The following is a 57671-nucleotide window of genomic DNA, read 5'->3' on the forward strand; positions in this document are numbered from 1 at the left end:
GGCCCGCGCTGGGCCAGTGTCGCCTCCGTGCGCATCACCGATATGAACCCCGGCAGCCTGCGGCACCGCGCGTTCATCATGGGCAACTGACGCTTCGCGATCCCGGGCATTGCGCGACCCCGGGGCGATCGTGGAGCGCACCCCGGGGTCGCGCGGTGTAGGTGCGGACGGCCGAGCCCACCGCCCGGAAGATCAGCAATCGCGCGCGGTTGAAGCACGGTTGACGTCAGTAGCGGATGGCGTCGATCGGCTTGATCCGCACCGCCACCAGAGCCGGGATGATGCCGGACAACGCGCCCACTACCGTCGCGGCGATAAGACCGATCAAGGCGGCCGACATCGGGAACGGCGGCCTTGTTTCCACCGCTACTCCCAGCAGCGCATCCAATGGCGCTACACGCATGCCTACAATCGCGATGCCGATCCCGATTACACCGGCCACCACGGTTGCCACCACCGACTCCAGCATGATGGAGAAGAAGATCCGGCGGCTAGTGGCGCCGAAGGAGCGGCGCACACCGATCTCGTGGATGCGCTGCTTGACGGTCACCATGGAGATATTGATCAGGCTGAGCGCTCCCAGGATCATGACGAACACGCCCGCGATGGTCACCGTGGTTGTGAAGCCGCTGGTGTCCAGGCCCTGCATTTCCGCGGTGTTTGACCAGGCACTGGTGGAGCCGGCACCGAACTGTGCATCGAGATCCTTGGTTGCCAGGCTGATCAGTTCCTGCTCCTGCTCCTGCCCGGCCCAGATCTCCAAGATTGGGGCCGGCAGCTCGGCACGTGTCTCCTGACTCAGCCACCGCTCGTACGGCGCGGCCAGTGCATAGGCGGTGATCGACTGGGTGCAGTAGTCACTGGCGTCAACGTCGCCTGCGCACCAGGTCAGGTCGTCCGGCTTGAGCACGCCGACGATCGTGTAAGTCGTCCGCGCCGGTGAGTGGGCCCGCACGGTGAGCGGACCATCCAGGGTCGTGTACCCCAGCTGCTCGAGGAAGCCCTGGGAGACGACCAGCGCGGGGGAGAGGTCGTCCTCGTCGGCGGCGGAGAACCAGCGGCCCTGCGCCACGGCGGTGTGGTGAAGCGTGCCGTATCCGAGGCTGACAACATTGGTCTCCACGGAGCGGGAGCCGCCGGGGAAGGCCAGCCGCAGCTGCTGCGGGTAATTGGTGGCCCAGCTGCTCGCACTGTAACGCTCCACCAGCCTCATCTGCGCCTCGGTGATGCGGGCGGTGGTGTCGGTGCCGGACTCGGTTCCGGCGGTCTCCATGGCCTCGGCAACACCGGGGTCGTCTGAACCGGTGGTGAAGTCACCACTGACTCCGCGCCCGGTCGGCGCGACATCGATCCGCACTGTTCCGGGACGGCCGGCGTAGCTGGCGATCTCCTGGTCGATGATCGCGCTGGTCACCTGGCCCAGGGCAATCACGAAGGTCATGGCGGCCACCGCCGCCCCCACCCCGACCAGGGACAGCATGACTCGCAGCTTGCCAATGCGCAGCTGCGCCCAGGCCTCCACCAGGGCGCCGAAGAAACCGGTGAATACGCCAGTCATGATGCCGCCTCCTCGGGAACTGCGTTGATCTCCTCAGTGAACTCGTCCAGTCCGCCGGTGCGCTCGTGGTGCACGGTGATCGGGGTGAGTACGCCGTGGTCGAGCCGGTACTGGGTGTGGGCGCGGCCGGCCACCGCCAGGTCGTGGGTGATGACGATGAGCGCCGCACCGGTCTCGTGGCACTGGCGCTCGAGCAGCTCCATGACCAGCGCGCCGGTGTCGACGTCGAGCGCCCCGGTGGGCTCATCAGCCAGAATCACCCGCGGGCGGCGGGCCAGGGCACGCGCGATGGCGACCCGCTGCTGCTCGCCCCCGGACAAATTGCCGATGGGGGCGCCGATCTTCTCCTCCAGACCAACCGCGGCCAGTAGCTCCTCAGCTCGCCTCGTGCGGGTCCAGAAGGCGGAGCCCGTGTCATACAGGAGCGGCGCCGCCACATTCTCCGTGGTGGACAGCCCGGCGATGAGGTTGAAGGACTGGAAGACGAAGCTGAAGGTCCGCCCGCGCAACCGGGCCCGGCGGGCTTCGCCCAGGCGGCGCGTATCCTGCCGATCCACGGTGTAGGTGCCGGAGGTGGGCTGGTCGATCAGACCGATCAGGTTAAGCAGCGTGGACTTGCCGGTGCCCGAGCGGCCCACGACGGCTACGTGCTCGCCTGCTGCAACATCTAGGTTCACGTCGGTGAGGATCTGCAGGGGAGGGGCGCCGGGCACCTCGAAGGTGCGGGCGATACCCCGCATGCTCAATAACGGGTTCACAGGAGCTCCTCGCCGTTCTCGTCGTAGCAGGCGGAGCCGTCCGGCTCGCAGGTGTTCGGCTCGCCGGTGCGCGCGATGTCCTTGTTGGGCACGAACAGCAGGATTTCGTCCCCCTCGGCCAGGCCGTCGGTCACCTGGACGCTCTCACCGTTGGTGATACCCAGGGTCACTTCCCGCTTCTCGGCGGCGTCTGGGGCGGCGGGGTCGGTGACCACCCACACGTTCCCCTTGGTGACGCTGCCCTCCACGGCAGTAACCGGCACGATCAGCGTGTCCGTGGCCGAGCCGGCGTCCACGCCGATCGTCACCGAGAGACCCGGGAAGACCTGCTGCTGGGCGGGTACCGCGCAGCGTACTTCAACGGTGGTGCCATCGCCGGTGGTAGTCGTTACCTCGCCGGTCTCGGAAGTGGTGGTCGAGGTGGTCTCCCGAGTGCCAATCTTCAGGCCCGTGCACTCAAACGGAGCCGGCCCGCCGTCGACGGTGAGGGTGGCCGAGGAGGGGGCGTTGGTGAGCCGGTACTGCTGGTCGGCGGTGATCGTCCCCTTGGCGGAGAACGTGCCGGGGGAGACGGTAGCCACCACCATGCCCACGCTGGTCTCCTGGTCCTGGATGACGTTGAAGGAGACTACGCCGCTGGCAGGGGCATAGACGGTGGACCAGGTGACCTTGTCCTCCACTGGCGTCTGCACGGGATTGCCCTCATCATCGACGCTTACGGTCGGCTCCTGGGGCTGAACCTGCTTGAGGTAGATCAGTGGCTCCCCCTGAGTGACAGTCGCTCCCTTGCTGACTGCGAAGGAGTCGACGACGCCGTTTAGGTTCGCCTGTGCCTCCACCGCGGCGTCCTCCACGATCTGTCCCTTGACGTCAACCGTGTTTGCGATATCGCCGGTGGTCACCACGGTGGTCTGCGTGGTGGCGTCGATGCCGGGGGTGATGTCCACGGTTGTGCCGGCCTTGGAATCGGGGAAGAAGGCGATCTTCACCAACGCGAGCGCGATCACAAGGGCAATCAGGGTCTTTAAGGTGGGCAGGACATAGCGCTTCACGGCGAACCTCCGGTCGGCCGTCATGGCCGAGTGGGCGTAGGGGCGGGTGTGCGGCCAAGCCCAGGCAAAATGCCGGGCCAGGCGAGACACCACGAGGCTATGCCGAGTTGTGTCCCGACACACTCATCCGCAGGTAGGAGAACACCCTGATTCCCCCCGGGTGCGGGGGTGGGGAGTCTCCTCCGCCAGGATGAGGCGGCGCCGCGCTTGCCGCGTACACGGCCCAGCGCCCACCCTGATCGGGCCCTGAACTGCACTGCCCGCGGCTCTTTCAGGAGGCAGCGTCCTGCGAACCGCCCTGCGACCCGCCCCGCGAAGACGGCACGCGGTGGCACTTACGATCGGAGCGTCCGCGTTCGTCCCCGGGCCGTGCGGGGCGCGCTGCCGGTGCCTGCCGCGGCCGCCGGCTCAGGCCAGGCGACCGGCCGGCGCGGAGGGCACTGCGTTCAGGAACGCGGGAGCAGCGAACCCGTGCTGCGCGTAGGCGTCTACTACGGCACGGGCAACCGCGTCCACGGCGGGGGTGTCCACCAGTGCGATGGCGCTGCCGCCGAAGCCGCCCCCGGTCATGCGCGCGCCGTGGGCGCCGGCCGCCCGGGCTGCTTCCACAGCCACGTCAAGCTCGGGGCAGGTGACCTCGTAGTCCACCCGCAGCGACTCGTGGCTGGCGTCCATGAGCTCACCCGCGCGAGCCAGCTTCCCCCCGGCCAGCGGCGCTCCGTCCTGTAGCAGCTCCACCAGGCGGCGGGTACGGTCGATCTCGGTGACTACGTGGCGAGTGCGCGCCACCAGCACGTCGGCGTCCTGCGCCCCGGAGCTCTCCAGCCGCTTCAGGGCGGCCGCGAGCGAGTCAGCCTGGATATCGGCCAGTAGCTCGACGCCGAGGAGCTCGGCTGCGCGCTCACACGCCGAGCGGCGGGCCCCGTACTGGCCGTCCACCAGGGAGTGCTTGGCCTTGGTGTCGATCACCAGCAGGGTGAGGCCCGCAGCCGCAAGGTCGAAGGGCACGTGCGCCACCGAGCCGTCCCGGCAGTCCAGCTCCAGGGCGTGTCCGGCGCGGCAGCGCATGGAGGCGGACTGGTCCATGCCACCAGTGGGGGCACCCGCCATCTCGTTCTCGGCGCGGATGCACGCCTCTACCAGGCGGGCGCGGCCGGCGTCGTCGGGCTGTTCCGCCGTCCCGGCCAGGCCGAGGGCGTTGACGTCATCCAGGGCTACGGCGGTGGCGCACTCCAGGGCGGCCGAGGAGGACAGCCCCCTCCCAGCGGCACGCAGGAGTAAAGGGCGGCGTCAAAGCCGTGCAGGGGCCCGAACCCGTCGCGCTCAAGCGCCCAGGCGACCCCGGCCACATAGGCGTTCCAATGCCGGACCTCCCCAGGGGAGCCCTTCGGGCCGATGGCGTCCAGGTCTAGCACGTCGATGGTCTCGCGAGTCTGCGGGGACACCAGCCGGATGGTGCGGTCCTCACGACTACGCAGCGCCAAGTGGGCCCGATGCGGCAGCGCGATCGGCAGCGCCAGGCCGCCGTTGTAGTCGGTGTGCTCCCCGATGACGTTCACGCGTCCGGGGGCGTACCACACGCCGTCGGGTTCGGTGCCGAATGCGTCCCGGAACAGGGCGGTGGCGGCACCAGCACCCTCCTGTGGGGTGAGCGCGGGGGAGAAGACGGGCTCGGATCCGACGACGGCGGCGGTTTGAGACTCGGTGCTCGACATGAGGTCATTCTGCCAGACGAAGCGGTCGTCCCGGTATGCCCGCTCGGGGACTGCCCGGGGGTGAACCCGGGAGGTGGTCGGGGATGTCCCTGAGGCTGTTAATGGGGGTAGGGTGCAGCTGACATTGGTCGTGCTCGAGAACAGAACCGGAGGAACGCGCGCTTCATGGACGTTCCCGTGCCCGCACCCAGCCAATGCGTCCTCGGTGTGACCATCGTGCTGCCGGAGCCCTGGGCGACCCGTGTGCGCAGCGTGCGCACGGCCGTGGGAGACCCCCACGGCAATGCGATACCGCCCCACATCACCCTGCTGCCACCCACCGCGGTGGACAAGGACGACTTGGCGGCTGTGACGGCCCATGTGAGCCGGGTGGCCGCCCGGACTGCGCCCTTCAACCTGCGCGCCGCCGGCGTCGGCACCTTCCGGCCGGTCAGCCCGGTGGTCTTCCTCGGCGTCGCCGAGGGGGCAGGCGCTATCGATGCGCTCCAGCAGGCGTTGCGCGCCGACGACGGGCCGCTCAGACGCACCCTGCGTTTCCCCTTCCACCCGCACGTAACTCTCGCGCACGAGGTTGACGACGACGCGCTTGACCGCGCCGCGCGCTCGGGCAGCGACATCGCGGCGGCCTTCGTGGTCGACCGGATCCACCTTCAGCGCCTGGCGTCGGACGGCAGCTGGGTCTCGTTGGCGACCCCCGCCCTGGGAGTCACGGAGACCCTCCTTCGCGAGCCGCACCCGCTAGCCTGACGCGGTGAACGCTGCGCTTGATCCCGAACGGCACGCCAGTACGGCGGCCCTGCCCGTCATGGGTGAACCCGATGCCCCCGTCCTCCACGCGATCATTCCCGCCGGCGGCGCCGGCACCAGGCTGTGGCCGCTCAGCCGCCGCCGACGCCCCAAGTTCCTGCTGGACCTGACCGGCTCCGGGCAAAGCCTGCTGCAGGGCACCGTGACCCGCCTGGCCCCCCTGGCGGCGACGACGACGGTGGTCACCGGCGCCGCCCACGTGGCCGCCGTCGCCCGGCAGCTCCCGGACCTGCCCGAGGCGAACCTGCTGGCCGAGCCTGCCCCGCGCGACTCCATGGCCGCCATCGGCCTGGCCGCCGCCGTGATCGCCCGCCGCCACGGGCGCGAGGCGATTGTCGGCTCCTTCGCCGCGGATCACCTGGTGGCCGATGCCGCCGCCTTCCGCAGCGCGGTCCGCCAGGCGGCTGTACTGGCGGCGGCGGGCTGGTTGGTCACCATCGGTATCGAGGCCACCGGACCGTCCACGGCCTTCGGCTACATCCACGCCGGTGACGCCCTGGACGTGCCCGGGGCGCCGGACGGACGCCGAGTCCTCGGCTTCACCGAGAAACCGGACGCCGCTACCGCCGCCCGCTACCTGGCTACCGGCGACTACCGGTGGAACGCCGGCATGTTCGTGGTGCGCGCCGGCGTCCTCCTGGACCACCTGGCGGAGCACCGGCCCGCGCTGGCAGCCGGCATAGACGAGATCGCCGCTGCCTGGGACACCCCCGAGCAGGACGCCGTCATGGCGCGGGTATGGACTTCCCTGGAGGCTATCGCCATCGACCATGCCATCGCCGAGCCCGTGGCCGCCGCCGGCGGCGTGGCGACGGTCCCCGGAGACATGGGCTGGGACGACGTCGGCGGCTTCGACACCCTCTCCGGGCTCGTCTCCCCGCGCGCGGCGGGACCGGCGGCCGGGGCGGCGGTCCTGGGCGAGGCCGACGTCGAGGCGGTCGACGCCGCCGGGGCACTGGTCGCCTCTACTTCCGGCCGCAAGGTGGTGCTGCTGGGAACCCCCGGCATCGTTGTGGTGGATACTCCCGACGCGCTGCTGGTGACCACCCCGGAGCGCGCCCAGGACGTCAAGGGCGTCGTCGATCGGCTCAAGGCGGAAGATCGGGACGCACTGCTGTGACTCCCCGGGATGCGTCCGTGGCCGCCGATGCCGGTCCTCACGTCGGCCGATCGTGACCGAGCGCTTACCGGGTGCCCGCTCGTCCCGCACCTGCAAGTTGTGCAAGGAGTTGCAAGACGTCGGCTGGGATGCGGCTGCGCCCGGCACTGGCCGGGGCTGGAGCGGAGCTGCGGCGCGGGTCACGTCATGGTCGCAATGCGGCGATATCGTGCCGTTTGTGTGGCAGGTCTCAGGGGAGTGCCTATGCTGGTTGCCTGAGCCGGTGCCGCCCCGGCCGGCTCCTTGCAAGGGCGCAAGCCCGTACCCCATATGGAGACACGACCGTGAAGAAGAAGTATCCCGCCATTACGCTCGGCCTGGTCGCAGCGCTGTCGCTTGCCGCCTGCGGCTCGGCCCCGGACTCCTCCGGCGGAGACACCGGCGATTTCCTCGCCTGCATGGTGTCCGACGAGGGCGGGTTCGACGACCAGTCCTTCAACCAGTCCGGCAAGGAGGGCCTGGACCGCGCTGCCGCCGACCTCGGCGTGCAGACCAAGCTCGTCGAGTCCCAGTCCATATCCGACTACCCCACCAACGTCGACTCCCTGGTACAGCAGAACTGCGACCTGATCATCGGCGTCGGCTTCAACCTCGCCGCCGACCTTGCCGCGGCCGCCCAGGAGAACCCGGATATCAACTTCGCGCTCATCGACGCTCCCTTCACCGATGCCGAGGGAAACTTGGTTGAGCTGGACAACGCCAAGCCGCTGACCTTCAACACTGCCGAGGCCGCCTACCTCGCCGGCTACGCCGCTGCCGGCACCACCGAGAGCGGCAAGGTCGCCACTTACGGGGGTGGAGTCCTTCCTACCGTGCAGATCTTCATGGAGGGCTTCGCCAAGGGCGTGGAGAAGTACAACGAGGACAACGACGCCAACGTCGAGGTCCTCGGCTGGGACCCTGACAACCCGGGCTCCGGCTCCTTCGTGGGCAACTTCACCGACACTCCTATGGGCCAGCAGCTGACCGAGCTGTTCCTCTCCCAGGGTGCCGACATTGTGATGCCCGTGGCCGGCCCGGTCGGCTCCGGCACGATCGCGGCGGTCAAGGCGGCCGGTGACGACAACAACGCGATCGTCTGGGTGGACGCCGACGGCTATCTCAGCACCGAGTCCCTCGGCGGCAGCAAGTACATGCTGACCTCTGTGGTCAAGGGCATCGGTACCGCCGTGTACGACACCGTCCAGGAGGCCACCTCGGGCAACTTCACCTCTGAGCCCTTCATCGGCACCCTCGCCAATGACGGTGTGTCCATCGCCGACTACCACGACTGGTCCGACCGGGTCCCTGACGAGGTCAAGGAGCAGGTCGAGGTACTCAAGCAGCAGATCATCGACGGCACCCTCGACGTGTCCACGCCCTACGACCCGTCCTGATCGGGGCTGCGCCAATTCAACCCGGTGACGCCGTCGTCCTTGACGGGGCGGCGGCGTCACTGGCGCCCGGCCCGGTAGTCTTTCCCTGCTCGACGCCCACTCCACCGTTAACCATCGCCTGAACCCCACAGGAAGCGAGCCCCCAGTGCTGCTCGAACTCCGCGGAATCACCAAGGTCTTCGGATCCCTTGTGGCCAACGACCACATCGACGTCAAAGTCGAACCCGGCCAGATCCACGCCCTCCTGGGCGAGAACGGCGCCGGCAAGTCGACGCTCATGAACGTCCTGTACGGCCTGTACGACCCCGACGACGGCGAGATCCTTATCGACGGCCGTCCGGTCACCTTCAAGGGCCCCGGCGACGCCGTCGCGGCCGGCATCGGCATGGTCCACCAGCACTTCATGCTGGTACCCGTGTTCACCGTGGCCGAATCCGTGGCCCTGGGCTACGAGCCGGTGGGCAAGGCCGGCGTCATCGACGCCAAGGCCGCCGCTGCGAAGGTGCGGGAGATCTCCGAGCGCTTCGGCTTCGACGTAGACCCGGACGCCTACATCGAAGACCTGCCCGTGGGCGTACAACAGCGAGTCGAGATCATCAAGGCCCTCTCCCGCGACGCCAAGGTCCTCATCCTCGATGAGCCCACCGCCGTGCTCACCCCGCAAGAGACCGACGAGCTGATCGCCATCATGCGCGACCTCAAGGCCGCCGGCACCTCCATCGTGTTCATCACCCACAAGCTCCGCGAGGTGCGCGAGGTGGCGGACACGATCACCGTCATCCGCCGCGGCAAGGTCGTCGGCAGCGCCGAGCCGACCGCCTCCCAGGCCGAGCTCGCCGGGCTCATGGTCGGCCACTCCGTCTCCCTCACGGTGGACAAGGACGCGCCCACGCTGGGCGGCGTCGGCCTGGAGCTGAAGGATGTCAGCCTGGTTGATGAGGGCAGCACTCTGCTCGACGACGTCAGCCTGCAGGTGCGCTCCGGCGAGATCGTCGGCGTGGCCGGGGTGCAGGGCAATGGCCAGACCGAGCTTGCCGACGTGCTGCTGGGATTGCGTGCACCCACCGTCGGCTCAGTGCACTTCGGCGGCCAGGACGTCACCCCCCTGGGCGTCCACCAGCGCATCGGCGCCGGCCTCGGCTTCGTCCCCGAGGACCGCTCCACCGACGGCATGGTTGCCGCATTCTCCGTGGCCGAGAACATGATCCTGGACCGCTTCGACGACCCCGCTTTCGGTTCCGGGCCGTCCATCAATCCCACCAAGGTCCGCAACCACGCTGAGCAGCTGCGCGACGAGTTCGACGTACGCGTCACCGACGTCGCCGATCCCATCTCCACTTTGTCCGGCGGCAACCAGCAGAAGGCGATCCTTGCCCGGGAGCTGTCCCGCCAGCTCAAGGTTCTGGTGGCCTCACAGCCCACCCGGGGGCTCGACGTCGGCTCCATCGAATTCGTCCACAAGCGCATCGTGCAGGAGCGTGACAACAACACCGCCGTGTTGATCATCTCCTCCGAGCTGGATGAGATCTACTCCCTGTCAGACCGCATAGCCGTCATGTACCGCGGCCGGATCGTCGGCGTCGTGCCGCCGGATACACCCCGCGACGTGTTGGGCCTCATGATGGCAGGCGTCCCCCTCGACCAGGCCCGCGCCCAGGAGGAGAACCGATGAGCGAAGCTATCCCAAACGGCGCCGCGCAGGCGGAATCACGGACGGGTCGGCCGTCCGTCGTCCCACCCGCCCAGCACACGGACAATCAGCCGGAGCAGCCGGGTGTACTGCGGCAGATCGCCGAGTCCAACATCCTTATGGGCGTGCTTGCGGTTTTCTCCGCCATGATTGTCGGCTCGCTGTTGATCCTGCTCGCCGACGACAACGTGCGCACCACCGCCGGTTACCTGTTCGCACGCCCCAGCGACTTCTTCGGTGCGGTCGGCTCGTGCCTGGTGGACGCCTACGCGGCCATGGTCCGCGGCGGCATCTTCGACTGGCAAGCATCCTCGGTCGCGCGCATGTGGCGCCCCATCACCGAAACCCTCACCGTGGCCACGCCGCTGATCCTGGCGGGCCTGGGCATGGCGGTGGCCTTCCGCGCCGGCCTGTTCAACGTCGGTGGGCAGGGGCAGATCATCCTCGGCGCCATCGTCGGCGGTTACGTCGGCTTCGCCTGGAACCTGCCCAGCGGGCTGCACATGCTGGTGGCGGTGCTCGGCGCCATCCTCGGCGGCGCCCTGTGGGGAGCCATCCCCGGCGTGCTACGCGCCACCACCGGTGCCAGCGAGGTCATCACCACCATCATGCTCAACTCCGTTGCCGCCTACCTGATAGCGCATCTGCTCACCACGGCCACCTTCATCGGTGCGGGCAACGCCAACCCCAAGTCACTGCCGGTGGCGGCTAGCGCCCAGTACCCCAAACTGATCGGCGGTCCCTTCCGGCTACACCTGGGCTTCATCGTGGCCCTGCTGGCCGCCTTGTTCGTGTGGTGGCTGCTGGAGCGCAGCGAGATCGGTTTCCAGTTCCGCGCCACCGGCCTGAACCCGCAGGCGGCGCTGACCGCAGGCATCAACGTGCCCCGGATCACCGCCCTGGTCATGATCGTCTCCGGTGCCCTGTGCGGGCTGGCGGCAACCGCCCCGGTGCTCGGCACCCAGCACTACCTGACCGGCTCGGTGGCGGGCAGCATCGGCTTCGATGCCATGACCGTGGCCCTGCTGGGCCGCTCCACCCCGCAGGGCACCGTGCTGGCCGGGCTGCTGTTCGGTGCCCTGACCGCGGGCGGAACCACCATGCAGGCCGCCACCGGTACCCCGATCGACATCGTGCTGGTGCTGCAGTCCATGATCGTGCTGTTCATCGCGGCCCCGCCGCTGGTGCGCGCCATCTACCACCTGCCCGCACCCGGCTCCTGGCGGCGGAGCCGCCGCGAGGTCGTCGACGCTGCCGCCGTCGCCGGCCCGGCCGTTGAGAAGAAGGAGGCCTGAGCCATGACTGCCTCACCCACCGCCGCTCCGACCCGCGACGCCAGCCCGAGAACGGAGCCGACCGTCGTCGTCGAGCCGATCGCCTACAAGCTGCCGATCACCGGCACCGTCGTAGTCGTTCTGGAACTGCTGATGGGCCTGCTAAGCCACGGCGACACTCGCTTCCAGCTGGCCACCAAGGCCGACTTCTTGAAGATTCCCGTGCTCACCCTCGGCTCCCGCCCCGTGATCGTGGTGATGGTGCTGCTGGCTGCGGCGATCACCGCCTACATGTGGATGCGTGCCGTGGGCCGTGCACCGATCCCCAACTGGGCGGGGCTGGTGCTGGGAGCCAGTTTCATCATCGCCTTCCTCACCTGGGCCGGCGCCGGACGCCCCACCGTCATCCCGCTGGTGACAATCCTGTCCTCCACCCTCGCACTGTCCGTGCCGCTGGTGTTCGGCGGGCTCGCCGGCGTGGTGGGGGAGCGCTCGGGCACCATCAACATCGCCATCGAGGGCCAGCTGCTGGGCGGCGCCTTCCTGGGCGCGGTGGTCGCATCGATCACCGGCTCCGCCTGGGCCGGCATGATCGCCGCCCCCTTCGCCGGTATCCTGGTAGCCCTGCTGCTTGCCCTGTTCGGACTGAAGTACCGGGTCAACCAGATCGTGGTCGGCGTGGTCCTCAACGTGTTCGTGTCCGGCCTGACTAGCTTCCTGTTCTCCACGGTGCTGACCGACAACCCGGCGCGGCTGAACGCCTCCATGCGCCTGCCCACCCTGCCGATCCCGGTGCTCTCCCAGATCCCGATCATCGGCCCGGTGCTGTTCCGGCAGACGATTCTGGTGTACTTGATGTACGCGGCCGTCGCGGTGCTGTCCTTCATGCTGTTCCGCTCCCGCTGGGGCCTGCGCATGCGTGCCTGCGGCGAGCACCCGCGGGCCGCGGACACCGTGGGCATCAACGTCATGCGCACCCGCGTGAACAACCTGATGCTGGGCGGCGCGCTGGCGGGCCTGGGCGGCGCCTTCTTCACCGTTGGCTCCGGCCTGGCCTTCACCAAGGACATGTCATCCGGCAACGGCTACATCGCCCTGGCCGCCATGATCCTGGGCGCCTGGAACCCGGTGGGCACCCTGTACGCCGCGCTCCTATTCGGCTTCGCCACTGCGGTGGGGCAGACGCTGTCCGTCATCGGCTCCCCGATCCCGGCGAACATCATCCTTATGATCCCCTACATCGTGACGGTCTTCGCCGTCGCCGGCTTCGTGGGGCGCGTGCGCGCCCCTGCCGCCGAGGGGGTCCCGTACCCGTGATCGGCGCCGACAACCACCCGGCCGGGCCGGCCCGGGCCGTCTCCGACTCCGTGCCCGCCGTCGACGCGGACATGTGGGCGCGGCTGCGGGCACTGGCCACAGAGGCCATGCGGTGCGCCTACGCGCCCTACTCCCACTTCCGGGTGGGGGCCGCCGCCCTGGTCGACGACGGCCGTCTGGTATCCGGCTGCAACGTGGAGAACGCCGGCTACGGGGTAACCCTGTGCGCGGAGTGCGGGCTGGTCTCCGAGCTCGTACGCACCGGCGGAGGCCGCCTGATCGCCTTCGTGTGCGTCGACGGCGACGCGCGGCCCTGTTCCCCGTGCGGCCGCTGCCGCCAAGTGCTGTCCGAGCACGCCCACCCGGACATGCTGCTGGACCTGCCGTCGGGCGTCATGAGCATTGACCAGGTGCTCCCCGACCGCTTCACCAGCGCCGACATCGAGCGGGTCACCGGCACAGCCGCACCCCTACCTGAAGGAGACCGGCCGTGACCGCATCCGTCAAACCGTCTTCCGCCCCCGCCGCCCCAACGTCCCCCGCGGTGGAGCCCTTCGACGCCGTTGACGTGATCGCTGCCAAGCGCGACCGCCAGCGGCTCACAGACGCCCAGATCGACTGGGTGGTCGACGCCTACACCCGCGGCGTGGTCGCCGACGAGCAGATGAGCGCCCTGGCCATGGCGATCTACCTCAACGGCATGGACCGGGGCGAGATCGCCCGCTGGACCGACGCCATGATCCGCTCCGGGGAGCGCATGGACTTTTCCGCCCTGGGACGCCCTACAGCGGACAAGCACTCCACGGGCGGAGTGGGTGACAAGATCACCTTGTCGCTGGCGCCGCTGGTGGCTGTCTTCGGCGTCAGTGTTCCGCAGCTGTCCGGCCGCGGCCTGGGCCACACCGGCGGCACCCTGGACAAGCTCGAGTCCATTCCCGGCTGGCGGGCGGCGCTGAGCAACGACGAGATCCTGGACATGCTGTCCGCCGACGGTCCCGGCGCCGTTATTTGCGCCGCCGGCAGCGGGCTGGCCCCTGCCGACAAGAAGCTGTACGCGCTGCGGGACACCACCGCTACTGTCTCCTGTGTGCCGCTGATCGCCTCCTCCATCATGAGCAAGAAGATCGCCGAGGGCACCGGCGCGCTGGTCCTGGACGTCAAGGTCGGCTCCGGCGCCTTCATGAAGGAGATCGACCAGGCGCGCGAACTCGCGCAGACCATGGTGGCGCTCGGCACGGACGCCGGCGTGACCACCCGCGCCCTGCTCACCGACATGTCCACGCCGCTGGGATTGACCGCCGGAAACGCCCTGGAGGTGCGCGAGGCCGTCGAGGTGCTTTCCGGTGGGGGACCGGCCGACGTCGTCGACCTGACCGTGGCGCTAGCGGGCGAGATGCTCTCCGCGGCCGGGCACACCGTGGACGCGGACGAGCTGCGCGCCGCCCTGGGCGACGGGCGCGCCATGGACGTGTGGCGGGAGATGATCCGCCGCCAGGACGGCGACCCCGACGCCCCCCTGCCCGTGGCTCCCGAGACCGAGACCGTCACTGCCGCCGTGGACGGCGTGCTCACCCGCCTGGACGCCCTGGGCGTGGGGGTGGCCGCCTGGCGCCTGGGGGCCGGCCGAGCCCGCAAGGAGGACCCGGTGCAGGCAGTCGCCGGCGTCGAAATGCACGCCAAGCCGGGTGACACCGTGCGCGCCGGCCAGCCGCTGCTCACCCTGCACACCGCTACCCCGGAGCGCTTCGAGCGCGCCCGCGCCGCGCTCGAGGACGCGATCGCCGTGCGCCCCGCCGACTCTCCGGAGGCCCGGGAGGCCGTGGCCCGCCGCCGCGTCGGCGTGGTGCTGGACCGGATTGTCTGAAGAGGCCGTGGTGGACTCCCGCACGTCGGCCGCCGAGCTGCCCGGGGCGCGTGTGGTGAACGCCCGTCTGCGCGTGGGTGGCTTCACCACCGCCGGTGGCGCCGTCACTCTTGCCCAGTGCGACGGCACCACCTGTGGAGCAACTGCGGTTCTGGCGGCCCGCCTCCTGCTCGGCGGTCCCAGCGCCGGTGTGCAGACTCCCGTCCCCGGCACCGCCCGCCCGGGCCGAGTCCTGCAGGAGACTCTGGCCGCCTCCCAGCGGAGCCTGCAGCGTGCCATGAACCGGCATGCGGGAGGGCCACTGGGCCCCCTGCCCTGGACTAGTAGGCTGGGCTCGACCCCGTGGGCCGTCGCCGCCGAGCTGACGCGCGTACTGCGGCGGGTGCGACCCGACATCGAAGCCTGCACCGTGACCTGGGTGGACGACCGGGGCGCCGGCTGGGGCGCCGTCGTGGCGGGCACGCGAGAGCTGCTTGCCGTCGGCGTCCCCGTAATTCTGCTTACGGGAGGACCGCCGGTACGCCATGCCGATGGTGCCGGAGGGGCCCGGCGCCTATTGAATCTGAACCGAATCATCAACGCGATCCCCGCAGTCCCGCGGCACTACGTGCTGGCGCTGCCCTGGAAAGCCATCGGGCGGCAGGACCCCGGCCCCGGCCACGCCCACCTCTACGACCCCTCCAGCGGCGTCGTGCGCGCCCTGGACCTGCTGGCCCCACGCGCGCAGCGCGGGCCCGGTCCCCGCGAGCTGGGCTACTGGCCGCGTGTGCTCGCCGTGATCGCCCCACCGCCGCCCCGTGCCCTACAACCGGCCTGAAACCGGCCTGCAGCAGACCCAGAACAATCCAGAGAAAGGAACGCCATGACCACCCGTGCTGAAGTCGCCGCCATCATCGACCACACCCTGCTCAAGCCCGAGGCCACTGGCGCGCAGGTCGCCGAGCTGATCGCCCAGGGCGCCGAACTGGGCACCTACTCGGTGTGCGTGTCCCCCAGCCAGCTGCCCGTGCAGGCCCCCAAGGGCCTGCACGTGGCCACCGTCTGCGGGTTCCCCTCCGGCGCTCATGCCACCGCCGTCAAGGCGGCCGAGGCCGCCGACTCCGTCGCGAAGGGCGCGGACGAGGTTGACATGGTCGTCAACCTGAAGCTGGTCAAGGAGCACGACTACGCGGGCGTCGAGGCGGACATCCGCGCGGTCAAGGAGGCCGTGGGGGACAAGCTGCTGAAGGTGATCATCGAGTCCGCGGCACTGACCGACGATGAGATCATTGCCGTGTGCCGGGCCGCCGAGGGTGCGGGTGCCGACTACGTCAAGACCTCCACCGGCTTTCACCCGGCGGGCGGCGCCTCGGTGCACGCCGTGGAGCTAATGCGCGCCACGGTGGGGGACCGGCTGGGCGTCAAGGCCTCCGGGGGTATCCGCACCGCTGAGGACGCGCTGGCCATGATCGCGGCCGGCGCCTCCCGGCTAGGCGTGTCCGCCACCGTCGCCATCCTGGAGGGCCTGCCCGCCTAATCGCACCGAGACCGGCACTTGTTACGTGCCGAGACCGGCACTAATGACGTGCCGAGACCGGCACTAGAACCGACTCCGCCGCATAGTTGCGCCGCGTCGCCCACACTGTGTGGGCGACGCGGCGCGTCATATCAACCGGTTTCAGTGTGTAACTTGTGCCGGTTTCGGTGGTTGCGTGCTGCGGGCGTGAGGCTCAGACGACTGTCAGATGCCCAGGACGCCGCGCAAGTCGGCCTTTATGGCGTCTAGGCGCTTGGCGGCGGCGCGGCGGGCCACCTCCACCGGTTCGTCGACGGCCACGGGCATGACCACTTCGCAGTAGCACTTGAGCTTCGGCTCGGTGCCCGATGGGCGTACCACCACCCGGTCGTTTGCCGCGGTCTTGAAGATGAGGCCGTCAGTCGCGGGTAGGCGCTCCCCGTTGCCGTTGTTCGCGCCGTCCATCAGGTCGAAGACGTCCACCACCGGGGATCCGGCCAGCGTGGCTGGTGCTCCCCCGGACCGCAGCCGCTCCATGGCGTTGGTGATGAAGCTCTTGTCCTCTACCCGCACGCTGAGCGGGCTGGTCGCATACAGGCCGTGTTCTCGCGCCAGGCGGTCCAGCAGGTCATCCAGCGTACGTCCCTGCTGCTTGAGCGTGGAGGCCAGCACCGCCAGGCGCACCGAGGCGGAGATACCGTCCTTGTCTCGCACCGCCGCCGGATCCACACAGTATCCCAGCGCCTCCTCATAGCCGAATACCAGGTTCGGCTCGCGGCTGATCCACTTGAAGCCGGTGAGTGTGTTGCGGTGCGCAAGCCCGTGCGCCTGCGCGATCTTGCGCAGCAGGCGAGAGGAGACGATCGAGTTGGCCAGCACCCCGGTGCCGGTGAAGGCGGCCAGCTCGGCAGCCTGCTCTCCCAAGAGGGAGCCGACCTCATCGCCGGTCAGCTGCCGCCAACCGCCGCGGGCGTGCTCATCCGGCACTGCGGCTGAGCAGCGGTCGGCATCCGGGTCGTTGGCGATGATCAAGTCCGCGCCTACCTCACGGGCCCGCGCAAAGGCCAGGTCCAGGGCCCCGGGTTCCTCCGGGTTGGGGAAGGCCACTGTAGGGAACTCCGGGTCCGGGGCGAACTGCTCGGGCACCACGACGACGTCGTCGAAGCCGGTCCGGGCCAGCACCTCCCGGCAGATCTCCCCGCCGACCCCGTGCATGGCGGTCAACACGATCTTAAGTGGTGCCACGGCCCGCGTGCGGGCGGCCTTGACCGCGCGCTGCACGTACTCCTCAACCATGTCCGCCCCGATTGTCTCCCAGCCGTCCTCGGGCATGGGCACGGAGGCAAGCGGGCCGACGGCGGCGATCTTTGCGGCGATGGCCGAGTCATGTGGCGGGACGATCTGCGCGCCCTGCCCGGAGCCGGTTACGGCGCGGCCGCCCAGGTAGACCTTGTAGCCGTTGTCCTGGGGCGGGTTGTGCGAGGCCGTCACCATGACGCCGGCGTCGGCGCCCAGCCTTCGCAGGGCGAAGGCGAGCACGGGCGTGGGGCAGTGAGTGTCGAACAGGATGGCGCGCCCGCCGGCGCCGGTGACGACGGCGGCGGTGTCACGCGCGAAGCGCGCTGAGCCGTGGCGGGCGTCGTAGCCGATGACCACGCGGAACCCGTCCCCCAGCATCTCGTGCAGGTAGGCGGATAACCCGGCGGCGGCACGGATCACTACCACCCGGTTCATGCGGTTGGGACCCCCGCCCAGGCGCCCGCGCAACCCGGCGGTACCGAACTGGAGCGTGCCGGAGAAGGCATCAGTGAGCGCGGCTGCTGCGGCGGCGTCACCGGCACGGTACGCGGTGAGCAGATCGGTCAGTTCCCGGCGGGTGTCGGGGTCTGGATCCTCGGTGATCCAGGCGGTAGCGGCGGCGTCCAGATCGACGGCGGCCGCATCCTGGGGCGGATATGTCATGGGGCGACCGTACCGTGCGCAGGCACGCTGACGGAGCGGCCGTGACAGCCGTCATGGGTGGTAGTGAGCACATCCGGCTCACAGGATTCCGGTCGCACCGGGTGTCTCCAGGCCGTGCGATGGACGTTGGGGGATCATGCGCTTCATGACCAAGGACCTCAGCCGCGGCGGCAAGCCGCGCGTAAAAAACGGCTCGCGCGAGACCTACCGCAAGGGGCCGGTGATGCTCCGCGGTGCTCAGATCCCCACTCGTACTACGGACGCCCGCCTGCTGGACCGACGCGGCGACGCCGACTGGCTGCACGCCGATCCCTGGCGTGTGCTGCGCATACAGTCCGAGTTCGTTGAGGGATTCGGGGCGCTGGCAGAAGTGGGCCCCGCGATCAGCCTATTCGGCTCGGCTCGCACGCCGGCCGATCACCCGAATTACGTCCTGGCCGAGCAGATCGGGGCGGGGCTCGCCGATGCCGGCTACGCCGTCATCACCGGTGGGGGCCCCGGCATCATGGAGGCGGCGAACAAGGGAGCTCGGGAGGCCGGCGGTATCTCGGTGGGGCTCGGTATCGAACTGCCGCATGAGCAGGGCATGAACGACTATGTGGACCTGGGGGTCAACTTCCGGTACTTCTTCGCCCGCAAGACCATGTTCCTGAAGTACTCCGACGGATTCGTGATCATGCCGGGCGGCATGGGCACGCTGGACGAGCTGTTTGAGGCGGTCACCCTGGTGCAGACCCAGAAGGTGCCGTCTTTCCCGATCGCCCTCGTGGGGTCCGAGTTCTGGGGTGGCCTGGTCGACTGGCTGCGCGCGACGCTGGTGGAGGCTGCGACGATCGATGCCGATGACCTCAGCCTGATGCGGGTAGTGGATACGGCCTCCGAGGCGGTGGACTTTGTGGTCGATGCCGCGCGCACCATGCGGGCCAATGGGCTCACCCGTACCCCGGACAGGGCGGAATAGGCCGCGCAGCACGGGGCCGGATCGGCCCGCTCGCGGCGGGGCCGCGGCGTGGAGTCAGCCACGTTTCAACCCGAAGTGGCGTCATTATGCCGTAGACTCAACCTGGGAGAAGCGGTAATAGTCCGCTAGCCATCACTGAAAGGGGAGCACATGGCTGCCATGAAGCCCAGGACCGGCGACGGGCCGCTCGAGGTCGTCAAGGAGGGCCGCTCCATCATCATGCGGATGCCGCTGGAGGGCGGCGGCCGGCTGGTCGTTGAGATCACGCCCGATGAGATCAAGGAGCTGCAGGAGGCACTGGCCTCCGTGAAGTACTGATCGCTGAAGTACGCAACAGTACTTAGCAGCTACCGGGAGTACCGCAGCGCGTCCTGGTGCTGTTGCCGCGCTGGCAACGGCGCGCGAACATGAAGTAGAAGACTGGCAGGTCCGTCCGCCGGGCCGCTTAGGCCCGGCGGACGGCGACTAGTAGGCCGTCGTCAACCGGCAGCAGCGAGGTGAGCAGATTCGCCTCGTCCCGCAGGGACTTGCCCAGTTCACGCGCCGCAACCGTGGTGGCGTCCCGGCGCGCCGGGTCTGCAACGTGGTCATTCCACAGGGCGTGTGTCACTACCAGGACGCCTCCCGGCCGCAGCATGCGGATTGCCTGCGGCGTGAGTTGAGCCGCCTCCTCAGGGTCGACGTCGAGCACCACCATGTCGTAGGAGTGAGCAGCCATACGCGGCATGACGTCCGAGGCGCGCCCCTGAATGACACGGGTGCGGGCACTGGGGTATCCGGCGTCGTCAAAGGCCCGGCGGGCCTCACGCTGGAACTCGGGCTCGACGTCGATGGTGGTCAGCACGCCGTCGGCGCCCATGCCTGCCAGCAGCCACAGGCCGGAGACGCCCGTGCCCGTGCCCACCTCGGCGACGGACTTGGCGCCGCTGACAGCGGCCAGCATGCGCAGGGCGGCGCCCGTGGCCGCAGAGACCGGGTCGGTTCCCAGCTCGATGCCGCGCAGGCGGGCCTGAGCGGCCGGTTCCCCTCTAGCGGGAACTCTTCCGTGTAGGACCAGCTCAGCGTCTTGTCAGCAGCCACCGTATGCTCCTCCTGCGGCACCGGGCCGCCTATCCGTCACTTGAACTCCGATGATGCCGGATCGCCGGTACGGAGTCAGGCCCATTCTTTCAGGTCCAGCTCGGTTTTCGTGTCCACCCGCCCGCATAGTTGCCCATACCGCTCCTTATGCTGGTCCTTATACTGGCGTCATGTTTCCGGGCATCTCGGGTGCGGAGTTCTTCGTCCTCCTGCTGGTACTAGTCATTGTGGTGGGTCCGCAGCGCCTGCCCGAATACACCCGCAAGCTGACGCAGGGCGTGCGGCGGCTGCGTGTGTTCCTCGACAACGCCAAGACCCAGATCGCCGAGGAGGTCGGCCCCGAGCTGAGCGAGCTGGACCTGTCCGACCTGGACCCGCGCAACTACGACCCCCGCAAGATCGTGCGCGACGCGCTGGGGGAGGACCTCGAGGCCATTCGCCGGGACCTGACCAACCCCTTCCAGTCGGTGATGGAAACCGCCAAGGAGGCCAGTGACGAGGCCGCGGCAGCGGTCAGTGGCAAGGGCCAGAAGAGCTCCAAGTCGTTGTCGCGGATGATTGAGGACAAGGCCGACGAGACGCGCGCCGCTCGGGCTGCGGCGAAGCCCACCGCGGCGGGCCCCTCAGTGGAGCCTGGGCCGGCGCCGAGCCAGGCACGGGACGGGGCTGGCGCGGATGCGTCCGAGAACGGCGTCAAGGACCCGCAGCAGGCAGCTGCCGAGGCGGCAGCGGTGACAGCCGAGCTGCCTCAGGTCGACTCGGTTGCTGCCGCAGGTGCGGAGTCCGACGCCAGCGGGGATGCAACCACGGAGCGCGCCGCGGATACAGGCGAGTCCACCTGCGGGGATGCCGTGAGCGGGGAGGATGCCGCTGCCGCACGTGCTGCGGCTCAGCCCGCCGTGGATGCCGGTGACACGGTCACGGCCGAGATCCCCGAGGTGCAGCCACCCGCCGCCGACGAGCCGGCTGCGGATCAGGACGCGGCTGCAGAACCGCAAGTGGCTGCGGATGCGGTCGCGGCCAGTGTCCCCTCCAGTCTGGAGGCGGAAGCGGCACGGCACGGGGACGCGCAGACTCTGCGCCCGGTCTCGCCGCGCGACATTGTGCGCGCCGCAAACGAAGCGGCCCGTACTCGCGCCGAGGCCGCCGCGGCCCTCATCTGACCCCGTCCGCCTCCCCGCTCACCCTGCCGACGGTCCTCCATCGCCGAGTTCGGTAGGCGTTACGTGCCGAGTTCGGTCGATACGGTAATCGACACGGGTCCGGAGTGGACCTGCGCGCTATCCGCGGTTGCCCGCGCCGAAGGGGCACACGGGCAACCGCGCGCCTGGGTCAGCGCGCGGTGACCGGGCTGATTCCGAGCGACATCCCGGACAGCCCACGCGCACGATGCCCGAGCTTCCGGGCGACTGCCGCCAGCTTCACGGCAGCGGGGGAGTCCGCGGCGGGTGCGCCGCCGCGGGCGATGGCCGCCGGCACGCCGACGTCGGAGCCCTCGCGCAGGCGGATGTCCAGCGGTAGCTGCGCCAGCAGCGGCACGTCGTAGCCGAGTGTGGATGTCAGCGACTGTGAGACGGCCTGGCCTCCGCCGGAGCCGAAGATCTCCAGGTGAGAGCCGTCTGGCTGCGGCAGATAGGACATGTTCTCGATGACGCCGACGACCTTCTGGTGAGTCTGGGACGCAATCAGGCCGGTGCGTTCGGCCACCTCGGCCGCGGCGGTTTGCGGCGTGGTGACCACCAGGATCTCGGCCTCCGGTAGCAGCTGCGCCACGGAGATGGTCACGTCGCCGGTCCCCGGCGGCAGGTCTAGCAGCAGCACGTCCAGGTCGCCCCAGAACACGTCGGAGAGGAACTGCTGCACTGCGCGGTGCAGCATGGGCCCGCGCCAGACGACCGGCTGCTTGTCCTCCACGAACATGCCGATGGAAATGACCTTCACCTCGTGCGCCAGAGGCGGCACGATCATGCCATCCAACTGGGTGGGCACTTGATTCACCCCCAGCATGCGGGGGATGGAGAAGCCGTAGATATCGGCGTCGACGACCCCGACGCTCAAGCCCTGGGCCGCCATAGCCGCGGCCAGGTTCGCGGTTACGGAGGACTTACCCACCCCGCCCTTGCCGGAGGTGACCGCGTAGACACGGGTGAGGTTGCCGGGCTGGGTGAAAGGAATGACCGGTTCGGCGGCCCCACCGCGCAGGCGAGTGCGCAGCTCGGCGCGCTGCTCGTCGGTCATGACCCCCAGGTTGACGCGTACATCGGTGACACCCTCCAGGGCGCCGACCTCCTTGCTGGTGTCAGCGGTGATGGTGTCGCGTAGCGGGCAGCCGGCCACCGTCAGCAGTACGCCTACGGTAACCACGCCGTCGGCAGAGATCTCAACGGAATCGACCATGCCCAGGTCGGTGATCGGGCGGCGCAGCTCGGGGTCGATCACCCGCGCGAGCGCCTCGCGGACTGCGTCTTCGGTGAGGAGGCTCATGCCACAATCCTATGGCCCGTTGGGAGGTACGCCGTAGGCCGTTATCGTGGTGAGGAGCACGTCGACGGCGGGAATGTAGCCGGCGTGAATGCGAGCCGCCCCACTGGCCGACGGCGAAGGCGGCGGATGAGGAGCGTGAGGCCGCGGGCCGGCCGGTCAGCTCCCCGCAGCGTCCGTGCCGCTCCGGGGACCTACGCCGCCGTCGTCAACCAGGTCCTCGTGGAGCTCCTCGCGCGTCCGGCGCTCCTCCTGCAGCAGCTCCTCCAATACGCTGCGCAGCTCGGAGCGCACGAAGTCGCGGGTGGCGACGTCGTTCATCGCCAGGCGCAGGGAGGCGATCTCACGCGTGAGGTACTCGGTGTCCTCAAGGTTGCGCTCGGCACGCTGCCGATCCTGCTCGGCGATAACGCGGTCGCGGTCGTCCTGCCGGTTCTGCGCCAGCAGAATCAGCGGTGCGGAGTAGGAGGCCTGGGTGGAGAACGCCAGGTTGAGCAGGATGAAGGGGTAGGGGTCCCAGGGAGCGTCCTCGCTGATCTTCGCGAGCAAGACATTCGCCGCGATCCAGGCGACCACGAAGATCGTCATATACGCCACGAACTTGGGCGAGCCCATGAAGCGGGCGGTGGCCTCGGCGAAGCGGCCGAACCCATCTGAGCGTGCCGGACGTCGGGGGCCGAGCCACCGCAGCAGTCGTGAACGGCGGCGGGTGATCGGCTGGTCGAGCTGGTCAGCCATTGGCACTCCTCTCAATCATCTCGTCGGTGACGGCGTCGTCCGCCTCACGCCAGTCATCGGGCATCAGGTGGTCCAGGACGTCGTCGACGGATACGGCGCCGAGCAGGCGCCCGGCGTCGTCGAGCACGGGCACGGCCGTGAGATTGTATGTGGCCAGCAGGCGGGTGACGGTTCCGATCGAGTCTGTGGCGTGAACGTCATCAAGGTCCCTGTCCAGGATGGATCCCAGCAGCTGCTGGGGACGCTCCCGCAGGGCGCGCTGCAGGTGCACCATGCCCAGGAAACGACCGGTGGGAGACTCCAGCGGAGGGCGGCACACGAAGGCGATGGCGGCCAGCGCCGGAGGCACCTCCGCCTTACGCGCCTGCGCCAGGAAGGTGGCGACGGTGGCCTCAGGCGGCAGGATGATCGGCTCGGTGGTCATCAGGCCGCCGGCCGTGTACTCGTCGTAGGTCATCAGGCGGCGCACATCCTCGGCCTCCTCCGGCTCCATCAGGTCTAGCAGCTGGTTGGCCATGGGGGCGGGTAGGGCCGAGACCAGGTCGGCAGCGTCGTCGGGCTGCATCGCGTCCAGGACGTCGGCGGCGCGGGAGGCGTCGAGCCCGGAGAGGAGGGCGACGGCCTCGTCATCGGACAACTCCTCGGTGGCGTCCGCCAGGCGTTCGTCGGACAGCTCAGCGGCGACCTCCAGCTGCCGGGTCAACGGTAAGTCGGACAGCACGTCGGCCAGGTCCGCGGGCTTGAGCCCCTCCATGGTGGCCAGTAGCGCGGTCGCCCCCTGCTGATCGGCGGAGCCGGCCAGGCCGGTGACCTCGTCGGGGCGCACGGTGAAGGTCTCGCCCCGCCGCAGCCCCAGCGGGCCGGAGGAGCCGCGCTGCACGAATAGGCGAGTCACCTTCCAGTCCATGCCCCGGTCCCGCTCGATGGCGACGTCACGGATGGTGACCTGGCCCGAGCCGTCCCGCATCGTGACGACCCGGTCCAGCAGCTCGCCGACGACGAGGGTCTCCACCCGCCGCTGCTCGAAGCGGCGGATATTCACCAGGCCGGTGGTGATCACGGCGCCAGGCTCAATCGCGGTCACCCGTGACAGTGGCAGGAATACGCGGCGCCGCCCCGCCACCTCGATCACTAGGCCGACGGCGCGCGGCTGCCCGCGCAGCCGGATGAGCACTACTACGTCGTGGACCTTGCCGACGGCGTCGCCGATGGGATCAAAGACGGTTGTGCCCACGAGCCGGGCGACGAAGACTCTGAGGGTGGTGCGCGTCTTGTTGTTCTCCACGGCAGCCAGCCTATCGGCGCGGCGCGGGCAGCGCCGTCGCATGGTTTCGCCTGACGATGAAGTCGCCCGTGAAGCAGACGGGCGTGGGACGATGAGCCCATGAGCCAGACTGAGTTCCCCACGCAGGCCGCATCCTTCGGCATGGCGCGGGGAAGTATCCCGCGCGGCGACGAGGTCGCCTCCTTCGCGACCTACGCGGAGGCACAGCATGCGGTCGACTCACTGTCCGACGCCGGCTTCCCGGTGCAGCACTTGGCGATCATCGGCACGGACCTGCGTCAGGTTGAACGCATCACGGGGCGCATGAGCTGGGGGCGCGCGGTGGCCAACGGTGCGATGTCGGGGCTGTGGATCGGTATGTTCTTCGGCGCCATGATGCTGCTGCTCGGCCCCAGCGAGGGCACTGGCACGGTGCTGATCGCGGCGGTCATCATGGGCGTGATCTGGGGGATGATCTTCCAGGTCGTCTCCTACGCGGTGACCCGCGGTAAGCGAGACTTCACCTCCATCAGCCAGGTGGTGGCCTCCCGCTACTCGATCATTGCCTCGCAGCTGGCGGCAGAGGCCGCTAGGGCTCTGGCGGATATCCCCGGCAACCTCACCCGTGGCGGTGAGGCGGCCCGGCGGGCCGAGGAGCGGCGCGCCGCCCGGCAGCAGGCCCGCGGCCAGGGGCCGACTACCTTCGGCTCCCGCCCAGATGAGCAGCCCCGCTTCGGTGTACGCCTGCCCGAGGGCGCGGATCCGCAGGCATACTCGCAGGATCAGTCGCGCCCCGCCGCGCCCCCGGAGTCGAGTCCGGAGTCGAGTCCCGCGTCCCACGGGCCTGATGCGCGCCGGACGCCGACGACGGCTCAGGGACCCGAATCGCAGACAGGCGGTCCCGCCACGCGTCACAATGAAGACGATGATGACCCCTATCGCCGTCTGCCCGGGAACCGATAGCGCATCCGCCGCCTTGGGACCGAGTGCGCGCCCGCAGCCTCCGATTCGGGTGGGCCTGTCCACATCCTCGGTCTACCCGGGCGACGTGCGGGACACCTTTGCCCTGGCGGCGCAGCTGGGTTACGACGGCGTCGAGGTGATGGTCTGGGGCGAGAAGGCGACCCAGGACGCGAATGCACTGACGGCCCTTGCCGAACAGTACGCTGTGCCGGTGCTGGCGGTGCACGCGCCCACGCTGCTACTGACTCGGGCGGTGTTCGGCGCCGACCCCTGGGGGAAGATCGACCGCTCGATCGAATTGGCTGAGTCGCTCGGCGCCCCCACGGTGGTCCTGCACCCGCCGTTCTTCTGGCAGACCCGCTACGCCCGCACCTTCGTAGCCGGCGTGGCGGAGCGTGAGGCGGCGGGCGGCGTACACCTGTGCGTGGAGAACATGTTCACCTGGAGGCCACGCGATGCCCACTCGACCCGAGACTTCCAGGCCTACTTCCCGACTTGGGATCCGGTCGGCCAGGGCTACCGCTCGGTGACGCTGGACATCTCCCATGCGGCGACCTCCGGCTCAGACGCCCTGGCCATGGCCCGCGCGCTGGGGCCGACGCTGCGGCACGTGCACCTGACCGATGGCGTGCCCGGATTCCGGGACGATCACCTCCTGCCGGGGCAGGGCGACCAGGACTGCGCGGGGGTTCTGCGCCACCTGGTTGACACCGGTTTCGGCTCCGCCGGCGGGCAGGTGGTGGTAGAGGTCAACACCCGTACCATGAGTGCCGCGCAGCGCCGCGAGGGGCTGGCCAGCGCACTCGCCTTCGCCCGCGAGCACCTGGATGGGGAAGGCGACACCACCGCAGTGCACGTGCCCGCTCCCACGCGGCGCCGCTACCGTGACAACCGTGCCTGAGCGCTGCGCGTGGACGCCCAGGGCGGGCAGTACCGGGCGGCGCTAGGGCTGAAGGAGGTCAGGCAGTCAGCCCGCGGACCCAGGCCTCCACCTCATCGATGGTACGGGGAATCGCCTGGGTCAGGCGCCTCACGCCCCCGTCGGGGTCGACGACGACGTCATCCTCGATGCGCACGCCGATGCCGCGCAGCTCCTCCGGAACCAGCAGGTCGTCGGCACGGAAGTACAGGCCCGGCTCAATAGTGAAGACCATGCCCGGGCGCAGCACCGCGTCCATGCTCATCTCCCGGCGCGCCTGGGCACAGTCGTGCACGTCCAGCCCCAGGTGGTGGCTGGTGCCGTGCACCATCCAGCGGCGGTGGAACTGTCCGTCCGGCCCCAGGGAGTCGGCGGCGGTGACGCCGTCGGGCAGCATGCCCCACTCCTCCAGGCGGGCGGCGATCACCTCCATGGCAGCGGCGTGCACGTCCCGGAAGCGGCAGCCGGGGGTGCCCGCGCGGGCGAAGGCGGCGTCGGCGGCGTCCAGGACCGCCTGGTAGACGCGGCGCTGCGGTTCTGTGAAGCGGCCGTCCACCGGGATGGTGCGGGTGACGTCGGCGGTGTAGAGGGAGTCGACCTCCACGCCGGCGTCCACCAGCACCAGTTCGCCGGGGCGCACGGCGCCGTCGTTGTTGATCCAGTGCAGCGTGTTGGCGTGGTTGCCGGCGGCGGCGATGGTCTCGTAGCCGAGCCCGTTGCCCTCCTCGCGGGCCTTGGCGCCGAAGGCCCCCTCCAGGACGCGCTCGCCGCGCCAGTGCCCGGTGGCACGCGGAATGGAGCGGATCAGGTCGTCGAAGCCGGCGCGAGTGGCGTCCACGGCCCGCTGCAGCTGCTCGACCTCCCACGGATCCTTGGTCAGGCGCAGCTCGCTGGTGGCCTCCGCGAGGGCGTCGTCGACCTGCTGTGCCCGCTGGCCGGCGGCGAGCCCGGCCGCGGTGCGCACCTGGTCCACCAGTGCGGTGACCGCCTGGTCGGCCTGCGCCACCACGCGCAGCTGCACGCCGTCGGGGCCGGCGTCCTTGGCGAGCGCGTCGGGCAGGGAGTCTAGGTGGGCGCAGCGGATCCCGGTGGCTGCCTCGACCTCCTCAAGGGAGGGACGCTGACCCACCCACAGCTCCCCGTAGCGGGGGTCGGCGTAGAACTCCTCGGAGGAGCGGGAGGCGCGGGGCGGAAGTACAGCACCGCCTCGTGGGTGGGGGCGCCCCCGCAACCGGGTGCCAGCGGCTCCAGGACGAGCACGGCGTCGGGCTCGAAGTCGGTGCCGGTGCCGGCCAGGTGGGCGAAGGCCGAGTGCGGGCGGAAGCGGTAGTCGCAGTCGTTGTTGCGGGTAACCAGCGCGCCTGCGGGGAGGACCAGCCGGTCGCCGGGGAACTGCGCGCCCAGGGCCTCCCGGCGGGCGGCGGCCCAGGGGGCGGCGTCGGAGCGAGCAGGTAGCGCCTCGGGCCGCGGCGCCCAGCCGGAGCCGATGAAGTCACGGAAGGCCTGGTTGGTGGGCCGGTGGGAGCGGTTGTTGCCGCGCTCCGCGAGCGTCTGGGGTGCCTCGGCGTCCGCTGCGGAAGCGGCGGGGGAGTCGGATGCGGAATCGGTCATGGGCCCATAGTGGCACGCGCGGTGCCGCTGGGGCGCACCCGTCGGCACCGCGTCCGCTTGGCCGCGCGGGGCAGTAACGGGGAGGCTGTTACCGCCGGGCGGCGTCAGTCGGGGTCGCCCGGGAAACGCACCCCCACCTGCCGGCGGGCCTCGTAGAGCACCTCGACGGCGGCAACAGAGTTGGCCAGTGGGTGCAGTTCCGATTCTCGCGCCCCGGAGCGCACCAGGCGGCAGAAGGCCTCCAGCTCGTAGGCGAGAACCGGCCCGCTGCGTCGAACCGACAGGTCCTGGGCGGCGTCGGCATTCGCCTTGAGCCGGTCTGCGCCGGCCGTGCTGCCGATTCCGGCTGCGAGTCCGCGGAGGCTGATTTGCTGCGGCCATTGGCAGTCATCCAGGGCCAGTACCGCGTGGTCACCGGAGATCGCGGATCCGGTGCCCGCCGGGGAGGTCTTGGAGTGCAGGCACACCACCTCAAAGTCGCGGGGCTGATCTTGGCGGGGAGTATCGGCAGCGGACTCGGCTCCGGAGTAGCTGAGCACAACCGTGCCCAGAGCATCCGCACCCGAGTCCAGCAGCACCCCGGTAGCAGTCACCCGCGTGGGCGCCCCAAACAGGTGGATCGCCAAGCTGATCGGGTAGACGCCCAGGTCCATGAGCGAGCCGCCGGCCATAGCCGGGTCGAAGGCAGGCGGCAGGGAGCCGGAACGGTAGGCGTCCATGCGGGAGGAGTACTGCTCCTTGACCAGTAGGGCCCGCCTTACCGGGCCCAGCCGGGGCAGTGCCTCCCGCACTGTTGCCATGCCGGGTTCGAAGGCGGGCAGCCACCCCTCCATGAGTAGCCGATCGGCCTGGCGAGCGGCCTGCACCATTGCCTGCGCCTGCTGGGGCGTGGGCGCAAAGGGTTTCTCCACCAGCACGTGCCGGCCGGACTGGAGGGCCGCGAGCGTGTGCTCGGGATGCAGGAGGTTGGGCGAGCCGACGTAGACGACGTCGACCAGCGGTCCGCCGTCGGCGTCCGTAGCGGCGAGCATGTCCTCCAGGGACCTGAAGGCATGGGGAATGCCGTGCTCGGCGGCGAAGGCTGCCGCCCGCTCCGGGTGCGCTGAGGTCACAGCGATCGCTTGGGCATCGGGCACGGCACTGACGGCCTCCATGAACCAGCGGGCGATGAAGCCGGCGCCGATGATGCCGAAGCGGATCGGCGTGGGTGGCGGAGACGATGTGCGGGCGGTCATGCGGTCAGGCTAGCAAGTAACTGGGGTCACAGTGCGGGTCTTGGGTGCGTGCTTGGCGGGCCCGGCGCGGGACTGTGAAAGGGCGCGGGCGGGGGCTGGCTGGTCGGCTGGGACGGCCCCGGGGCATCGGGTGACGGCGCGGAGGGGGCGAGCAGGTCTCCGTACACTTGGCTGGTGCGTATTGACCCCCATACTCATTCCGCCTACTCCGACGGCACGGAGTCTCCCGCCGCACTCATGGCGCAAGCCGCCCGCGCCGGGCTGGACGTCGTCGGCCTGACAGACCATGACACGACCGCCGGCTGGGAGGAGGCGGCCGCCGCGGTGCCGGAGACGGGGGTGACGCTGTTGCGTGGTGCCGAGATCTCCTGCTCGGCCAACGGCATCGCGCTGCACCTGCTGGCCTACTTGTTCGACCCGGACTACGCACCGCTTGCCGACGCGCTGGCTCACGCGCGCCACTCGCGTTCTAACCGCACGCGCCTCATGGTCCAGCGCCTGGCGGCCGACTACCCCATCACCTGGGAGGGCGTGCTCGCCCAGGCAGCCGACGCCACTACCATTGGCCGTCCGCATATCGCCGACGCGCTCGTGGCCGCTGGGGCATTCCCCGACCGTGCGGCAGCCTTTGCCGGACCGCTGGCCACGTCCAGCCCCTACTACGTCCCCTACTGGGGCCTGGACCCGGTTGATGCCTGCCGACTGGTACGTGCCGCCGGGGGAGTACCGGTGGCCGCCCATCCGCGGGCCGCTAACCGGCAGCGGGGTCTGGTGCCGGACGAGACTTTCGCGCGCATGGCTCAGGCCGGCCTGGCTGCCATCGAGGTGGATCACCGCGATCACGGCCCGGCCCAGCGCGACCAGGCCCGCGCACTGGCACAGGCACTTGGGCTGGGAATGTCAGGCGCCTCGGACTATCACGGTGCCGGCAAGCCGAACCGGCTGGGGGAGAACCTCATGTCTCCGGCGCTGCTGGAGCAGATTGTCAGCGAGGGCGCGCTTGCGCTGATCGCGCCCTGAGCGCGGGCCAGCCCCCTGCACCCAGCCAACTAATCGCACCGCCCCGGCCGCTTCGATCGTTATCCGCCCAGCCCGCTCCGCCCATGCTCGCCAACGTCTTCGACCTCACGCTCTTCGCCACTGCCTTCACCACGATCCTGGTGATCCAGGACCCGCTCGGCGCCATCCCCATCTTCCTGTCGCTGACCAGTCGGCAGACCGACGCCGAGCGCACTCGTTCGGCCCGCCAGGCCACCCTGGTGTCCTTCGCGGTCATCCTCGCCTTCGCGATATTCGGCCGTTATATTCTGCGTTTCCTAGGTATCACTGTGCCCGCGTTGCAGATTTCCGGGGGCCTGCTGCTGCTACTGGTGGCGCTCGAGTTGCTTACTGACAAGGCTGATGAGCACCCCGACCCGGATTCGGTGGCCACCAACGCCGCCCTCGTGCCCCTGGGTACGCCTCTGCTGGCTGGGCCGGGTGCGATCGTCGCCACGATGGTGTCGGTGGAGTCGGCGTCCGGACCAGTGCTCGGCTGGGTGAGTGTGACTGCAGCGATCGTGGTGACGCACCTGGTCATCTGGGCGGCGCTGCGGTTCTCCGTGGTTCTGCACCGGCTGCTGGGAGAGTCGGCGATTCAGGTGCTCACCCGCATTTTCGGGTTGCTGCTGGCTGCCATTGCGGTGCAGATGATGGCGGACGGCGTTATCGCCTATATCGGTGCGGTTACCGGCGCCTGAGTGCGTCCGGCGCCGGTAACCGCGTGTCCGCGCGGGAGCGCAGGGAGCGACGGGTCCGCGCAAGCAGCGTCACAGTTACCGGACCCGGTGCGTCATTTGTGCCGGTCCCCCGAGGGGGAGATGCTCAGGAGTCGGCTCGACCGCCATGGGTGCGCCGACGATTGCGCTTGCGGCGCGGCTTGTCTGCCTTGGTGTCTGCGGATCTCCCCGAGCCGCCTGCCCGGGCGCCGGATGCCCGTCCCGAGCCGGTGCGGCGGCCTCGCGCCCGGCCCCGGCCCGTGTTGCGCTCGCCGCGGGAACGGCCACGCCGGCCGGTCTCGCCGAGGTCCTCAATCTGCTCGGCCTCCAGCCCCTCCAGTACCCGCTTGCTGCGGGGGAGCTTGCCGGTGACGTCGCGGGGGATGTTCAGGTCCGTATAAAGATGGTCGGAGGTGTGGTACGTCTCCACCGGCTCGTCGATCGGCAGGCCCAGGGCACTGGAGATCATCCGCCAGCGGGAGACGTCGTCCCAGTCCACGAAGGTGATCGCGGTGCCGGAGCCGCCGGCCCGGCCGGTGCGGCCGATCCGGTGGACGTAGATCTTCTCGTCTTCCGGGCACTGGTAGTTGATGACGTGGGTGACGTCGTCGACGTCGATGCCGCGGGCGGCCACGTCGGTGGCCACCAGCACGTCCACCTTCCCCTTGCGGAAGGCACGCAGGGCCTGCTCGCGGGCGCCCTGGCCCAGGTCGCCGTGCAGGGCGGCGGTGGCGAAGCCGCGTGCCGCCAGGTCCTCGGCCACCCGTGCGGCCGTGCGCTTGGTCCGGGCGAAGATGATGGTGCGGCCGCGGCCGGTGGCCTGGAGGATGCGGGAGAGCACCTCGACCTTGTTCAGTGCATGGGTGCGGTAGACGACCTGCTGGACGGTCTTGACCGTCATGGAGTCGTCGCCCGGGTCCTGGGCGCGAATGTGAGTCGGCTTGGTCATGTAGCGGCGGGCCAGGGCCACCACGGCGCCCGGCATAGTGGCGCTGAAAAGCATGGTGTGGCGGTCCGAGCGGGTGCGGGACAGGATCTTCTCCACGTCCGGGAGGAAGCCCAGGTCCAGCATCTCGTCCGCCTCATCCAGCACCACGGTGGTCACGTGGGTCAGGTCCAGGACCCGACGATCCATCAGGTCGATGATGCGGCCGGGCGTGCCGACGACGATCTCTGCGCCGCGCTCGATCGCCTCGATCTGCGGCTCGTATGCGCGCCCGCCGTACACCTGGACGATACGAACGGTGCGCTTGGCGGCGGCGCCGGCCAGCTCCTCGGCGACCTGCTTGGCGAGCTCGCGTGTGGGCAGGACCACCAGCGCCTGCGGGGAGCCGGAGGCGGGATCCTCATCCCAGCCCTCCTCGCCGGGCCCAAGGGTGTCCATGAGCAGGGGGATGCCGAATCCCAGGGTCTTGCCGGTGCCGGTCTTGGCCTGACCGATGATGTCCTGGCTGCGCAGCGCAATCGGCAGAGTCAGCGCCTGAATTGGGAAGGGGTGTGTGATTCCCCTGTCAGCCAGCGCCTGGCAGATCTCCTCCTCGACGCCGAAGTCGGCAAAAGTGCGGGCGGTCAGGTCAGCCTCGGCGGTGGCGTCGGTGATGTCCGGCTTGGCGTCATCCAGGACCGGGGCGTGGGCCTGCGCGGTGGAGATGATCCCGGAGGCGGGTTCGGCAGTCGTGGCGGTCCGGGACTCGGGTGCGGAGGGCTGTGCGGCGGGAACGGACGTAGATTCAGGCGTAGATTCAGTTGTCTCGGTGTGCTCGGTCACGGTGTGCTTTGTGCTTTCGATGTATCAGGGCGCGGTGCCCCGGCTCAGGCGGCGCGGGCGGCATGCCCGTTTAAGGCGAACTCGCGCCTACGGTCATATGTGGTAGCCGATCGCGAATGAGGCCCTGCACGTTGCCGTCAAGGGCAGGCGGGGCTGGGAGGCATGACTACACGCATGGCGACCGGGCAACCTGCCCCAAGCGTAGATGATTGGCCCAGGTTGCGTGGGCGGTGACGCTGTCTTCCGGCTCACCCAGGAGCATTGCCCGGGTATCGCATCCGCGAGTACGAAGTCTCGCGAAACGGCCGGGCGGTGCAGCACCAGGGCCTACCCTGGCACTATGAGCTCAGCTGCCCCCGCCGGCCTGGACGAGGCCGCATCGCCAGCAAGGCACACTCGGGCCGTGGTAGGCCTGGCCGCCTTCACACGGACGATCGCCTGCACCCGCTACGCCAAAGATGCTGACAAGGCTCCTGACATGGCCTCGCGCGTTGAATTGCTGCGCATGAGTGCGGAGGCAGTAGCTTCCTTCGATCGCATGTGGGAGGCGGTGTCCGGCGCGGGCATTGATCTGCTGGCGGCGGCGGCGCCCTTCACCGGCGTGCTGGGAGACTTTGACGAACGCCTGCGCCCCTTGGACTGGTACGAGCGACTGACCAAGACCTACCTGACCTTTGGCCTGATGCGGGACTTCGTGGTTGCGCTCGTGCGGACGCTGGATGCGCCGTTGCGCGATGTGCTGATGGAAGAGATCGGCGCCGACCGGCTTGCCGACTTCGCCCCTGCTCAACTGGTGCCGGTGATCGGCGCGGACACCCAGTTGGCGGCTCGTCTGGGATTGTGGGGAAGGCGCGTGGTCGGGGAAGAGATTGGCACCATGAAACGACTGCTGGCCTCAGCTCCGGACCTGGCGGTGTCTGGGGCTGATGCGGAGGTGCTGCATGAGGCCCTCTCCCAGGGTGCGACCAGCCGCATGCGTGGACTGGGACTGCGGGTATAGGGGCTCTTCGTGTCTGTGGGTGTGGGGGTTTGAGCTGGGGCTGTTGGTGTTGGTTGTGCTCGGGGCCCTGTTTGACGAGAACCGGCCCATCAGGCGGTTGTGTTCGGGTGTAGGAGGTCGTCCGCGCCAGACCGAGAACGACCTCCGCGCGGCGAAAACGACCTCACACGCCCGAGAACGTCCCCAGTGCGGCGAATACGTCCTCGTGGGCCCGAAACCCTCCACGATGTGGAGGGTGTGGGGCGAATGAGGTCGTATTCGGTCGGCGGCGGGTGGTCGACTACGACCTCACACGCCCGAAAACGACCTCATCTGCCCGAGAACGGCCCTCGAGCGCGATCGCCACACCAAACCCCCAAACGCGAAGCGCCAGTACAGGCGAGCGGCGACGTCGGGATCCGGCGTGGACGCCGGGGTGCGGCGCCGTCGGGCTGGGGTCAGAACCCGAGCAGCAGCCAGACGGTCAGCACCAGCCCGCCCACCACGACGGCGGCGTGAATCACCCGCTCTGGAATGAGACGCTGAATCAGGGGCGCCGCGTAGCCTCCGGCGAAGGAGCCGGCGCCGACGGCGAGTGCCGCGCCCCAGTTGACTTCGCCGTGCACGATGAACAGCACCGCCGCCGAGAAGTTCGACAGCGTCAGCATGGGGGTCTTCATGACGACGGCGGCGTGTGTGTTCATGGGCGTGCCCAGGGTGCACAAGGCGAAGAACAGAACCCCCGCACCGGCGCCGAAGTAGCCACTGTACACAGTGATTGCCGCCAGTAGGGCGAGGAAGGCGGGCGCCGGCAGACGATATTCGGTTGCGCCCTGCCGCAGTCGGGGGCTGAGGGCTACCAAGGCGGTGGCGAGCAGCACCAGCCAGGGCACGACGGCCTCGAATACGCCAGGCGGGGCCACGAGCAGCAGCGCCCCGCCCGCGAGACCGCCGACGACGGCGATGAGCGCCTGCGGGAGCAGCGGGTAGTAGCGGATCTGTCTCAGCCGATCCCAGGAAGTGATGAGCGAACCGATCCCTGCGGGGATGAGACTGACCGTATTGGAGGCGTTGGCCACCACCGGCGGCACCCCCAGAGCCAGCATCGCCGGGTAGGACACGAGCGAGGCCATCCCCACCAAGTAGCCGACGATGCCGGCGGCCACGCCGGCGAGGAATAGTAGGGCGTAGGCGATCACGGGCGACATCGCGGTAAATGGTAGCTGTAACGTGCAGGGGTGCCGCGGGCAGGGCGCGGTGCGTGTGCGTGTGTGGGACCCGCAGGGCGCAGAAGTGTGAGGCATGATACGTGCGGGGCTCATGCCGGGGGCGCCAATGCTCCGCGGGGAGCCCGCTGGCGAAGCGGATTCGCGCAGCTCAGACAGATTCAACAATCAGCAGTCCTGATGCTGAAAGGGGACCATATGTTCGTTCGTCGTGAGGCAATTGCCGTCCGCTGTGACCATGAGGGGTGCGACCGCATGGTTGCGCACCGGGTGGTCGACACCGTACACGACCCGGATGGCACGGCAATTGAGCGCGTGCTCGCGTTGAGCTACACCGAGCAGGACGCATTGCGTGCGGCCGAACGCGACGGCTTCAAGATTATGGGGGACCACGTCTTCTGCGAGAAGCACGACCGGTTGTAAGCGGAACGCCGGCGCCAAGTGGTGCTGCTTTTAGTGTCCTTGGGTGGTTTCGGCTTGGTCGGTGAGGTAGGTGATGGTGCGGACGATGTTGTATGGGGTGGTGGTGTTGGTGGTGGTGATGGTTCCGGTGATGGGGGTGGTGGTGCCGCCTGCGGGGGTGTAGGTGGCTTTCCAGGTGGTGGTGAGGGTGGTGGTTACGTCTTGGGCGGTGTGGGTGTAGCGGTGGGTGTTGGTCTGGCCCGGCCAGGGGGCTCCGGGGTCGGTGGTTGTGGTGGTGGTGCCGTCGCCCCAGTTCCAGGTGTAGGTGGTGGGGGTGGCGTGGATGGTGACGGGGGTGCCGGCGATGGTGGTGGTTAGTACCTGGGTGTCGGGGCTGGTGTAGGTGATGAAGTCCTTGGTTAGTAGTACTTCTGGGCCTGGGGGCTGGCGGGTGATGCCGGAGCCGTCGGCTAGGAGGGTGGCTGCGTCGGTGGCGGTGACGGTGGTGACCGTGGTGGTGCCCTGGGCGGGTGCTGCCTGGGGGGCGTCTAGGCACTTGAACATGAAGGGGCGTACGCCGGCGGGGGAGGACATGGTGCCGTAGGGGCACTGGTGGGTGGGTGGCCCGTACTCGTAGGTTCTGCCGTTGTCCTGCGCGGGGGCGGGGTTGGCGTAGTAGCCCCCGCCGACCGGCGCGCCCGGGGTGGAGTAGACCACCTCGTAGGACGTCCTACCCGTAACAGTCACAGAATTACCGTGTGATTCGGTATGGTAATCTGTCGAAGGCGGAGAGGCGGCGGCGGTTGAACTTACGAATGCCATCAAATAAAATGTCGCCACGATCGCCGTGGTCCGGCGGAATATAGTTAAATGAACTCTCATTTGGAATCTCCTGCGTCTTCGATGTCGACGATTTCTACGCTCCACGTCGAGTTCTTCCAGAGCATCTGAATTAGAAGGATTTCGTCTGCCCCTTCGGTATGCGTGACCTCTACTCCGTCTCCGGAATGTGTTGAGTGGACGTCGAAGCTTGTTTTTGCGCGTACGACGTAGCGGTTGGGGTCGTCCTGGTCGGTCCACCACTCCAGGGGGGTGATCTCCTGCTCCCACGGGTCTGCCCACCCGCCTGCGTCGTGCAGTTCGGTGGCGTTGGTAATGACGTTGTTGCAGAATTCGCAGTTGTCGTCGCTCATCTTCTTCCAGGCGTCCAGGTCGCCGGTGGCGTAGACGTACGGGTAGAGGTTGAGGAAGTATGTGGCTGCCTGGGCTGCGCCGTCGGGGGTGAACTCGGGGGTGTAGGCCTGGGGCTTGTCCATGGCCAGGGCGGTGGCCCTGGCGGCGGCCTGCTGGGGTGAGAGCGTGGGTGTAGCGCTAGCGCTGGCTGTGGCGGGTGGGGTCCAGGTGGGGGTGTAGGTGGTGCGGTTGGCGGCGTGTGAGCAGCCGGCGCCTAGTAGGGCGAGGCAGATGGCCAGTGCGCCGGCTCGGCGCAGGTGATCCGCTCGGCGCGCAGGTTTCGGCGCATGGGGGTGTGCGGCAGCGGCGCGGGCCTGGTGGTGGCGGGTGCTGGCGTGTGGCTTGCTTGGGTGTGTGGGCATGTTGGGGGTGGCCTCCTCGCTGAGGACCCGGGCGGGACTTGCTGGGGCTTCGGCTTGGCGTTAACGCACGCAACCGTAGCGTGACCAACAGCCGCGGCGCTACTGGCTCCATCGCGCCTGTGGAAAACCCATCACATTCCGGGCAGGGCGGCGGCGTCAGCGGGTCGGCTGTGACGAAATAGATGGCGTCGCTGGCAGTGCCCGCCCGTAACGCATGCGGCGCACCAGACCACCGAGCGACTACCGGTACGCAAAGGTCGGCGCCCGTCTCCGTAGACGGGCGCCGACCTTGAGGCCTGAATCAGGCGCCGTTGATATGGCGCTACTCGCGGGGTCCGAGTCAGATGCCGAAGCCGACGCGGCGGGGAGAGGCCTCGCCGATCTCGATGTAGGCGAGCGAACCCGCCGGGATGAACACCTTGCGGCCCTTGTCATCAGTCAGGGTGACCGCGGAGGTAGCGGCGTCAGCCACGGCCGCGAGGACCTCCTCTTGGGAGGCGGAGGTCTCCAGCTGGAGCTCGCGAGTCGAGTGCTTGATTCCGATGGTGACCTGCATGGGTACTCCTTGTGTCCAGGACTCGGGTCGCCTAAACCCGTGAAGGCAACGGCCCACGGTAGGGGTGTCTGTCCCGATCCTATGGGCCTTGCTGCCGCAAAGGCTTGCCCGGTCCGCCACAATCCGGGCCGTTTCGCGTCGCGCGGACAGCCAGATGTCCTCGCCCGCACCGATTCGATGTCCAGGTGACGCTAAGGGCGTTCCATTCACGTCGGACCCCCGTGGTGAGATGGATGCATGTCCAGCCCCACCGGCGCCCCCCGCCTCCTACCCCCGCTCGCGCAGCCCCCACTTCCCGAGCCTGACGCCTCCGCTGCCCGGGTCCTCAGTCGTGCCGCAGACGGTGCGAACATCGTCGTTCTCGGCGCCCCGGGTACCGGCAAGACCACCACCGCTCTGCGCCTGCTGGTCGAGGCGGTAACCACCCGCCGCAAGGAAGCGGTCCTGCTCGCGCCCACACGGTCCCGTGCTGACCGGCTGCGTGAGCGCGCCTCCCACCTACTCAGCCTCGCCGGTGCCTCCTCAGGCACAGTCCGGGTACGCACACCCGTCGGCCTGGCCCTGACGATCCTGACAACCTCGTTCACCCAGCGTCCCGACCCGCTGCCCGCCCCGGTCCTGCTCGCTGGGGCGGAGGAGGACGCCGCGCTGGCCGGGCTGGTGCCCGGGGCCGACTGGGGGGACCTGCCCGCCGAGGCCGTCGAGTCACGTGCCTTCCGCACCGAGCTGCGCAATCTGTTGGCCCGTGCCGGCGAACTCGGCGTCACCGCCGAGCAGCTCGCCGCTCTCGGCGCCGAGCTGGACGTCCCCATCTGGCGGCACGCCGCCCCGCTGCTGCGCACCTGGGACGCGCAGGGCCGCCCCAGCGCCGCCAACCGCTCCGCCGTTCGCAAGATGGACTCGGCCCGCCTGCAGGACCGCGCCCGCGAGGTCCTGGAATCCTGGGGCGACGACGGCGTGAACGCGCCGCGTCCAGTTCCGGACGTTATCGTCGTCGACGACTACCAGGACTGCACCGCTGCCACCGCCCGTCTGCTGGCTGCCCTCGCCGCCCCCGACGCCGATGGTCACCGCGCTCAGATCGTTGCGCTGGGGGATCCCGACGCCGCCGTTGAGGTCTTCCGCGGCGGCAACCCCAGCCTGCTCAACGCCGCCGAGGATCGCTCCGGGCTCGCCGCCGAGCGCCTAACGCTGCGTACGGTCCACCGCGGCACACCCGCACTCGCCCAGGTGTGGGCCGCGCAGGCCGACCGCATCCCCATCACCGGCACCGCTACTCACCGGCACCCCGAGTACGTCAGCGGCCCGGCATCCGCCGCTGCGCCGCCCGCCGCCGGGACAGATGCCGCGGCTGGAGATGCCCACGATGCTTCCGGAGCGGGTGCCATTGACGCAGCGCCCCAAAACACGCCCCAAGATACGACGCACGTGCAGGCGCTTCCGAGTGGTGTTGAGACCATCATCGCCTCCGGGCCGCTCCAGCAGACTGCCCAGATCGCTCGCATCCTGCGCGGCGAGCACGTCCACTACAACACCGCGTGGGACCAGATGGCCGTGATCGTCCGCTCCGCGAGCACCGCCCGCGCGGTCAGCCGAGAACTGCGCCACCACGGCGTTCCCCTGGCCTCCAGTACCCCGGCCGTGCTGCTGCGCGCCGAGCCGGCCGCGGCCGCCATCATCAACGCCTGTCGCGCCGCGCTGGCCGGCACCCTCGGGGACGCCGACACCCCACCCGAGTGGGCCACAGCCTTCGACCTGCTCACCAGCCCCCTGATTGGGCTGACCAACCTGGACCTGCGTCGGCTGCGGCGCCGCCTGCGCGCCGACCGGCCCGCCGAGGCCGGCCGGGATGAGAACCTGCTAGGCGTGCTGGCCAGTCCTGAGGCGGCCGCCGTCCTGGCCCGGGAACTGGCTGACGAGCCCCTGGCTGAGCAGGCCATACGGCTCGAGCGCGCGGCCGGGGTCGTCGCCGTCCTGCGGCGGGTTGTAGACGCCGCCAGGGGAGGGCGCGTTGACGCCGAGGCACTGATGTGGGCTGCCTGGCAGGCCTCTCAGTGCGCGGAGACTTGGCGCGCCACGGCGCTTACACCGCGCACCTCCCGCTCCGCCGCACTCATGGCCGAGGCGGCGGAACATGACCTGGACGTGGTCACCGTGCTGTTCAAACGCGCTGAGGTGTGGGCAGAGCGCCACCCCGGGGCCGCAGCAGGCGACTTCCTGAACGAGCTCGCGGCAGAGGTGCTGCCCTCGGACACGGTGGCCCCGCAAGGAATCCGCCCGCCCGGCGTCGCGGTCCTCCCCCCGGCCTCCGCGGCCGGAGCCCAGTGGGAGGTAGTGGTCGTCGCCGGGGTGGAGCGGGATGTGTGGCCCGATCTACGGCTGCGCGACGGAGTGACACACTCCGGCTTGCTGGTCGACGCCGTCACCGGCCGCCTCCCGCTCGTGGCCGACGGCAGGCGGGTGGCCGCACAAGATCCCGCCGAGGCCCGCAGTCAGGTCCGGGGCGACGAACGCCGCATGTTCCTCTCTGCCATCTCCCGCGCCAGTCGCCGTCTAGTGATTACCGCTGCCGCGGATGCCGACACCGCCCCCTCGGCGTTCCTGTTCGAGGTCGCCGCCGCTGCCGAGCAGAAGATCTTCAACGAGGACGGCGAGCTCAACCACGCCCCGGATGTTGCGGACCTGACCCTGCCGGGGCTCGTGGGGGAACTGCGCGCTGCAGCCATTGCCGGCCGCCTGGAGCAGGCCGACGCCGGCGCTCGCGCGCGCGGCCGTCAGGCCGAGCAGCTGCTGGCCGTACTCGCCCGCGACGGCGTCAGTGCCGCCGCACCCACCAACTGGGCCGGCCTGGGGCACCCGACCTCCACCGCGCCCCTGGTCGGCGCGGGTCAAGAGATCCGCATCAGTCCCTCCGACGTCGACGCGATCAGTAAGTGCCCGCTGAAATGGTTCCTGCAGCGCAACGGCGCCGGCACCGGCACCAGCGATGCCCAGGGGGTCGGCGTGCTCGTGCACGGCCTGGCCGAGCGCGCTGAACGGGAGGGGTTGCGCGGCGACGCGCTGCGCCAGGCCCTGGAGGACGCGTTGCCGGAGCTGGGTTACCCGGACACCTGGCTGGGTGGTCTTCAGCGGCAGCGCGTGCGCGACATGATTGACCGGCTCGACGCCTACCTCGGGTCGGTCACCGCCCCCGCCCTGGTGGAGCAGACGGTAGACGTCCATCTCGATTTGCCCGTCCCCCAGGACGACGAGGGGGAAAGCGCCGTTGTTGACGGTGGCGGGCCCGTAGCGGGCGGTGATGCCGGGTGCGTGGCCGACGCCGGGGCCGTGGCCAGCGACGGTGAGTCCGTGACCGCGGGGGATCCGATCCCCGTTCGCATACGCGGGCGCATCGACCGCCTGGAGTTCCTCGATGGCACCCCGCCCGACGCATCCGCGGACCGTGTGCTACCCGCCGGGCAGGGACAGCGCGTACGCGTCATCGACTTCAAGACCGGCATCAGCAAGCCAGACAAACCGAATTTCAACGCGCAGCTCGCCACCTACCGCATGGCGCTGTCCGCCCTCGGCTATGAGGTAGATGGCACCGGCCTCGCAGCGCTCGGCGTGGAGCCGCGCGTCACGAAGGATCGTGGTGTGTTCTTGGTGCCCGATGGACTGCTTCTCGCCTCCAGTCCCGATCCGGAAACCGGGAAGGAGTGGGATGTGGAGCTGCTCGCCCGCGCCGCGCTGGATATTTCCGGTGCCAGTCTCACCGCTCGCAGCGGTGGCCACTGTCGCGGGTGCTCCTTCAAGGCCAGTTGCCCCGTCAACCCCGAAGGAAGGAGAACCGTGGCATGAGCGCCGCCGACCTCACCCCAGAAGCCCTCGCCAAGAAACTCGGGTTGCATTCACCTACCGAGGAACAGTCGAAGATCATCGCCTATCCGTTGCGGCCCCTGCTGGTGGTCGCCGGCGCCGGCAGCGGCAAGACCGCCACCATGAGCCAGCGCGTCGTCCACCTGGTCGCCACCGGCGCCGTCCGCCCAGATCAGGTCCTGGGGCTGACCTTCACCCGCAAGGCCACCGCCGAGCTGGCCGAGCGCGTCTCCACCCGCCTCGCCCAGCTGGCAGGCAGCAGCGTCATCAACGGCGCAGACGACTCACCCGAGCCGACCGTGGCCACCTACGACTCCTTTGCCGGCTCACTCGTGCGCGAATACGGCCTGTACGCTGGCACCGACCCGGATGCCACCCTGATCACCGAGGCCCGCAAGTGGCAGATCGCTACCGACATTCTCGAACGACGCACGGACCCGCTTCCTTTTGAATCCAAGTCCAGCGCGATTGCCGCCGTCCTGCGCGCGGACAATGCGCTGTCCACGAACCTGCTCAGCATTGATGATGCCCGCGAGGAACTGACCGATATTTGCGACTTGTTCTCCGGACTGCAGGCCATTCAGAAGAACCTGCTAGAGGACAAGTCGACCACTGTAATAGCGACCTGGCTGGGCGTGCTCGACGCTGTGCAGGACTTCCGCGACTACAAGCGCCGACATGGACTGGTCGACTTCGGCGACCGGCTAGTGCTGGCCTGCCGTATCGCCGAAGAAGTGCCCGAGGCCGTGGCGTCCATGCGTGCGCAGTATCCGGCAGTGCTGCTGGATGAGTTTCAGGACACCTCCGTCGCCCAGGTGCGGCTGCTGTCCGCACTGTTCGCCGATCAGGGCGTCACCGCCGTCGGCGACCCCAACCAGGCCATCTACGGCTGGCGCGGAGCCAGCGCCGGCGCGCTGGACACCTTCCACAACCGCTTCAACCCCTCAGGCGTGCAGTCCGTCGCCGACGGCGGCAACCCCGAAGCCGAGACCCCGGTGCTGCAGCTGTCGACCGCCTGGCGCAACGACTCCGCGGTCCTCGCCGCCGCCAATGTCATCTCGAGCCCCCTGCGCAACCCTGAGTATCAGCTCGGCGACGCGGCCATAAGCCATGTCCCAGTGCGCGAGTTGCGTGAGCGTTCCGCCGATGACGGTCTCGGTGCCGGGCGGGTGTTCGGATCATTCCTCACCGACCCGCTGCAGGAGGCGAACGTCATAGCCGATTTCATGCAGCAGCGTTGGAGCCGGACGGCAGAACTGGCGGTGCTGTGCCGTAGCCGCATCCAGATGACGCCGGTGGCCGAGGCCCTTGAGGCGCGTGGTATTCCCTACGAGGTGGCGGTGTCGGGCGGCATGCTGTCCATCCCAGAGGTAGCGGATGTGCGGGCCCTACTGGCTGTGGCCGCGGATCCCGAACGTGGCGATCGGCTCATGCGCCTGCTCACGGGAACCGATGTCGGTGCGGCCGATTTGCGGGCCCTGCAGCACTTCGCTCGCGAGCTCGTGCGCCAGCGCGACCGGACGGGCGGTGAAAACGCCGGAGCCGGCGGACATGCTGCGGAGCAGCTCGAGGATGTGGCCCTGTCCGAGGCGCTAGAGGAGCTCGCCCGCCGCGATGACGCCACCTATGTCCCCGGTGTCCGGCGTGCGGCGGGAGCAAGCAAGTCCGCGGTGAGGAACCCCGATTCCGGGCTCAGTGAGGCGGGACGGCAGGCGATCGTGCGGATCGCCCGGGCGCTGCGCCGCGTACGCGGCGCGCTTGCGCTGCCGTTGCCGGACCTAGTGGTGGTCGCCGAACAGGCACTCGGACTGGACATTGAACTGGCAGCCCGCGTCGGCAACCGTATGGGGCGGCGCGCCCTGGATGCCTTCCAGGCCGCCGCCGAGCAGTACGCCGCCGATGTCGATGTTCCCACCGTCTCCGGGTTCCTGGAACTGCTCGAGCTTGCGGAACAAGAGGAGCGCGGGCTGGAGGTCCCCGATATCGAGCCCGAACCGGGCGCCGTGCAGATCATGACCGTCCACGGCGCCAAGGGCCTGGAGTGGGACTGTGTTGCCGTCACCGGCCTGTCTGAGGCGTCTTTCCCCAGTTATGAGACCAAGCCGCGCGCGGACGGGACGGTGGCCGACAAGTCTTGGATGAACTCCGTTAATACATTTCCCTATCCCTTACGCGCTGACGCAGACCAGTTGCCGCCCTTCGAACTCGGCAGCCTGGAGATACCAATGGGCCCGGGCATTAAATTGAGCCGGGATGAGAAGGCCGAGATTAAGGCCCTTAAGGAGCAGTACAAGCTCGCGCTTGGACGCCACCTGATTTCCGAGGAGCGTCGCCTCGCCTACGTGGCTATAACTCGTGCACGGCATGACGTGCTGATGACCGGTTCCCACCTGGTCAAGGAAGGCAACACCGTAAAGCCCGCATCCCGGTTCCTGACCGAGCTGCAGCGGGCGGGGCTGCTTGCCGAGTTCGGCCCGGGCTTCACCGAATTGCCTGAGGACGCCGCCAACCCCGTTGGGATCGCGGAGGCTCCCTGGCCGGTGAAGCACACGGCCGCCCCGGGCTCGGAGCGAGCCGCCCGCATCGCCGTCGCCGAGGCCGTCAGCCGTGCCATGGCGGCCCCGACCGTGGCCTCCGCGGGCGAGGCCCTCCGCGGCGTGCATCCCACGGGGAGGGCGCCACCGACGGGCGCGTCGCCCGCTGGTGGGAGGACGCCCGGCTACTGCTGGCCGAGCGCGACGCCGCCGCGGCCGAAGTGCCCACGGTCCGCCAGCCCGCTCACCTGGCCGCAACCGGGCTCGGCGAGCTGCGCCGCGACCGCGACGGCTTCGCGCTAGGCCTGCGCCGACCGCTGCCGTCCCAGCCGCAATCATCTGGCCGCCTGGGAACCGTCTTCCACGACGCCATCGCCCAGCGCCTGACCAGCCAAGGTCCGCTGTTCAGCCTGGAGGACGCCGGCGTGCCGGAGACCTTGAGCAAGGCGGACCGCGACCACGTCAACGACTGGCTGGAGGTTGCCGCCGACCACCCACTGCTGGCGGGATACCAGTTGGTGAGCACCGAGGAACCGCTTGAGCTCACCATCGGCGACACCACGCTGCGCTGCCGCATCGACGCCATCTTTCAGCGCCCCGGCAGTGACGACTACCTGGTGGTCGACTGGAAGACCGGCCACCAACGCGTGCCGGTGGACCAGCTCAGCGTGTACGTGCACGCATGGTCCGCAGCCAAGGACCTGCCCACCGACCAGATCCGCGCCGCCTACGTCTACGTCGCAGACAAGGGCCGCGTCGACGAGCTGGGCGAGAAGGACTTCCTCTCCCTGGAGGAGATTCGGCGCAGCCTGGACCTGCGGGATCAGTGAGTGTCGGAGTCTCCCCTGCCCTGCTGGTAGCCGGACCCCGCGGAACCCCGCCCCGCGGTAGTGCGATAGCCCCTGCGGCCGCGCCGCGGTCGGGGGAACTAGTCCCCGCCGCCCGGCTCGTTGCCGTCCGCCGCATTCTCGCCGGTACCCTCGTGGTCGCCATCGGCGTCATCCTCGACCAGCACCATCTTGACCTCGCTGGTAGTCGCTTCCGGCTCAGCGGTCTCCTTGACCCCGGGCACGGGGGCCAGCCGCGGACCGCTCGGCTCCACCAACGGCTCGTCCCCGACCTGGGCAGCCAGGTCTGCCAGCATCGCCACCGCGTCATCAACAACGGAGGCACTCCCGGATCGCACGCCGTGCATCAGCCAGCGTGCCAGGCTCAACTCGCTGACCAGCTCCGCCCGATCACGCAGGTGCCGGTCCACGCCCTCGGTGCGCGCCAAGTCGTAGGCGGACTCGATCGAGTCCAGGCAGTCCACCGGTACGGACGCATACACCCACGCCATGTCTTCGGCCGGGTCGCCCACATGGGCCTGTCCCAGGCCACGCATAGCCACTACCGCCCCTCCCGCGGTAAGCACGTTCTCCGGCGCGAGGTCGCCGTGCACCACCACCGGGCGGAACCTCCACAGCGCCGAGTCCTCCAGCGCCACCTCCCAACGGGCCAGCAGCGCCGGCGGCACCTTGCCCGTTGCGGCGGCGTCGTCAAGCAGGTTCAGCCACTGGGTACGCACATCGTCCGCGTCGTACACCGGCAGACCAGCCTCGGATACCACGGTGGTGGGCAGGTCATGCAACTCTCCCAGGGCTTTACCCAGCCCAGCAGAAAGCCCAGGCCCAGGGCGCAGCGACCCAACGTCCATGTGCCGCCCCTCTAGGTGGCTGCGCACCTGAATGTGACTGCCCTCCAGACGGAGCGTGCCGGCGGGGCGGGGCACGTCGAACGACAACCGGCCGTCGTCGGCCACCCGGCCGATGCGGCGCAGCACCTCGGCCTCCGCCTCCATGGCCGCTCCAGTGGCGTCATCATGTGTTTCCAGCACTTCCCAGTGGCGGCCCTGAGTGTCTATGACACCAACCGTGCGCACAGCAGCGGACCGCTCCTGGGGAGGGCCAACCGCGCCGGGTCCAGCCCGGGCACCGCGACCCCGGCAAGGGCCGCCAAGGCCAGCCGCGAACGCTCGCGGGCCGGGCCGGAACCGCCCGCACCGCCGGAGGATTCCGCAGAGCCGACGGGCGCCTGCGGGCTGCCGGAGTCTTGTGAGGAACTGAACTCGGACATGCGCGTGGGTCCGGACGACTCGGTGGGCGGCTGCGACATGACTCCACCGTAGGCGAGGAATCCGCCCAGTGGGGCGGCGCCGCGCCCCGGGGTCCGTACAGCTTCCAGCACACTGGCAGTCGGCCTCCCACCACTGCGGTGCTCCTCCCGGGCGCACGAGGTTTTCCACAGGCCCAGAAAACCAAGTGGCGCCGATGCCCAGTCGTGACCTATGGTCGCTGCGTGGCGCTTTTCAGTGATGAGTCAGCGCCACGCACCACACCATCAAGTCACCCCAACTCTCATCTCCCAATCCAACCAGTCAGTGAGGTCCGTATGGATGCCGCAGCGCTGCTTCACTCCGAAATACGCGAGCTGGTCCGCCGTCGCGGCATCGACCCGCTGACGGACACTCCTGCCCTGGAGGCGCTAGTCGCCGAGGCGAGTGCCGATTACGTGGCGCGCGCCGACGCCGGCCTGGTCCCGCCCCTGCCGGATCCCGAGGCCGCAGGTGCGCGCGCCGTCGATGCGCTGGCCGGCCTCGGCCCGTTGCAGCGCTACCTCGACGATGACACGGTGGAGGAGGTGTGGTGCAACGCCCCCGGGCGCGTATTCGTCGCCCGCTCGGGCCGCCCGGAACTGACCACCACCCTGCTGGAGGACGAGGAGCTGCGTGTCCTGGTGGAGCGGATGCTGCGGTCCTCCGGCCGCCGCCTGGACCTGGCCAGCCCCTTCGTGGATGCCCAGCTACCCGGGGGCGAACGGCTACACGTGGCGATTCCACCCATAACTTCCCAGCACTGGGCGGTCAACATCCGCAAGCACACCTCCCGCGCGGCACGCACCAGTGACCTGGTGCGCATGGGCTCGCTGACCGAACACGCTGCCGCCTTCCTGGACGCTTCCGTACAGGCCGGGCTCAACATCCTCGTCTCCGGCGCCACCCAGGCAGGCAAGACCACCATGGTGCGGGCGCTGGCCGGCTCCATCCCCGCCGGGCAACGGGTAATCACCTGCGAAGAGGTTTTTGAGCTGGCGCTACGCAACCGCGACTGTGTGGCCATGCAGACCCGCGCACCCAACCTGGAGGGCGTGGGGGAGATCAGCCTGCGGCGGCTGGTGAAGGAGGCGCTGCGCATGCGCCCCGACAGGCTGCTGATAGGCGAGGTGCGAGAGGCGGAGGCTCTGGACCTGCTGATCGCAATGAACTCGGGATTGCCATCCATGTCCACACTGCATGCCAACTCCGCCCGGGAGGCGGTTGTCAAGATCTGCACCCTACCGCTACTGGCGGGAGAGAACGTTTCCGCAGGTTTTGTGGTTCCCACCGTCGCCTCCGCCGTCGACCTAGTGGTCCACCTGGACCTGGGCGCCGACGGGCACCGCCAGGTGCGGGAGATCGCCGCCCTGTCAGGCCGAGTGGAGAACGGCACCATCGAGATGTCTGAGGTATTCCAGCGCGACGCCGCAGGTCGGCTCGTGCGCGGACCGGGAATGCCCCCGGCCGCGGAACGCTACACCCGCGCGGGCCACGATCTGGCCGCGCTGCTGACCGAGGACACCCCGTACACCCGTCCGACCGGGCGCCCGGCGGCCGTGATTCCGGGGAGTGGTCCTGATGGGTGCCGTGGCCGGGCTGTTGGGCGGTATCGGCATGGTCCTGGTTTGGCTCGCCCTGACAACCGAGCCGCCCAAGTGGCGTTCCGAACGGCAGCGGCACCTGGCCGACCTGCTGGTCCAGGCGGGCGTCGGCCGCACCAGCCCCGCCCTGTTCATCGTCGGCAGCCTCGTCCTGGGGGTGGTGGTGACCCTGCTGTTCCTCGGTGTGTCCCGCGCCTGGCCCATAGCAGCGGCCTTCGGCACCATCGCCGCGAGCGCGCCCCTGCTGATCGTCTCCTCCCGCGCCCGCACCCGCCGCACCAATCTGCGCGAGGTATGGCCGGAAGCGGTGGACACGCTGGTCTCGGGCGTGCGTGCCGGCATGAGCCTGCCCGAGGCACTGACCAATCTGGGTGAGCGCGGTCCCGAGGCCATCCGGGAGGAGTTTCGCGCCTTCGGCGTCGACTACGCCACCAGCGCCCGCTTCGATCAGTCCCTGGACCGGCTCAAGGCCCGCTTCGCCGACCCCGTGGCCGACCGCATTGTTGAGGCCCTGCGCCTGGCCCACGAGGTCGGCGGAACTGACTTGACTGCGCTGCTCAGTGCATTGTCACGGATGCTGCGTGAGGACATGCGTACTCGCGGCGAGCTGGAGGCGCGCCAGTCCTGGACCGTCAATGGGGCGCGGGTCGCCGTGGCGGCACCCTGGATCGTGCTAGCCATGCTGTCGACCCGTCCGCAGGCCGCGGCCGCCTACGCCACCGGCACGGGCGCCCTCGTCCTAGCCGTGGGCGGGGCGGCGACCCTGGTCGCTTACAGGCTCATGCTTTGGCTCGGGAGACTGCCCGAGGAAGATCGGGTGCTGCGATGAGCCCAACCCTCGCCGGCGCGCTGACCGGCCTGCTCGCCGCCTGCGGAATACTCATGGTTGCCGACGCCGTGCGCCGTCGCCGCCCCGGCCTGATCAGTCGGCTGGAGCCCTATGTCCATCCGCGTCCCAGCACCTCACGGCTACTGGCCTCCGCCTCACCGACTGCCGATGGGCAAACCATCAGCGGCGTACTGCTGGACATGGTCACCCGGTTGGGCGGGGTACTCGAGGCGATCGGTTCCTCCGCCGAGTCGGTGCGGCGTCGGCTGGCCCGCTCCGGCACCGGGCTGAGTTATGAGGAGCTGCGCATCCAGCAGTTGTTGTGGGCAGTAGCGGGCCTAGCCATTGCCACCGGAGGCGGACTGGTGCTCTCATTGGCCTGGCGCGTCAACGTGCCCGTGCTGATCGTCGGTGTGCTGCTCGCGGCCGTAGGCGGCGCAGCGGCACGCGACTGGTGGCTCACTCGTGCGGTGGAGAGGCGCCGCAGCCGCATCGAGTCCCAGCTTCCCGACGTTGTGGAGCTGCTCGCGCTCGTCGTCGGTGCCGGCCAGGGGCCCGTCGCCGCAATCGAGCGGTTGGTGCACATTGGCCGTGGGGAGCTCGTCGAGGAACTAGAACTCACCCTTGCCGACGTTAACTCCGGAACGGTACTCACCACGGCACTGGCCCACCTGGAGGACCGGGTCGACTCCCTGCACGTCACCCGCCTGTCGGAGGCCATCGCCGTCGCCCTGGAACGCGGTACCCCGCTGGCTGACGTGCTGCGCGCACAGGCAGCCGATGCCCGCGAGGCCTCGCGCCGCTCCCTCATGGAGGAGGGCGGGCGCCGCGAGATCGCGCAGATGGTCCCCGTTGTCTTCCTGATCCTGCCCATCACGGTCGTATTCGCTCTGTTCCCTGGGCTGTTCGTGCTGCGGATCGGCCTATGACCCGCCTGCGTCTACCCGCCCGCAGCTGCAGCAGCACCCGCCTCAGCAAGTCTCAGATCACTCATAACCACTCATGAATAAGGAGAATCCCATGCACACCCTCAACCGCTTGAGCATCCGCCTGAAAGCCGCTCTCGGCCGCATGGCCGACGAGCGCGGTGACGTCCCCGGCTGGGTGCTGGTAACCCTGATGACCGCGGGCCTGGTGGTAGCCCTTTGGGCGGTAGCCGGCCCAGCACTCACCCAGGTCTTCAATGACGCCATTGCCAAGGTCACCGGTGCCATCTGAGCCGCATACGCCGGTTGGTGCCCTGGGGCGGTCCCGGGCCAGCAGCCTCCGGATGCTCCGCGCACGTGAGAGGACCGGTGAGCAGGGGGCGGCCGTCGTTGATTTTGTGCTCGTCGGTATCCTGGTGATTGCCGTGTCAGTAGCGCTGCTACAGCTCGCCCTCGGTCTGCATGTGCGTAACGTGCTGACCGACGCCGCTGGCGAGGGAGCCCGACGTGCCGCCCTCGTCGGCGGTACCACGGCCGAGGCGGACGCGCGCGTACGCGCCCTGGCCGATGCCGCCCTCGCGGATGGCTACGTGCAGGAGGTCGCCGTCTCCAGGACCACCGCCAACGGGCTCTCCGTCGTGCAGGTGGAGGTGGTCGCGCCATTGCCGGTGCTCGGCCTGCTGGGTCCCGGCGGGACGCTGCACGTTACCGGGCACGCCGTCGACGAGGCGGCGCTGGCAGGCGTGGAGGGGGAGGAGCCGTGAGCTGTTCGGCGATCGGTCGGCGCCGTGCCGGCCACAACGGCAACCGGGGGCAACCGCCCCGCGGCAGAGTATTTACGCGCGCGTGCTGCGTGGTAGGGACCCGGAGGCGGGCAACGCGCCGGTGGAGTTCATTGGCTGGACCGTGCTGCTGGTGGTTCCGGTGGTTTACCTGCTGGTCGCCCTCGCGCAGGTTCAGGCGGCGTCCTTCGCGGTGGCTTCGGCTGCCGACGCCGCCAGCCGGATCCTGGAGGTGGAGCCAGGAGATGCGGCCGTTGCCCACGCCCGTACCGCAGTGGAGCTGGCCCTGTCAGACCAGGGCGTCGACGCTGATCCTGCGACTGCGATGACTGTCGTCTGCGCTGATGCCGCATGCAGCGCCGCCGTGGTGCGAGTCCAGGCGGGCGTGGACCTGCCACTGCTGGGAACAGCGGGGCTGGGACGCAATGTGGTCGTCATGGATGCGGCACGGTCCGTTACCCTCGCCGGGACGGAAGGCCAGCCGTGACTGTCGGCATGGGGCTGCGGGAATGCGGGGCAGCCGCATGGGCCCGGCGGTCGGCTGGGTGCCTGCGTCGGTGGCTCGCTCGGGTGCGGGCAGTATCAGCTGTCGAGGATGGGCAGACGCTGCTGCTGGGGATCGGGCTGATCACCGTGGTTTTGGCGCTGGTTCTCACCCTCGCCTCCGCCAGCGCCGTCTACCTGGACCTGAAGACGCTGACGGCCCTGGCTGACTCGGCCGCAGCGGCGGCGGCCGACGCCGTCGAGGAGGACTCCTACTTCGATGGTGCCAGTACTGGGACCGGTCCCGGCGTGCTATCCGATGCCAGCGTGCAGGCTGCCGCGGTCGCGGATCTGGAGACTCAGCCCGTCGACCTGGCCGACCTGCGAATCGCAGCGGCATCCAGCCCGGACGGTGCCACCGCAGTGGTCACCTTGACGGCGCACTCGCAGCCGCCCTTCCTGCCCTGGGGCGTGATACCTGCAGCGGGGTTCACTATCACCGCTACCGGCAGCGCCCGCGCCACCACTGGAATGTGAAACGGTGCGGTAGGCAGCTAGGCAGCTAGGCAATACGGCGGACAGTGGCTGCCGGGCGGATGACGTGTACGGCATGCTCCGCTATGAGCCCTTCGCCGTGCGTCGAGGCGGGGCCCGGGTCTGTTCTAGACTCGGCCCCGTGGCCACAGACTTCCCCGCCGAGATCGAGCAGCTCCGACACACCTACGCATCCGTCGTCGCCGTGACGGATCCTGAGGCGCTGCGTGAGCGTATCGCCGAGCTGTCCGAGCAGGCCGCCGCCCCCAACCTTTGGGACGACGCCGACGCCGCCCAGGCGGTCACCTCCGCTCTGTCGCACGCGCAGGCCGATCTCAAGCGCGTGCAGGCGCTGGGAGGGCGTATCGACGACCTGGAGACCATGGTGGAGATGGCGGGGGAGGAGTCCGGGGCGGACGCCGCGGAGCTGCTCGCCGAGGCCGAGCAGGACCTGGCCGGGGTGCGTAAGGACCTGTCCGACCTGGAGATCCGCACCCTGCTATCCGGCGAGTACGACCAGCGCGACGCCGTGGTCACCATCCGCTCCGGTGCGGGCGGTGTCGACGCCGCGGACTTCGCCGAGATGCTTCTGCGCATGTACACCCGCTGGGCCGAGCGGCACGACTACCAGGTCAAGGTGCTCAATACCTCCTACGCCGAGGAGGCGGGGCTGAAGTCCGTCACCTTCGAGGTGCATGCCCCTTACGCCTACGGCACGCTAAGCGTGGAGGGTGGAACTCACCGCCTGGTGCGCATCAGCCCCTTTGACAACCAGGGACGCCGCCAGACCTCCTTCGCTGCCGTGGAAGTGATCCCGTTGATCGAGTCCACCGACCACATCGACATCCCCGAGACGGACATCCGCGTAGACGTCTTCCGCTCCTCCGGGCCCGGCGGCCAGTCCGTGAACACTACTGACTCCGCCGTGCGCATCACCCACCTGCCCACGGGGCTGGTGGTGTCCATGCAGGATGAGAAGTCCCAGATCCAGAACCGTGCCGCCGCCATGCGCGTGCTCCAGTCGCGCCTGCTGCTGCTCAAGCAGCAGGAGGAGGACGCCAGGAAGAAGGAGCTGGCGGGCGACGTCAAGGCCTCCTGGGGCGACCAGATGCGCTCCTACGTGCTCAACCCCTACCAGATGGTCAAGGACCTGCGCACCAGCTACGAGGTCGGCAACCCCGACTCCGTGTTCGACGGCGACATCGACGGATTCATCGACGCCGGCATCCGCTGGCGCAAGCAGCAGGAGCAGGCCGCAGAGTAAATCCGCACGGGTTTCCGGCCCGTTCGTGCTGAGCGGAGCGGCCCGGTCAGCGGTAAACGTCGCGGCGGTGTCCGAGTGTGACCACAACGACGACGAGTCGGCCGTCGTCGATCGTGTAGATGATGCTGTATCTGCCCGAATCTCCCACGCGTACCCGCCAGGCGGGACGGCCTTTGAGAAGGCGGCATCCGGGAGGGCGCGGGTCGGTGGCAAGCAGGGCGATCGCCCCCTGGATCCGGCGTTGATCCCGCTTGTCGATGCGACGCAGGGCTTTGAGCGCCGCGGGGCGCACCTCAATCTCGTAGCGCATGGGTGGGCGTTTGCCTAGTCGAGCCCGAGGTCGGCCTTGACCTCATCCCAGGGAATGTTGGGGCCTTCCTCGCTCATCGCCGCGTCGTAGGCGGCGATGTCCTCCTGGTCCTCGAGTGCCTCAAGCATGCGTTCATAGGCCGCTGGGCTGATGAGAACGGCTTCGGTTCGGCCCCGCTTGGTCAGGAAGACGGCGCCTTCGCGGGCATCGTCCACAATCGCCGGGAGCTCTGCACGGGCGCGGGACATGGTGACGACAGTCATGCTTCAATGTACATCTCGCTCGATGAAATGTACATAGAGGTTGTCGGCTCTTCGGGACTGATGTGCGTTGGGCGTGCGGATGAGTCTTAGCGTGATGCAAGAGACGGTGCGTAGTTCGAGGATGTCGTCCGAGACGTGGGAGGTAGCAGCACTGACGTCGACGTCCGGGGCGGTCACGCCCGTGCGCGCCAAGCAGACACGCCCCGGCCCACGAGAGTCCTCAGGCGTATGAGGCAGTGATCCGCCTGGACGCGGCGTCGACGGTGAGTGCGCCGCCGTGGGGGAGGATCCACTGGGGCCGGGTGTGCCCGAATGGGATTCCAGTGCACACCGGTGCCGCTGTGTTGTAGTGCCTGATGACCTCAAGTGCACTCTGAGCCTGTTCACGGCGATATCGAGCGCGTGCCTCCGCGTCGCTGGGTGTCTGAAAACTGGATGCGGGCGGTCGCGCCAGCAGGATGGCTGCTGCGGCTTCAAGCACTCCTCGTTCCCCAAGGAGCGCAGCATGCCCGCCACCAGTTCCCGACTCGGCAGTAGTTCGGAGGTCTCTAGCATCAGCACACAGCCATCGAGGGCACTGGCATCGGCCTGGATGCGCCCTGCGGCAAGCCCAAGCACCAGCATCTCCAAGCAACCGCCCCAGCCGGGCCCACTGACTACCGTGGCCGGCCCGTCCCACAGCCATGAATCGGTCCGCTCACGGGCCCCGTATTCGGTCAGCGCTCGCGGGTCGGCCCAGTCCTTGCCGAAGTCTTCCGAGTATCCCGGCTCGGTGATCTCCAGTGACTCACCCGTCAACAGTGCGGCGCGCAGCGAGGCGCGGTGAATGGCGTCCACATCTGGCCCGGGCCCCAGGTGAACCTGGGTGGCGCCGCCGTGGAAGCTGCACACACCGTGCGACCACAGCCAGTGGTGAAGGTTGGTGTTGTCGCTGTAACCGAGTACCGGCTTGGGGTCGCGCAGGAGCGGCTCGGCATCGAGGAGTGGCAGGACCGTCATCTCGTCGTCGCCGCCCGCGGTGGCGATGATTGCGCGGATGCTCGGATCGGCGAAGGCGGCATTCAGATCGTCGGCGCGTTCGCGCGCCGTCGCTCCGAGACGGCGGGTAGTGGGGAACTCCACCGGCACTAGGCCGGTTATGGCGCGAAGCCGCTCCAACGCCTGCTCATGAACGGCGGGCCCGATCGCGGGCGCGGCCAGCGACGGCGACAGCACCGCGATCTTGTCGCCCGCTTCGGCCTTCCGGGGCTGAGTCAACGAATCCATGCCTTTGAACCATACGCTGACGGGTACAGGATGGTAAAGGGTCTTGGGGAGTACCCGTACAGATCCCTGAATCCGTGGCGTGTCGGCCCTGGTTAACGGTGCTGGCTCTGGTGTCTGTTACCCGCGCCACTTAACGTGATCGATATGAGCGCACGCGAGATCATCGGGGCACGAGTCAAAACAGATGCGGAGTCGGAGGCGCGTGCCAGGCGGCCGGGTATGCGCGGCGCCGTGCTGCGGGTAGCGATTGCCATCGCGGTTACGCTGCTTAGCGCCACGGTGCCGGTGCTCGTCATGGCCATACCGGGAGTAGGGAGGCTGCTGGACGGAAAGATCTTCGGCTGGGGGACGGCGGGACTACTGGTGGTCTGCCTGGCCGCCCTCGCAATCATGTCCACGGCGACCCTCTGCGCGTTCATATGCACTCGGCTGCTGATCACCCGCTTGGACCATGCGAGTCCCGTCGGCCTGGCAATGCGCCCGAGCCCGCGTGCGCTGGCCTGGTGCGTCGGCATGATCGCCGTCGCCTTTGCGGTTATGCCGATGGCCGGGGCCGTAGACGAAGCGCTCGGCATCGCCCGGAAGGAGCCTGTCATGCCGGGTGACACGTGGTGGTCAGCGATCCTGATTCAGGTTGCCCTGGGGTTCTTATTGCAGGGGATCCCCGAAGAACTGGTGTGGCGGGGATGGCTGTTCCGCTCTCTGGGCTCCACCCGGGTGGCGGCCGTTGTGACGGTTCTTGCCTTCACCGTCATGCATCTGGTCTCCCAAGGGGGTCAGGAGGGATGGGGTGAGCGTGTCATCTACCTGGCATGCCATTCGGCTTCGGGGCTGCCGCTATGGCGGCCCGCTGGGTCTCAGGCTCGACCTGGGCGGCCGTGGGCGTGCACGGTGGATTCCACCTGTCCAACCTATTGGCGGTGAGCACCGGCGTCCCGGTGGACGAGCCGGTCACCTGGGTTGTCATAGGCTGCTTGTGGCTCGTTGCTGGAGTGGTTGTGGTGCTGCTTCACAAGATGCGCACCCGCCGGCCCCGCACATCTGCCCGGAGCATCTACGGCGTCAGTCAACCACGACACCCCTGAGCCGGAAGCGCCGTAAGCGTGCTGCGTTAACGCGGGATACCGGCTCATTGGGCTCGTGGGTGTGCTGGGCGGGTTGTGTGGGTATTCGCAGCGGCGTGGAGGTGAGTGCATGGCGTCACGGGCTTGCGCCGTCGTCGTCGGCCCGCCGCTCCCGTAGGCTGGGAGGTGGTGCGCGCCGACGACGTGAGCCGCACCCCGGCGCGGCCGGGGGAGCGTCGTCGTCGGGGCACGAGCGAATCCGAGCAACCCCTTTCGAAAGGCGTATCAGACCTGTGGCTGAATTCATCTACCAGATGATCAAGGCGCGCAAGGCGCACGGTGACAAGGTCATCCTGGATGACGTCACCATGGCTTTCCTCCCGGGAGCCAAGATCGGCATGGTCGGCCCCAACGGCGCCGGCAAGTCCTCGATCCTGAAGATCATGGCTGGCATCGACCAGCCTTCCAACGGCGAGGCCCGGCTGTCGCCGGGCTACAGCGTCGGCATCCTGCTGCAGGAGCCGCCGCTGAACGAGGAAAAGACCGTGCTTGGCAACGTTGAGGAGGGTGTGGCCGAGCTCAAGGGCAAGCTTGACCGGTTCAACGAGATCTCCGCCGCCATGGCCGATCCCGACGCCGACTTCGACACCCTCATGGCGGAGATGGGCACCCTGCAGGACCAGCTCGACGCCGCAAACGCATGGGACCTGGACTCCCAGCTGGAGCAGGCCATGGACGCCCTGCGCTGCCCACCGCCGGACGCCGAGGTCAAGAACCTCTCCGGTGGTGAGCGCCGCCGGGTGGCCCTGTGCAAGCTGCTGCTGGAGGCACCCGACCTGCTACTGCTGGATGAGCCCACCAACCACCTCGACGCCGAGTCCGTCCTTTGGCTCGAGCAGCACCTGAAGACCTACAAGGGTGCTGTAATCGCCGTCACCCACGACCGGTACTTCCTGGACCACGTGGCCGAGTGGATCGCCGAGGTCGACCGCGGTCACCTCTACCCCTACGAGGGCAACTACTCCACCTACCTGGAGACCAAGGAGAAGCGCCTGGAGATCCAGGGCAAGAAGGACGCCAAGCTTGCCAAGCGTCTGAAGGACGAGCTGGAGTGGGTGCGCTCCTCCGCGCGCGGGCGCCAGGCCAAGTCCAAGGCACGTCTGGCCCGCTACGAGGAGATGGCCGCGGAGGCCGAGCGCACCCGCAAGCTCGACTTCGAGGAGATCCAGATCCCGCCGGGCCCGCGTCTGGGCAACCAGGTTCTGGAGGCCACCAACATCAAGAAGGGCTTCGACGGCCGCACCCTCATCGACAACCTGTCCTTCACGCTGCCGCGCAACGGCATCGTCGGCATCGTGGGTCCGAACGGGGTCGGTAAGACCACCCTGTTCAAGACGATCGTGGGCCTGGAGCCGCTCGACGGCGGGGAGCTCACGATCGGCAAGACGGTCAAGCTGTCGTACGTGGACCAGAACCGTGCCGGCATCGACCCGAAGAAGACTCTGTGGGAGGTTGTCTCTGACGGGCTGGACTATATTCAGGTCGGCCAGGTGGAGATGCCCTCACGTGCCTACGTGGCCTCCTTCGGTTTCAAGGGCGCAGACCAGCAGAAGCCGGCCGGTGTGCTGTCCGGCGGTGAGCGCAACCGCCTGAACCTTGCGCTCACCCTGAAGCAGGGAGGAAACCTGATCCTACTGGACGAGCCCACCAACGACCTCGACGTTGAGACGCTGTCCTCCCTGGAGAACGCGCTGCTGAACTTCGCGGGCTGCTCGGTGGTCATCACCCACGACCGCTGGTTCCTGGACCGCGTGGCCACGCACATCCTGGCCTGGGAGGGCACGGAGGAGAATCCGGCCTCCTGGTACTGGTTCGAGGGGAACTTCGCCTCCTACGAGGAGAACAAGGTTCAGCGCCTGGGCGCCGAGGCCGCCCGCCCCCACCGCGTCACCTATAGGAAGCTCACGCGCGACTGAGCCGAGCCAAGCCGAGCTTGCTCGAGCTTGCGAGGCGATGGAGTCGCGTTGGTCCCGTAGGGTGAACACGCGCGACTGAGGCGAGCCAAGCCGAGCTTGCTCGAGCTTGCGAGGCGATGGAGTCGCGGTGCAGGACGCAGCGCGAACATCTGGCCTGCCCCCGGCCGTCTATTGCGACACTTTGTGCCCTGTTACGACGTTTTGCACCCTGGTGTGCGACGTTTTGCTGCACACCAGGGTGCAAAGGTTCGTAGTAGACGCTCGTGAGGGAGGAAGGGGAGGGGA

50 protein-coding genes and 5 pseudogenes (1 of these 55 running past the window's edge) are annotated in these 57671 nt (G+C 69.0%); 33 read left to right on the forward strand and 22 right to left on the reverse strand.

The features are described from left to right. Positions 1-90, forward strand: partial view of an acylphosphatase gene (locus CWT12_RS14500; RefSeq protein ID WP_161923698.1) — the final stretch only. 330 nt of this gene lie to the left of the window's left edge; the window shows 90 of its 420 coding nt (coding positions 331-420); its start codon lies beyond the left edge, outside the window; it ends in the stop codon at positions 88-90. A gap of 136 nt (positions 91-226) precedes the next feature. Here the strand turns inward: CWT12_RS14500 and CWT12_RS03285 are convergent, their stop codons facing one another. The 4 genes and pseudogenes from CWT12_RS03285 to galK all read right to left on the reverse strand — a co-directional run bounded on the left by CWT12_RS03285 (position 227) and on the right by galK (position 5083). Continuing rightward, a complete protein-coding gene (locus tag CWT12_RS03285; RefSeq protein ID WP_161923699.1) occupies positions 227-1558 on the reverse strand; it encodes an ABC transporter permease in 1332 nt (443 codons plus the stop codon). After that, entirely contained in the window at positions 1555-2298 is a 744-nt protein-coding gene (locus CWT12_RS03290) for an ABC transporter ATP-binding protein (RefSeq protein WP_161925262.1), read from the reverse strand. Before CWT12_RS03290 ends, CWT12_RS03285 begins: the two co-directional genes overlap by 4 nt. Before the next feature lie 14 nt (positions 2299-2312). Next, on the reverse strand, positions 2313-3368 hold the full coding sequence (locus CWT12_RS03295; RefSeq protein ID WP_237564291.1) for an efflux RND transporter periplasmic adaptor subunit: 1056 nt from the start codon (positions 3366-3368) through the stop codon (positions 2313-2315). A 408-nt stretch (positions 3369-3776) separates the two neighbouring features. Further along, positions 3777-5083: pseudogene (gene galK / locus CWT12_RS03300) on the reverse strand (galactokinase). Positions 5084-5248: 165 nt separating this feature from the next. On the opposite strand from galK, the gene CWT12_RS03305 reads away from it, so the two are divergent. From CWT12_RS03305 to deoC, 10 genes are all read left to right on the forward strand, one after another. Continuing rightward, positions 5249-5830 carry a 2'-5' RNA ligase family protein gene (locus CWT12_RS03305; RefSeq protein ID WP_161923701.1) on the forward strand — a complete coding sequence of 194 codons (582 nt, stop codon included), beginning with the start codon at positions 5249-5251 and terminating at the stop codon, positions 5828-5830. Between the two features lie 58 nt (positions 5831-5888). Further along, positions 5889-7010, forward strand: a complete 1122-nt coding sequence (locus CWT12_RS03310) for a mannose-1-phosphate guanylyltransferase (protein WP_161925263.1) — start codon at positions 5889-5891, stop codon at positions 7008-7010. 323 nt (positions 7011-7333) lie between these two features. Next, a complete protein-coding gene (locus CWT12_RS03315; protein WP_161923702.1) occupies positions 7334-8425 on the forward strand; it encodes a BMP family lipoprotein in 1092 nt (363 codons plus the stop codon). Between the two features lie 145 nt (positions 8426-8570). Further along, positions 8571-10097, forward strand: a complete 1527-nt coding sequence (locus CWT12_RS03320) for an ABC transporter ATP-binding protein (protein WP_161923703.1) — start codon at positions 8571-8573, stop codon at positions 10095-10097. Beyond that, positions 10094-11410, forward strand: a complete 1317-nt coding sequence (locus CWT12_RS03325; RefSeq protein WP_161923704.1) for an ABC transporter permease — start codon at positions 10094-10096, stop codon at positions 11408-11410. The genes CWT12_RS03320 and CWT12_RS03325 overlap by 4 nt, the downstream gene beginning before the upstream one ends. 3 nt (positions 11411-11413) lie before the next feature. After that, positions 11414-12706: an ABC transporter permease gene (locus tag CWT12_RS03330; protein ID WP_161923705.1), complete on the forward strand. Its 1293-nt coding sequence runs from the start codon at positions 11414-11416 to the stop codon at positions 12704-12706. Between the two features lie 71 nt (positions 12707-12777). After that, on the forward strand, positions 12778-13200 hold the full coding sequence (locus tag CWT12_RS03335) for a cytidine deaminase (RefSeq protein ID WP_161925264.1): 423 nt from the start codon (positions 12778-12780) through the stop codon (positions 13198-13200). 50 nt (positions 13201-13250) lie between these two features. After that, positions 13251-14570: a thymidine phosphorylase gene (locus CWT12_RS03340; RefSeq protein WP_202616312.1), complete on the forward strand. Its 1320-nt coding sequence runs from the start codon at positions 13251-13253 to the stop codon at positions 14568-14570. Next, positions 14563-15387, forward strand: a complete 825-nt coding sequence (locus CWT12_RS03345) for a hypothetical protein (protein ID WP_237564292.1) — start codon at positions 14563-14565, stop codon at positions 15385-15387. The genes CWT12_RS03340 and CWT12_RS03345 overlap by 8 nt, the downstream gene beginning before the upstream one ends. 45 nt (positions 15388-15432) lie before the next feature. Beyond that, positions 15433-16086 carry a deoxyribose-phosphate aldolase gene (gene deoC / locus CWT12_RS03350; RefSeq protein ID WP_161923708.1) on the forward strand — a complete coding sequence of 218 codons (654 nt, stop codon included), beginning with the start codon at positions 15433-15435 and terminating at the stop codon, positions 16084-16086. Positions 16087-16290: 204 nt separating this feature from the next. On the opposite strand, the gene CWT12_RS03355 is transcribed toward deoC, so the two are convergent. Beyond that, entirely contained in the window at positions 16291-18027 is a 1737-nt protein-coding gene (locus CWT12_RS03355) for a phospho-sugar mutase (RefSeq protein WP_161923709.1), read from the reverse strand. A gap of 145 nt (positions 18028-18172) precedes the next feature. On the opposite strand from CWT12_RS03355, the gene CWT12_RS03360 reads away from it, so the two are divergent. Beyond that, the gene (locus tag CWT12_RS03360) at positions 18173-18988 is read left to right on the forward strand and encodes a TIGR00730 family Rossman fold protein (protein WP_161923710.1); all 816 of its coding nucleotides are present in this window, start codon (positions 18173-18175) and stop codon (positions 18986-18988) included. A gap of 150 nt (positions 18989-19138) precedes the next feature. Further along, entirely contained in the window at positions 19139-19306 is a 168-nt protein-coding gene (locus CWT12_RS03365) for a DUF3117 domain-containing protein (protein WP_073327418.1), read from the forward strand. Positions 19307-19433: 127 nt separating this feature from the next. Here CWT12_RS03365 and CWT12_RS03370 read toward each other — a convergent pair. Further along, positions 19434-20068 (reverse strand): annotated as a pseudogene (locus CWT12_RS03370) (O-methyltransferase). Positions 20069-20238: 170 nt separating this feature from the next. On the opposite strand from CWT12_RS03370, the gene CWT12_RS03375 reads away from it, so the two are divergent. Beyond that, positions 20239-21231 (forward strand): Sec-independent protein translocase TatB, encoded by a 993-nt coding sequence (locus CWT12_RS03375; protein ID WP_161923711.1) that lies wholly within the window; start codon positions 20239-20241, stop codon positions 21229-21231. A gap of 169 nt (positions 21232-21400) precedes the next feature. Here CWT12_RS03375 and CWT12_RS03380 read toward each other — a convergent pair whose 3' ends face one another. The 3 genes from CWT12_RS03380 to CWT12_RS03390 all read right to left on the reverse strand — a co-directional run bounded on the left by CWT12_RS03380 (position 21401) and on the right by CWT12_RS03390 (position 24572). Then, positions 21401-22552: an Mrp/NBP35 family ATP-binding protein gene (locus CWT12_RS03380; protein WP_161923712.1), complete on the reverse strand. Its 1152-nt coding sequence runs from the start codon at positions 22550-22552 to the stop codon at positions 21401-21403. A gap of 156 nt (positions 22553-22708) precedes the next feature. Beyond that, complete coding sequence (locus CWT12_RS03385; RefSeq protein ID WP_161923713.1) at positions 22709-23287, reverse strand: DUF1003 domain-containing protein; 579 nt, start codon at positions 23285-23287, stop codon at positions 22709-22711. Next, positions 23280-24572 (reverse strand): magnesium transporter MgtE N-terminal domain-containing protein, encoded by a 1293-nt coding sequence (locus CWT12_RS03390; RefSeq protein WP_161923714.1) that lies wholly within the window; start codon positions 24570-24572, stop codon positions 23280-23282. The genes CWT12_RS03385 and CWT12_RS03390 overlap by 8 nt, the downstream gene beginning before the upstream one ends. 99 nt (positions 24573-24671) lie before the next feature. On the opposite strand from CWT12_RS03390, the gene CWT12_RS03395 reads away from it, so the two are divergent. Next, positions 24672-25514, forward strand: coding sequence for a general stress protein (locus CWT12_RS03395; protein WP_237564293.1), 843 nt, complete (start codon positions 24672-24674; stop codon positions 25512-25514). A 49-nt stretch (positions 25515-25563) separates the two neighbouring features. Further along, complete coding sequence (locus CWT12_RS03400) at positions 25564-26415, forward strand: sugar phosphate isomerase/epimerase family protein (protein WP_237564359.1); 852 nt, start codon at positions 25564-25566, stop codon at positions 26413-26415. Between the two features lie 58 nt (positions 26416-26473). Here CWT12_RS03400 and CWT12_RS03405 read toward each other — a convergent pair. Both CWT12_RS03405 and CWT12_RS03410 read right to left on the reverse strand, forming a co-directional pair. Then, positions 26474-28044, reverse strand: a pseudogene (locus CWT12_RS03405) (aminopeptidase P family protein). A gap of 104 nt (positions 28045-28148) precedes the next feature. Further along, the gene (locus CWT12_RS03410) at positions 28149-29279 is read right to left on the reverse strand and encodes a Gfo/Idh/MocA family protein (protein ID WP_161923715.1); all 1131 of its coding nucleotides are present in this window, start codon (positions 29277-29279) and stop codon (positions 28149-28151) included. Positions 29280-29453: 174 nt separating this feature from the next. On the opposite strand from CWT12_RS03410, the gene CWT12_RS03415 reads away from it, so the two are divergent. Continuing rightward, positions 29454-30299, forward strand: a complete 846-nt coding sequence (locus CWT12_RS03415; protein ID WP_161923716.1) for a PHP domain-containing protein — start codon at positions 29454-29456, stop codon at positions 30297-30299. A gap of 83 nt (positions 30300-30382) precedes the next feature. Beyond that, positions 30383-31018 carry a MarC family protein gene (locus tag CWT12_RS03420; protein WP_161923717.1) on the forward strand — a complete coding sequence of 212 codons (636 nt, stop codon included), beginning with the start codon at positions 30383-30385 and terminating at the stop codon, positions 31016-31018. Positions 31019-31142: 124 nt separating this feature from the next. Here CWT12_RS03420 and CWT12_RS03425 read toward each other — a convergent pair whose 3' ends face one another. Next, positions 31143-32690: a DEAD/DEAH box helicase gene (locus tag CWT12_RS03425; RefSeq protein ID WP_237564360.1), complete on the reverse strand. Its 1548-nt coding sequence runs from the start codon at positions 32688-32690 to the stop codon at positions 31143-31145. A 454-nt stretch (positions 32691-33144) separates the two neighbouring features. On the opposite strand from CWT12_RS03425, the gene CWT12_RS03430 reads away from it, so the two are divergent. Beyond that, positions 33145-33804, forward strand: a complete 660-nt coding sequence (locus tag CWT12_RS03430) for a ferritin-like fold-containing protein (RefSeq protein WP_161923719.1) — start codon at positions 33145-33147, stop codon at positions 33802-33804. A gap of 437 nt (positions 33805-34241) precedes the next feature. Here the strand turns inward: CWT12_RS03430 and CWT12_RS03435 are convergent, their stop codons facing one another. Then, positions 34242-34991, reverse strand: a complete 750-nt coding sequence (locus tag CWT12_RS03435; protein ID WP_161923720.1) for a sulfite exporter TauE/SafE family protein — start codon at positions 34989-34991, stop codon at positions 34242-34244. A gap of 216 nt (positions 34992-35207) precedes the next feature. On the opposite strand from CWT12_RS03435, the gene CWT12_RS03440 reads away from it, so the two are divergent. Next, entirely contained in the window at positions 35208-35432 is a 225-nt protein-coding gene (locus CWT12_RS03440; RefSeq protein ID WP_161923721.1) for a hypothetical protein, read from the forward strand. A gap of 30 nt (positions 35433-35462) precedes the next feature. Here the strand turns inward: CWT12_RS03440 and CWT12_RS14305 are convergent, their stop codons facing one another. From CWT12_RS14305 to CWT12_RS03455, 3 genes are all read right to left on the reverse strand, one after another. Continuing rightward, a complete protein-coding gene (locus tag CWT12_RS14305; RefSeq protein WP_161923722.1) occupies positions 35463-36158 on the reverse strand; it encodes a zinc transporter in 696 nt (231 codons plus the stop codon). Positions 36159-36289: 131 nt separating this feature from the next. Continuing rightward, positions 36290-37006 carry a DUF6318 family protein gene (locus CWT12_RS03450; RefSeq protein ID WP_161923723.1) on the reverse strand — a complete coding sequence of 239 codons (717 nt, stop codon included), beginning with the start codon at positions 37004-37006 and terminating at the stop codon, positions 36290-36292. A 340-nt stretch (positions 37007-37346) separates the two neighbouring features. Beyond that, complete coding sequence (locus CWT12_RS03455) at positions 37347-37562, reverse strand: DUF3107 domain-containing protein (RefSeq protein WP_073327391.1); 216 nt, start codon at positions 37560-37562, stop codon at positions 37347-37349. A 237-nt stretch (positions 37563-37799) separates the two neighbouring features. Between CWT12_RS03455 and CWT12_RS03460 the strand changes: the two genes are divergently transcribed. The 3 genes from CWT12_RS03460 to CWT12_RS13370 are packed head-to-tail and all read left to right on the forward strand — an operon-like array spanning position 37800 to position 44784. Continuing rightward, entirely contained in the window at positions 37800-41402 is a 3603-nt protein-coding gene (locus CWT12_RS03460) for a PD-(D/E)XK nuclease family protein (RefSeq protein ID WP_161923724.1), read from the forward strand. Next, positions 41399-44257, forward strand: coding sequence for an ATP-dependent helicase (locus CWT12_RS03465; protein WP_202616262.1), 2859 nt, complete (start codon positions 41399-41401; stop codon positions 44255-44257). Before CWT12_RS03460 ends, CWT12_RS03465 begins: the two co-directional genes overlap by 4 nt. Then, entirely contained in the window at positions 44176-44784 is a 609-nt protein-coding gene (locus CWT12_RS13370) for a PD-(D/E)XK nuclease family protein (RefSeq protein WP_202616263.1), read from the forward strand. Before CWT12_RS03465 ends, CWT12_RS13370 begins: the two co-directional genes overlap by 82 nt. A gap of 98 nt (positions 44785-44882) precedes the next feature. Here CWT12_RS13370 and CWT12_RS03470 read toward each other — a convergent pair whose 3' ends face one another. Together CWT12_RS03470 and CWT12_RS13800 are read right to left on the reverse strand one after the other, a co-directional pair. Further along, complete coding sequence (locus tag CWT12_RS03470) at positions 44883-45875, reverse strand: phosphotransferase (protein WP_237564294.1); 993 nt, start codon at positions 45873-45875, stop codon at positions 44883-44885. Beyond that, positions 45854-46108 (reverse strand): hypothetical protein, encoded by a 255-nt coding sequence (locus tag CWT12_RS13800; protein WP_237564295.1) that lies wholly within the window; start codon positions 46106-46108, stop codon positions 45854-45856. Before CWT12_RS13800 ends, CWT12_RS03470 begins: the two co-directional genes overlap by 22 nt. 276 nt (positions 46109-46384) lie before the next feature. On the opposite strand from CWT12_RS13800, the pseudogene CWT12_RS03475 reads away from it, so the two are divergent. The 8 genes and pseudogenes from CWT12_RS03475 to prfB form a co-directional block, all read left to right on the forward strand. Further along, positions 46385-47632: pseudogene (locus CWT12_RS03475) on the forward strand (CpaF family protein); the annotation flags it as partial. Between the two features lie 34 nt (positions 47633-47666). Beyond that, positions 47667-48518, forward strand: a complete 852-nt coding sequence (locus CWT12_RS03480) for a type II secretion system F family protein (RefSeq protein ID WP_161923725.1) — start codon at positions 47667-47669, stop codon at positions 48516-48518. Further along, on the forward strand, positions 48515-49447 hold the full coding sequence (locus tag CWT12_RS03485; RefSeq protein ID WP_161923726.1) for a type II secretion system F family protein: 933 nt from the start codon (positions 48515-48517) through the stop codon (positions 49445-49447). Before CWT12_RS03480 ends, CWT12_RS03485 begins: the two co-directional genes overlap by 4 nt. Before the next feature lie 91 nt (positions 49448-49538). After that, positions 49539-49736 (forward strand): hypothetical protein, encoded by a 198-nt coding sequence (locus tag CWT12_RS03490; protein WP_161923727.1) that lies wholly within the window; start codon positions 49539-49541, stop codon positions 49734-49736. A gap of 52 nt (positions 49737-49788) precedes the next feature. Then, a complete protein-coding gene (locus CWT12_RS03495) occupies positions 49789-50208 on the forward strand; it encodes a TadE/TadG family type IV pilus assembly protein (protein ID WP_161923728.1) in 420 nt (139 codons plus the stop codon). An 82-nt stretch (positions 50209-50290) separates the two neighbouring features. Then, positions 50291-50713 carry a peptidase T4 gene (locus CWT12_RS03500; RefSeq protein WP_237564296.1) on the forward strand — a complete coding sequence of 141 codons (423 nt, stop codon included), beginning with the start codon at positions 50291-50293 and terminating at the stop codon, positions 50711-50713. Between the two features lie 8 nt (positions 50714-50721). Continuing rightward, positions 50722-51246 carry a glycosyltransferase gene (locus tag CWT12_RS03505; RefSeq protein ID WP_238994302.1) on the forward strand — a complete coding sequence of 175 codons (525 nt, stop codon included), beginning with the start codon at positions 50722-50724 and terminating at the stop codon, positions 51244-51246. A 139-nt stretch (positions 51247-51385) separates the two neighbouring features. Beyond that, the gene (gene prfB, locus CWT12_RS03510; RefSeq protein WP_161923729.1) at positions 51386-52507 is read left to right on the forward strand and encodes a peptide chain release factor 2; all 1122 of its coding nucleotides are present in this window, start codon (positions 51386-51388) and stop codon (positions 52505-52507) included. A 46-nt stretch (positions 52508-52553) separates the two neighbouring features. On the opposite strand, the gene CWT12_RS03515 is transcribed toward prfB, so the two are convergent. From CWT12_RS03515 to CWT12_RS13810, 4 genes and pseudogenes are all read right to left on the reverse strand, one after another. Next, positions 52554-52817, reverse strand: coding sequence for a type II toxin-antitoxin system RelE family toxin (locus CWT12_RS03515; protein ID WP_161923730.1), 264 nt, complete (start codon positions 52815-52817; stop codon positions 52554-52556). Positions 52818-52831: 14 nt separating this feature from the next. Beyond that, positions 52832-53080, reverse strand: a complete 249-nt coding sequence (locus tag CWT12_RS03520; protein ID WP_161923731.1) for a type II toxin-antitoxin system Phd/YefM family antitoxin — start codon at positions 53078-53080, stop codon at positions 52832-52834. A 220-nt stretch (positions 53081-53300) separates the two neighbouring features. After that, complete coding sequence (locus CWT12_RS13805; protein WP_237564361.1) at positions 53301-53765, reverse strand: hypothetical protein; 465 nt, start codon at positions 53763-53765, stop codon at positions 53301-53303. 248 nt (positions 53766-54013) lie between these two features. Further along, a pseudogene (locus tag CWT12_RS13810) lies at positions 54014-54346 on the reverse strand (LD-carboxypeptidase); the annotation flags it as partial. 144 nt (positions 54347-54490) lie between these two features. On the opposite strand from CWT12_RS13810, the gene CWT12_RS03530 reads away from it, so the two are divergent. Both CWT12_RS03530 and ettA read left to right on the forward strand, forming a co-directional pair. Further along, entirely contained in the window at positions 54491-55270 is a 780-nt protein-coding gene (locus CWT12_RS03530) for a type II CAAX endopeptidase family protein (RefSeq protein WP_161923732.1), read from the forward strand. Positions 55271-55703: 433 nt separating this feature from the next. Beyond that, positions 55704-57386: an energy-dependent translational throttle protein EttA gene (ettA, locus tag CWT12_RS03535; RefSeq protein ID WP_161923733.1), complete on the forward strand. Its 1683-nt coding sequence runs from the start codon at positions 55704-55706 to the stop codon at positions 57384-57386. Positions 57387-57671: the final 285 nt, after the last annotated feature.

This window comes from Actinomyces sp. 432, from assembly GCF_009930875.1.
GTDB lineage: Bacteria > Actinomycetota > Actinomycetes > Actinomycetales > Actinomycetaceae > Actinomyces.

Bases quoted from the DNA above. Each gene is read 5' to 3' on its own strand.
- CWT12_RS03285 (WP_161923699.1), bottom strand. From the start codon at position 1,558: ATGACTGGCGTATTCACCGGTTTCTTCGGCGCCCTGGTGGAGGCCTGG.
- CWT12_RS03290 (WP_161925262.1), bottom strand. From the start codon at position 2,298: ATGCGGGGTATCGCCCGCACCTTCGAGGTGCCCGGCGCCCCTCCCCTG.
- CWT12_RS03305 (WP_161923701.1), top strand. From the start codon at position 5,249: ATGGACGTTCCCGTGCCCGCACCCAGCCAATGCGTCCTCGGTGTGACC.
- CWT12_RS03310 (WP_161925263.1), top strand. From the start codon at position 5,889: ATGGGTGAACCCGATGCCCCCGTCCTCCACGCGATCATTCCCGCCGGC.
- CWT12_RS03325 (WP_161923704.1), top strand. From the start codon at position 10,094: ATGAGCGAAGCTATCCCAAACGGCGCCGCGCAGGCGGAATCACGGACG.
- CWT12_RS03330 (WP_161923705.1), top strand. From the start codon at position 11,414: ATGACTGCCTCACCCACCGCCGCTCCGACCCGCGACGCCAGCCCGAGA.
- CWT12_RS03335 (WP_161925264.1), top strand. From the start codon at position 12,778: ATGTGGGCGCGGCTGCGGGCACTGGCCACAGAGGCCATGCGGTGCGCC.
- deoC (WP_161923708.1), top strand. From the start codon at position 15,433: ATGACCACCCGTGCTGAAGTCGCCGCCATCATCGACCACACCCTGCTC.
- CWT12_RS03355 (WP_161923709.1), bottom strand. From the start codon at position 18,027: ATGACATATCCGCCCCAGGATGCGGCCGCCGTCGATCTGGACGCCGCC.
- CWT12_RS03360 (WP_161923710.1), top strand. From the start codon at position 18,173: ATGACCAAGGACCTCAGCCGCGGCGGCAAGCCGCGCGTAAAAAACGGC.
- CWT12_RS03365 (WP_073327418.1), top strand. From the start codon at position 19,139: ATGGCTGCCATGAAGCCCAGGACCGGCGACGGGCCGCTCGAGGTCGTC.
- CWT12_RS03375 (WP_161923711.1), top strand. From the start codon at position 20,239: ATGTTTCCGGGCATCTCGGGTGCGGAGTTCTTCGTCCTCCTGCTGGTA.
- CWT12_RS03380 (WP_161923712.1), bottom strand. From the start codon at position 22,552: ATGAGCCTCCTCACCGAAGACGCAGTCCGCGAGGCGCTCGCGCGGGTG.
- CWT12_RS03385 (WP_161923713.1), bottom strand. From the start codon at position 23,287: ATGGCTGACCAGCTCGACCAGCCGATCACCCGCCGCCGTTCACGACTG.
- CWT12_RS03395 (WP_237564293.1), top strand. From the start codon at position 24,672: ATGAGCCAGACTGAGTTCCCCACGCAGGCCGCATCCTTCGGCATGGCG.
- CWT12_RS03410 (WP_161923715.1), bottom strand. From the start codon at position 29,279: ATGACCGCCCGCACATCGTCTCCGCCACCCACGCCGATCCGCTTCGGC.
- CWT12_RS03420 (WP_161923717.1), top strand. From the start codon at position 30,383: ATGCTCGCCAACGTCTTCGACCTCACGCTCTTCGCCACTGCCTTCACC.
- CWT12_RS03430 (WP_161923719.1), top strand. From the start codon at position 33,145: ATGAGCTCAGCTGCCCCCGCCGGCCTGGACGAGGCCGCATCGCCAGCA.
- CWT12_RS03435 (WP_161923720.1), bottom strand. From the start codon at position 34,991: ATGTCGCCCGTGATCGCCTACGCCCTACTATTCCTCGCCGGCGTGGCC.
- CWT12_RS03440 (WP_161923721.1), top strand. From the start codon at position 35,208: ATGTTCGTTCGTCGTGAGGCAATTGCCGTCCGCTGTGACCATGAGGGG.
- CWT12_RS03450 (WP_161923723.1), bottom strand. From the start codon at position 37,006: ATGCCCACACACCCAAGCAAGCCACACGCCAGCACCCGCCACCACCAG.
- CWT12_RS03455 (WP_073327391.1), bottom strand. From the start codon at position 37,562: ATGCAGGTCACCATCGGAATCAAGCACTCGACTCGCGAGCTCCAGCTG.
- CWT12_RS03460 (WP_161923724.1), top strand. From the start codon at position 37,800: ATGTCCAGCCCCACCGGCGCCCCCCGCCTCCTACCCCCGCTCGCGCAG.
- CWT12_RS03465 (WP_202616262.1), top strand. From the start codon at position 41,399: ATGAGCGCCGCCGACCTCACCCCAGAAGCCCTCGCCAAGAAACTCGGG.
- CWT12_RS13800 (WP_237564295.1), bottom strand. From the start codon at position 46,108: ATGTCGCAGCCGCCCACCGAGTCGTCCGGACCCACGCGCATGTCCGAG.
- CWT12_RS03480 (WP_161923725.1), top strand. From the start codon at position 47,667: ATGGGTGCCGTGGCCGGGCTGTTGGGCGGTATCGGCATGGTCCTGGTT.
- CWT12_RS03485 (WP_161923726.1), top strand. From the start codon at position 48,515: ATGAGCCCAACCCTCGCCGGCGCGCTGACCGGCCTGCTCGCCGCCTGC.
- CWT12_RS03490 (WP_161923727.1), top strand. From the start codon at position 49,539: ATGCACACCCTCAACCGCTTGAGCATCCGCCTGAAAGCCGCTCTCGGC.
- CWT12_RS03495 (WP_161923728.1), top strand. From the start codon at position 49,789: ATGCTCCGCGCACGTGAGAGGACCGGTGAGCAGGGGGCGGCCGTCGTT.
- CWT12_RS03505 (WP_238994302.1), top strand. From the start codon at position 50,722: ATGGGGCTGCGGGAATGCGGGGCAGCCGCATGGGCCCGGCGGTCGGCT.
- CWT12_RS03515 (WP_161923730.1), bottom strand. From the start codon at position 52,817: ATGCGCTACGAGATTGAGGTGCGCCCCGCGGCGCTCAAAGCCCTGCGT.
- CWT12_RS03520 (WP_161923731.1), bottom strand. From the start codon at position 53,080: ATGACTGTCGTCACCATGTCCCGCGCCCGTGCAGAGCTCCCGGCGATT.
- CWT12_RS13805 (WP_237564361.1), bottom strand. From the start codon at position 53,765: ATGGCTGTGGGACGGGCCGGCCACGGTAGTCAGTGGGCCCGGCTGGGG.
- CWT12_RS03530 (WP_161923732.1), top strand. From the start codon at position 54,491: ATGAGCGCACGCGAGATCATCGGGGCACGAGTCAAAACAGATGCGGAG.